Genomic DNA, 57,671 nt, shown 5'->3' on the forward strand with positions numbered 1-57,671 from the left:
CAGATACCGCGACAGAAACCGACGCCGGATCAGAGCAGCCGGCGAACTGACCCCGGACACGCGCCCCGAGGGAACAGCACAGGAACCGCACATGGCCCGCTTTTTCATCGACCGTCCGGTCTTCGCCTGGGTGATCTCGATCCTGATCATGGGGCTTGGGCTCTTGTCGATCGTCTCCCTGCCGGTGGCGCAATATCCGCAGATCGCGCCGCCTTCGGTCACGATCCGTGCCACCTACCCCGGCGCATCGGCCGATACCGTTGCCAATACGGTCACCCAGATCATCGAGCAGCAGATGACCGGGCTGGACGGGCTGCGCTATTTCTCGTCCAGCTCCAGTTCGTCCGGGACCTCGACCACCACGCTGACCTTCGAGACCGGCACCGACCCCGACATCGCCCAGGTGCAGGTCCAGAACAAGCTGTCGCAGGCCACGGCGCTTTTGCCAGAACCGGTGCAGCGCCAGGGTATCACGGTCGAGAAATCCGCCTCGGGCTTCCTGATGGTCGTCGGGCTGACCTCGACCGACGACCGCTATGAACAGGTGGACCTTGCCGACTACCTGATCTCGAACCTCGTGAACGACCTCAGCCGGGTCGAGGGCGTGGGTTCGGTGCAGGTGTTCGGTGCGCAATATGCGATGCGGATCTGGCTTGATCCGTCCAAGCTTGCCGCCTTTGAACTGACACCTTCGGATGTGGTGGCGGCGGTCTCGGCCGAGAACGCCCAGATCTCGGCTGGCTCGTTCGGCAGCCAGCCCGCCCCCGAAGGGCAGATGCTGAACGCCACCATCACTGCGCAATCATTGCTTTCCACGCCCGAGGATTTCGAGCAGATCGTGCTGCGCGCCGAACAGGACGGCGGGCTGATCCTGCTCAAGGACGTGGCCCGTATCGTGATCGGTGCCGAGGATTACATGACCAATGCCCGCTACAACGGGCAACCGGCCTCGGGGCTGGCGATCAGCCTGGCGTCAGGCGCGAATGCGCTGGACACGGCGGATCGGGTCAAGGAGCGGATGGAGGAGTTCGCCCGCTTTTTCCCGGAAGGGATGAGCTATGTGATCCCCTTCGATACCACGCCCTTCGTGCTGATCTCGATCGAAGAGGTGGTCAAGACGCTGGTCGAGGCCATCGTGCTGGTGTTCTTCGTCATGCTGCTGTTCTTGCAGAACTGGCGCGCGACACTGATCCCGACGTTGGCGGTGCCGGTGGTGCTGCTGGGCACATTCGGCGTGCTGGCGGCGCTTGGCTTTACGATCAACACGCTGACCATGCTGGCCATGGTGCTGGCCATCGGCCTGCTGGTCGACGACGCCATTGTCGTGGTCGAAAACGTCGAGCGCATCATGGAAGAGGAAGGGCTTGAGCCACGAGAGGCGACGCGCAAGTCCATGGGTCAGATCACCGGCGCGCTGATCGGCATCGCGCTGGTGCTGTCGGCGGTCTTCGTGCCGATGGCTTTCTTCGGCGGCTCAACCGGGGTCATCTACAAGCAGTTCGCCATCACCATCGCCTCGGCCATGGGTCTGTCGGTTCTGGTCGCGCTGACGCTGACGCCGGCGCTTTGCGCCACGCTTTTGCGCAACGAGCACGGCCACAAGACCCGCGGCGTGTTCGGGCTGTTCAACCGCGGCTTCGACCGCACCACGCAGGGCTATGGCAGCTCGGTCAACTGGCTGATCCGCCGCCCGCTGCGAATGATGCTGATCTATCTATGCATCGGCGCCGCCATGGTCTTTTTGTTCCTGCGCACGCCGACCGGGTTTTTGCCCGACGAAGATCAGGGCATCATGTTCGTGCTGATCCAGGGCCCGACCGGCGCCACGTCCGAACGCACCGATGCGGTGATCGACCAGATCCAGCATTATTTTGCCGAGAACGAATCCGAGAACGTCGAATCCTTCTTTGGCGTTTCGGGTTTCAGCTTCGCCGGTTCGGGGCAGAACATGGGCATCGCGTTCCTGCGGCTCAAGGATTGGGAAGAACGGGGGCGGCCCGACCAGTCCGTGCAGGCCATCGCCGGACGAGCCTTTCCGGCGCTCATGGGCATTCGCGACGCCCTTGTCTTTCCCATCGTTCCGCCTTCGGTGATCGAGCTGGGCAACGTCTCGGGCTTCGACTTCTATCTTCAGGCCCGGGGCGGGCAAACGCATGAGCAATTGCTCGAAGCGCGCAATCAGCTTCTGGGCATGGCCGGGCAGGATGATCGCATCGCCTCGGCGCGACCGAACGGGTTGGAGGACGCGGCGCAGTACAACCTCGACATCGACTGGCGCAAGGCCGGCGCCATGGGGGTGACGGCCACCGATGTAGGTGGTCTGCTCTCGGTCGCATGGGCGGGACGGTATGTGAACGACTTTATCGACCGTGGCCGTATCAAGCGCGTCTATGTGCAAGGCGAATCCGATTCCCGCGCCGTGCCCACGGATATCGACAAGTGGCGCGTCAGGAACAATTCGGGTGGGCTGGTGCCGTTTTCGAACTTCGCCGAGGGGCACTGGACCTATGGGCCGCAGGGGCTGGACCGCTATAACGGCGTGCCCGCCATGCAGATCCAGGGCAGTCCGGTACCCGGTGTGTCCAGCGGTCAGGCGATGGCCGCCATCGACGAACTGGCCGCGCAGCTTCCGACGGGCTTTGACGTGGCGTGGACCGGCCTGTCGCTGGAAGAGCAGCAGGCGGGCAACCAGACGCTGCTGCTTTACAGCCTGTCGCTGGCGGTGGTGTTCCTGTGTCTGGCGGCGCTTTACGAAAGCTGGTCGATCCCCTTTGCGGTGATGCTGGCCATGCCGATCGGCGTGCTGGGCGCGCTGGTCGGGGCATGGCTGGGCGGGTTCGACAACGGCGTGTTCTTCCAGGTCGGCCTGCTGACCGTGATCGGCCTGACCGGCAAGAACGCCATCCTGATCGTCGAATTCGCCCGCGAACAGGCCGAGGCCGGCAAGCCGCTTTACGAGGCGGTGACCGAGGCGGCGCGCCAGCGTTTCCGGCCGATCATCATGACCTCGGTTGCATTCTCGCTGGGGGTTCTGCCGCTGGTTCTGTCCACCGGCGCCGGCGCGAACGGCCGCAACACCATCGGCGCCACGGTGCTGGGGGGCACGATCTCGGCCACGGTGCTGGGCGTACTGTTCGTGCCGCTGTTCTTCGTGTTGGTGCGCCGCGCGCTTGGCCGCCCCGAACCGACCGAACCGGCAACCCCCGTCAGTTCGCACAGCTGAGCCAAACCATACGACCATACAAGGGCCGGGCATCGCTTCCCGGCTCTTGCACATGCACGCAGCCCGCTTGCCCCGCACCGATCCGCGTCCTAGTCTTTCCCCGAGGGGCCGCCGGGCGCGGCCGGGGAGAAGCATGGATGCAACCAGCCACATTGCGGCTGTCGAAACGGCGCCCATCCGGCGCGTGCATGGCGTGACGCTGCGGTTGCTGGCGCTTGGCGGCTCGGCGCTGGTCTGGGTGGCGATGTTCGCCATCGTGGCTTCGGTGCTGATCATGAACGCCCGCAACTCGGTTCAGAACGAAACCGGCTCGGCCTTCCGGTTGGCCAATGCCTTTGCCACGCTGAACCTGCCCACCGCATTCGAGCAGCGCGACATGATGACGCTGGCCGCCCGCATCGCCGCCGAGATCGAGGCGCAACGTCACCTGTCGGCCGAATTGCGCGATGCATCGGGCCAACCCGTGGCGCTGTCGCTGCCGCCGCGCCTGCCTCCACAGCGGGTCCCGGAATGGTTCGCAGCATTGACCCGCCCCGAACCGCAGCGCGAACTGATCCGCATTGCGCAATATCCCAACGTGCTGGGCGTGCTGGAGATCCGCACCGATCCTCGCGACGAAATCGCCGAGGCCTGGGCCGATATCCGGCTGATCCTGCCGCTTCTGGCCGCAATGGCGCTAGCGGCAATGGGGGTCACCATGGCCGTCACCGCATTCGTGTCGCGGCGGCTGGGGCTTTTGGGTGCGGCGCTGGACCAGATGCGGGGCGGGGATCTGGACCATCGCGCACCACAGACCGGGCTGGCGGAACTGGCCGCACTGACCGATGGCGTCAACGCGCTGGCAAGCCATCTGGCGGAAGAACGGGCCAAGAACCGCCGGTTGCAAGGCCGGATGCTGACCCTGGCCGAAGCAGAGCGCGCCCGCATCGCCAGCGACCTGCATGACGGCATCGGCCCCCGGCTTTTCGCCTTGCAGGCCACCGTGGATCAGGCCAGCCGCGCGGCCGCCGACACCTCGCCCGATCCCGCACTGGCCGAGGCATTGGCCGCCGTCACCCGCCATGCACAGGCAATCCGGCAAAGCGCCCGCGCGGCCATCGACGATCTGCGTCTGGCACCGACCGAGGATGCAAGCCTTGCCGAGATGCTGCAGGAACTGCTGATCGAATTCGCCGAGATCGCCCCCGAGATTGGCATAACCCTTGATTGCGCGGCAGACCTTCCCCAACCGGACGAAGCCGGGCGGATCGCGCTTTATCGCTTTGTGCGCGAAAGCGTCCTCAATGCGCTGCGTCATGCCGCACCCGACGCGATCCGGGTCGCTTTGGGCAGGGCGAACGACGGCATGGTCATCAAGGTCAGCGACGACGGCGACGGCCCCGCCGCAACGGGCCGCGCCGGGCTTGGCCAGACCGGCATGCGCGACCGCGCCAGCGCGCTTGGCGGAAGCTACCTGCCACCCCGGCGGCAGGGCCAACTGACCGTCACCGAATTCCACCTGCCCTGCCCGGGCGAGCAAGGATGCGCACCATGACCGCAATCGCCCCCAGCACGACTCCAACCCCGACGCCCTCTGCACCGCTGCGCGTCCTGATCGTCGATGACCATCCGGTCGTCGCCGAGGGCTGGGAGTGGATCACCCGCGGCCGGTTGGAATGCGAGGTGATCGCCGCCGCCACGCCGTCGCAGGGCTGGCGGGCATGGCGGCATCAGGCCCCCGATGTGATCGTCATGGACCTGACCATGGGCGAAGCCAAGCTGGCGGGCGTGCGGCTGATCGAACGGCTGCGCGCCGTCGGTGCCGGCCAACCGATCCTGGTCTTTACCATGCACCGCAGCCCGATCATCGCGCGGCGCGCGCTGCAGGCCGGCTGCAATGGCATCATCATGAAGGACTCGCCCTCGGACGATATCTGCGAAGCGTTGCACACAGTGGCAAAGGGCGGCAATTATGTCCCCGCCGATCTGGCCCGCAAGATCGCGCTGATGGAGCGGCCGGGCGCAATGCCGGCACGCCCGCACCTGACCCCGCGCGAACTCAACATCCTGCACGCCATCGCCGAGGGGCTCAGCTATCGCGAAATCGCCGAGCGCGCGAATATCAGCTACAAGACCGTCTCAAACGTCAGCCAGACCCTCAAGGATAAACTGTCGGCACAAAGTTTCGCCGATCTGGTGGTCAAGGCCATCCGCCATCTGGAAGAGACCCGCGACGGGATCTGAACCATGTCACGATTATCCGCTCGTCACCCTGTTGCACGCCCCCTTATCGGCACCCGCATCCGCGAGCGCCGGCTGTCGCTGGGCCGGCGCCAGACCGAGGTGGCGCGCCGGGCCAATATCTCGGCCGCCTATCTGAACCTGATCGAGCATAACCGCCGCCCGGTCGGCCAGGACCTGTTGTCTCGGCTGGCCGAGGCGCTGGAGATTGACGCGACCGAGCTTGCCTCGGACCGCGAAGAGGCGCTGGTCGGCGCCCTGCGCGAGGCGGCGACGCGGGCAACCGAGCAGCACGGCACTTTGGTCGAGCTGGACCAGATCGCCGAATTCGCGGCGCGTTTTCCCGGCTGGGCCTCGGCGCTGGCCGGGGAAACCCGCCGCGCCGACGCGTTGGAGCGGCGGCTGATCGTGCTGTCTGACCGGATGACGCGCGATCCCTATTTGCTGGCGACGCTGCACGAGGTGCAATCGGCAGTGACGGCGCTGCGCTCGACCGCCTCGATCCTTGCCGAGACGCCCGAGATCGAGCCCGAGTGGCGCGACCGCTTTCACGCCAACCTCGACAGCGACAGCCAGCGCCTGTCGCGGACGGCGCAATCGCTGGTCGCCTATCTGGACAGTTTCGAGGACGAGGCGGTGCCGATGTCGCCGCAGGAAGAGGTCGAGGCATGGATCGCCGCCGGCCAGCCCCAGCCCGCCGAGGCAACGGAACTGGCCTCGGACGCGGCGCGGGTGATGGCGCGGGACCTGCTGGCTGTGCAGGCACATGACCGTGCCGCCTTGCCCGACGCGGCGCTGGCGGCGGTGGTCGACGACGTGGGCGAAGATGCCGACGATCCGGCGCTGATCGCGGCACGGCTGGGCCGCCCGCTGGATCTGGTGCTTCGCCGACTGGGCATGCTGCGTCCCGGCCCATGGGCGCAAGCCGGCCTGATCGTCTGCAACGGATCGGGCGCAACGCTGTTTCGCCAGACCGCGCCCGGGTTCGAGCTGCCGCGCCCGGGCGAGGGCTGCGCGCTCTGGCCGCTGTTCGAGGCGCTGGCCCAGCCGCAACTGCCCGTCGCCCGGCTGATCGAGACCACAACCGGCAATCGCTTTGCCGCATGGGCGGTCGCCGAGCGGCTGCTGCCCATGGGGTTCGGCGGTCCCGCGCTCAGCCGGGCGCAGATGCTGATCCGCCCCGCCGCAAGCCGCGACGCCCGTCCGGCCTTGGGGGTGGGGCCGGCCTGCCGCATCTGTCCACGTCCCGGCTGCCCTGCGCGGCACGAGCCCTCGATTCTGGGGCCCGCCTGATTTTGACAACGCTCCCGCCCCCCGCCATGATCGCAGCAAAGCCTCAGGAGAGCCGCCCGTGACCGCGAATGTCGATGTGCTGCTGATCGAAGACGAACCCAGCATCGCCGAGGCGGTCCGCTTCATCCTGTCGCGCGAAGGCTGGCAATGCGAGCAATGGGCCGAAGGCAGCGGCGCCGTTCAGCGCATCCGCGCGCTGCTGCCGCGACTGGTCATCCTTGACGTCATGCTGCCCGGCCGCAGCGGCGCCGAAGTGCTGGCCGAGCTGCGCGCCGATCCCCAATTGCAGACCTTGCCGGTTCTGCTGCTCAGCGCGCGCGGCATGGCGAACCTGCCCGAAGGCGCGGACCGCACGCTGGCAAAACCCTTTGCCAATGCCGATCTGCGCGCCATCGTGCGCGATCTGCTGGGCACGGGCTGAGATCGCGCATGCGCCGCCTGTTCCTTGGCCGCGACGCCTATCGCCACCGCCGGCTGGGTGACGCCGTTCGCGTCGTGCCCATGCTGTTCGCGCTTTTGGCGGTGCTGCCGCCGATGTGGCTGCCGCAATATTTCAGCTATGGGCGTGGCGCGGTCTGGCTTGCCGTAAGCTGGGCGCTGACCATCGCCGTGACCGCCGCGCTGCATCACGCCATCGGGCGCGGGAAGGCGGAGGACGAGGATGACGCCTGAAACCCTGGGTGCCGCGTCAGTCGTCTATATCGCCTTGATGTTCCTGCTGGCCCATGCCGCCGACCGCGCCGCGGCTGCCGGCCGCTGGCGCTGGATGAACAGGCCGGTGATCTATACGCTGTCGCTGTCGGTCTATTGCTCGGCCTGGACCTTTTACGGCGCGGTCGGCTACGCCACCCGTTCGGGGTTGGAGTTCCTGACGATCTATCTTGGGCCCGGCATCGTGTTTTCCGGTGCGTGGTGGGGGCTCAGGCGTCTGGTCCGGGTGGCGCGGCTGCATCGCGTGACCTCGATCGCAGACTTGATTTCCAGCCGCTTCGGCAAATCGGTCGGGCTGGCGGCACTGGTGACGCTGATCGGCGTGCTGGCCTCGACCCCCTATATCGCCCTGCAACTTCAATCGGTCTCGATGGCGCTTTCGGCATTCGCCACCAGCGGACATCCGTTGCCGGCCAATGTCGCGCTTTGGGTGGCGGTGGGGCTCGCCGCCTTCGCCATCCTGTTCGGCACCCGCAATCTGGCTGCGAACGAGCGTCATCACGGCGTCGTCATGGCGATTGCGGTCGAGGCGGTGATCAAGCTCGCGGCCTTTGTGGCCGTCGGCGCCTATGTGCTTTGGGGCATCGCCGACGGGCCCTCGGACGTGCTGGCACGCATAGATCGCATGGCCGTTTCCGCCGGGGGCGAGGGCTGGCAGATCCGGCCGGAACGGTGGTTCACGCTGATCGCCCTGTCGGGGGCCGCGGTCATGGTGCTGCCGCGCATGTTCCATGTCCTTGTGGTCGAGGCCAGCGACGAGGATCGCCTGCGGCAGGCCGGCTGGGCCTTTCCCGCCTATCTTGCGGCGATGTCCTTTCTGGTCCTGCCCATTGCCGTGGTCGGCATGGATTTGCTGCCCAAGGGATCGAACCCCGACCTTTACGTGCTGGCCCTGCCGCTGTCGCAGGGGCGCGATACGCTGGCGGCCTTGGTGTTTCTGGGTGGCTTTTCATCGGCCATGTCGATGGTCGTGGTCAGCGCCATCGCCCTGTCGACGATGATGGCGAACCACTGGCTGGTGCCGCTGTGGCTCTGGCTGCGCCAGACAGCCCTGTCCGAGCCCGCCAGCACGCGCGAGGACCTGGGCAGCCTGATGCTGAACGCACGGCGGCTGGCCATTGTCGCGGTGATCGGCGCGGGTTGGCTTTATCATCGCATGACCGGAGGCACCACGGCACTGGCCGCCATGGGCACGGTCGCCTTTTCCGGCATGGCGCAGGTGCTGCCGGCAATGATCGCAGGGCTGATCTGGCGCGGCGCGACCCGACGCGGCGCCATTGCCGGCATCGTCGCGGGAGCGCTGATCTGGGGCCGGATGATCTTTCTGCCTTCGCTGGGGCTGGCCTCGACCCCCGCATTCCCGGCAGGGATTGACCCTTTCGCGGGGGCGGTGCTGCTGGCGCTATCGGTGAACCTGCTGTTGCTGACGCTGATCTCGCTTGCCGATTTTCCCAACCCGACCGAGCGGTTGCAAGCCCTGTCCTTTGTCCACACCATCGCGCCGGACGCAGCCGCCGGGGAAACCGTCCCCGTAGTGCAGGCCGAGGCGCTGCTGTCGCTGGCCGGGCGGATCTGGGGCAATGAACATGCGCTGGAAGTCTTTCGCAAGGCCGCGGAGGCACAGGGCAAATCCGGTTATCTTCCCGACCTGACACCGCGGTTTCTGGTCGATTTCGAACGCCATCTGGCCGGCACGGCAGGTGCGGCGGCAGCGGCCGCGCTGATGGCGCGGGTCGGCGGGCGCGGCAGCGTCACCGTAGCCGATCTGATGGAGGTCGCCGGCGAAGCCAGCCGCGCGCTCGAGGACAACCGGCGGCTGGAGCTTACTTCGGAAAAGCTGGCAAGAACCGCTGCCATGCTTCGGGAAAGCAACGAAAAGCTGACGGCGTTCTCGGCACAAAAGGATGCATTCCTGGGCCAGATCAGCCATGAGTTGCGCACGCCCATGACATCGATCCGCGCCTTTTCCGAGATCATGATGGAGCCCGAGCTGTCCGCAGAGGACCGCGCCCGCTTCGCCGGCATCATCAATGACGAGGCCGGGCGCATGACACGTCTGCTGGACGACCTGCTGGATATCTCTGTCCTTGAAGCAGGGCGGGCCCAACTCAAGCCCGGCGTCGTCAACCTGCACGACTTGATCGATCGCGCACTCGTTGCCGCCGGGGCTCGCGCCGCAGGGCGCGACTTCGCCATCCGCCGCAATCCTGTCGCCGAACATCTGCCGGTCATCACCGATACGGACCGGCTGTTGCAGGTGCTGATAAACGTCATCTCGAACGCCCGGAAATACTGCGATGCCCCCGAGCCGGTGATCCGCATCGACACCCGCCGCAACCAGAAAGGCTGGACCGAGATCGACATTCACGACAACGGCTCGGGCATCGCCCCCGAAAACCGTTCGCTGATCTTCGAGAAATTTGCCCGGCTGGAGGACCCGTCCCGTGCCGGGGGCGCCGGGCTGGGGCTGGCGATCTGCAAGGAAATCATGGGCTTTCTTGGCGGCTCGATCATCTATCTGCCGGGTCAGGGCGGTGCCTGTTTTCGAATTGCGCTGCCGCAGCGCCCACCCCGTCGCATGGAAAATGCCGAAAAAGCGATGGGTTAAACCTTTTCGCAACCAGTCCATGCAATCTTGCACCAAAGACAGCATAGATTCGGTCCGGGATGGAAAGCGCAACAAGGCAACAATCTGGTGACCCGGGACAGGCCGGGGTGGAACGGGGCGGGTCCGCGACGCGGGCATCCGCCCAAGTGCTGCGCCGCTGGATCGAGCAGCAGGGCAAAACGCGCACGCCGGCAGGACCTCCTGCACAGCAGGTCCCCGAATTCCGGCTGGAACGCGCCGCCGCTACCGCACTGGCCCGCGCGGCCGAGAAACAACAGCGTTTGCCCGTCTTTGTCGAAAAGGTGGAACTGGCGGACATGACCTTGGCCGAACTGCCCGAACTCTTGCCCGAGCGTGCCTTGCTCGCTGTGGTCGAGGGGCGCCGTGACGCGCTGGGGGTAGTTGCGATCTGTCCCAATCTGCTGGCTGCACTGATCGAAATGCAGGCGATCGGGCGCGTAACCTCTCGTCCCGCGCAACCGCGCAAGCCGACGCGGACGGATGCCGTGATCTCGGCCGACTTCGTGAACGCCCTGTTGGCCGAACTCGGTCGGGAATGCGCGACCCGCAACGATTGCCCCGATTTCCCCGCCTTTTGCTATGCAACCTATATGGACGATCCGCGCCCGCTGGCCCTGATGCTGGAGGATGGGAAGATGACGCGCCTCAGCTTGCACTTCCGCATTGGCGCCGGCGGGCAACGCGACGGCCATCTGATGATCGCTCTGCCTGCCGAAATCAGCCCCGGCGTGGAATTGACGCAGCCAGGCAAAGGAAACCCGCCGCCATTACCGGCAATTCAACCTGCACCTGCCATGCATCCCCCAACTGCCACATCGCTTGCCGAAGAGGTGCAACAGGCGCCGATCCAGTTGCTGGGCATTCTGTGCCGTCGGCGGCTCAGCCTGCATCACTTGCGCAACCTGACCCCCGGATCGCTGCTACCCCTGCCCCAGAACGTGCTTGACGACGCCAGGGTGGAAACGGCGCGCGGCCAGATTCTTGCACATGGTCGTTTGGGCGAAAAAGACGGATTTCACGCAGTTCGCCTGCGCAATATCGGCCAGGGCGCAGTGCCCGACGAAACAACCGAAATTCCGTGCGCCCGTCAGAAGGACAGTGTCGGTGCGTCGCCAGACAAAGAATCCTCTTCGCTGGAACCCAAGTTACCGCTTACGGATATCGACCGCCCCGATGCCTTTCGCGCAACCAAAGCCGCAGCGGCAGCCACGACCGGCTGAATATCCACAAAACCATGGCCAGACTGTCGCAATCGCACCACTTTCCAGGAAATAACCCATGCCAGTATGTCGTCAAACCGCGGAAAGCCCGGCCAAGTCCAGATTCCCCTTGAAAAACTGCCCGTCTGGACGCATGTAGCATGCGCCCGCCTCCAGCGCGGGTCACCCTACAGGAGAAAACATGGCCAAGGAAGAAATGCTCGAATTTCCCGGCGTCGTGAAGGAACTCCTGCCCAACGCGACATTCCGGGTCGAGCTAGAGAACGGCCATGAGATTATCGCGCATATGGCAGGAAAGATGCGTAAAAATCGCATCAGAGTCCTTGCCGGCGACAAGGTTCAGGTGGAAATGAACACCTATGACCTGACGAAAGGGCGGATCAATTACCGCTTCAAGTAAGGCCGCTGATGGAACGGGGTTCGACGTGACGACACCGAATGTCACGCTGGACGCCGCAGACGGCCTCACCCCGCCCGTTGCCGTTTCAGGCAACGACGCGCCTGCACTCATCCTCGGTTCGGCCAGCCCGCGCCGGGTAGAGCTGCTGGCCCAGATCGGAATCATTCCCGACAGGATCCTGCCAGCGGAAATCGACGAATCCCCGTTGCGCAACGAAAGCCCGCGCGACTACGTCCAGCGCATGGCGCGCGGAAAGGTCGCAGCACTCACCGGCACCGCTGAAGGCGCCATTCTTTGCGCCGATACGGTGGTGGTGGCAGGGCGCAGAATCCTCGGCAAACCCGCCGATGCCGCCGAAGCGCGGCGCTATCTGCAACTGCTCTCGGGCCGCCGCCACAGGGTTCTGACTTCGATCGCCCTGGCCCATGGCGGCCGACTGCGCGAACGTCTGGTGGAAACCATCATTCGTTTTCGCCCCCTGACAGCCGCGCAGATCGAAAGCTACCTCACCACCGGCGAATGGCAGGGCAAGGCTGGGGGCTATGCCATTCAGGGCCATGCGTCGGCCTTCGCAATCTGGATGCAGGGCTCTTACAGCGGCGTGGTCGGATTGCCGCTGGCCGAAACCGCCTCCCTGTTGGCCAGCATCGGAATTCAGGGGAAAGTAACATGAAAGGACGTCAGATCGTCCTTGGTCAAGTCTTTGGCCGCAACGCGGCGGTCCTGATGCAGGACGGCCGTCTTGAGGATATGATCATCGATCCGCAGGGGGTAACGCCGCTTGTCCCTGGCGCAATCTGTCGCGCCAAGGTGGACCGGTTGGTCAAGGGGCAAGGGGGCGTCTTCCTGCGCCTGCCCGAAGGGGCGCGCGGCTTCCTGCGGGACCGCTCCGGCCTCCGCGAGGGCCAATCGCTGCTGGTGCAGATCAGCGGCAGTGCCGAAGACGGCAAGGCGATTCCGGTCTCGACCCGGCTGAACTTCCGCGGCCGTCATGTCATCGTCACACCCGGAGCACCCGGCGTAAACGTCTCGCGCCGAATACGCGACAGTGGGCTGCGTGACGACCTTATCGGCTTGGGAGAATCCCTCTTGGCCGGCCGGACCGATCCACCCGGTATCGTCTTTCGCTCTGTCGCGGCGACGGCCCAGGATGACGAGATCGCAGCGGAGCTCGCGCAGGTTCTGGAACTGGCACAAGCCGTTACAAACGACAGCGAAGGCCCGCCCGAGCTGCTGCTTGATGCGCCAGAGCCCGCTGAACAGGCATGGCAGGATTGGGCCGATCCAGCGCCGGACGGTATCGAAGACGGTCCCGATGCTTTCGAGGCAACCGGCGCCGAGGCTGCGGTGCTGCAGATGCTGTCTCCGCGCGTTGATCTGGGCAGCGGAGCATGGGCCGAGATCGAGGCATTGCGGGCACTGGTTGCCATCGACGTCAATACCGGCGGCGACCATTCGCCGGCTGCGGGACTTAAGGCCAATATCGCACTGGCCCGCGACCTGCCGCGGCAATTGCGCCTGCGCGGCCTCGGCGGCCAGATCGTGGTTGATTTCGCCCCTATGCCCAAGCGCGACCGCGGCACGCTGGAACAGCTCCTGCGCGCCGCCTTCCGCTCGGAATCGGCCGAGACGGTGCTGATTAGCTGGACCGCAATGGGCCTTTACGAGATCAACCGCAAGCGCGACCGTATCCCCCTGACGCGGCTGGCACGGGCGGAGGACAAGGCATGAAATGTCCGATCTGCGGCAAGCCTGCCTCAGAGCATTACCGGCCTTTCTGCTCGCGTCGCTGTGCGGATGTGGATCTGGCACACTGGCTGCGCGGCGATTACCGCATCCCCGCAGAGCCCGTCACAGATAGTGACAAGGAAGAGTGAAAATTTTGTTTTTGGCTCTGGACACCGGAAGTCCGCTGCCATAACAACGCGCCAGTCCGAAGCTAGACGCTCCGGCGCCCGGATAGCTCAGTTGGTAGAGCAGCGGATTGAAAATCCGCGTGTCGGTGGTTCGAATCCGCCTCCGGGCACCATTTAACTCCCAAAGAAAACAATGCCTTAAGGTATATGCCTCATTCGATTACATTGCGGAATAGCATTTGGGGACACCGGGACGTTTGGCACATCGTTGCCAAAGCAAACCCGACCGTCGGTGATCGTTCACCGCGTCTTCTAGACCGAATCTTCAAGCGAAGAACTCCTTCCATTCTGCATTGTTTATCTCGCCCATCGTTTCCGCGTGCGCTTTGCTGATCCACCAGTTCGGGAGCCCCGCCTAGCCTCGCACGGCAGGAGCGACCGCCTTTCCTGTCAACAGCGGCGCAAAGGTCGGCCAGGGCGGCAGCATAAAATCAGGCCAGCTGGATGGATGTGCGGCATGGCGTGTGCGCTTTCCACATAGCTGGCGGGTGCCATGACGCGCTGGGGTTCGTCAGGGCCAATCTCGGGCAGTTTCTGGAGGGAGATCAGTGCTGCTTGCGGGCTGTGCTGTTGGCGAGGCGGTAGCTCTCGCCATTCATCTCGAGGATGCCGACGTGGTGGGTCAGCCGGTCGAGCAGCGCGCCTATCAGATGCTCGGAGCCGAAGGTTTCGGTCCATTTGTCGAAGGGCCGATTGCTGGCGATCAGGGTTGATCCGCGCTCCTAGCGCCGCGAAATCAGATCGAAAAGCAACTCGGCCGGTCTTCGATAGAGGCAAGAAGCCAAATTCGTCGATGATGAGGGTCTGGTATCTAGCCATCTGCTTCTGGAAGCGCAGCAGGCTGCGGTCATCGCAGGCGTCCATCATCTCGCTGGCCAAGGCTGCTGCCTGAGTGAAGCCGACGGAAAAGCCTTTCTGACAAGCGGCCAGCCCGATTCCGAGGGCGAAATGGATCTTGCCGGCGCCGAACAGGCCAAGGGCAATGATATTTTCGTGCAGCGCAAACCATTCTCACCGGGCCAGTTCCAACACCCGCATCTTGTTGAGCTTCGTAGGCGGCAAGACAACCGCAGGGGGTGCCGTCCTCATAAAGCCCGACCAGTTGAGTGAGAAACTTGCGCCCCGCGCAGTTTCCTTTGGGATTGCGGCACAATAGATGTCAAGTAAACTGGCGAACTTGCTCCGCCGGCCGTCCCGTCACCTACAGGTCTTCTCGCTCACCCGCACTACCCGATCCACAGGGTATGCGGGAAAAGCGGCCGCCGCCCAGATGCACCCAGTCCATCCCGACCGAGGCGGCCAGATAGTCGCCCGACTCCCGCGACTCAAGTTCTCCCTGGCCGTAGCGCGACAGCACCAGCCCCCGCATCAGCGCCAGATACAGCAGAAAGCCCAGCGGGAAGCCGATCACGAAGGCATAGACCGACCACCAGGCCGCTATGGCCCCGGCCAGAACCCAGGCGATCAGCCCGGCCGGGTTGAAGCCGCGACCATAGCGATACTGCCCCTCGGGGTCGTAAAGCGCCGGGACGTTCAGGCGGCGCCGGCGGATGACATAGTAATCCGCGACCATGATGCCGCCGATCGCCGAGAGGAAGGCGCCGTAATAGCCCAGAAAAACGAAAAGATTGTCGAGGATCTGCCAGGGGAAGCTCAGCGTGCCGACAACACCGGCTATGACGACGGCCATCCGGTAGTTGATGACGCGCGGTGCCAGATTGACAAAGGTCAGCGCAGCCGGGATCAAGTTGGCCGAGTTGTTCGTCGACCATTGCGCCAGCACGACCAGCACCAACAGTACCAGCAGCGCAATGCCCTGCGCGTCGGCCTGGATCACTTCGACCGGGTTCCAGTTGCCGGTGGCGATGAAGGACACCGCGCCGATCCCGGCGATCATCGCTTGCGTCACCGGCAGCGCGACCAGTTGTGCCAGGAAGATCGAACGGTTGCGGCGCAGAAAGCTGCGGGTGCCGGTCTGGGTTTCGACGAACCGTGTGAGGTTTGGAATGTCGATGGCCATCGTTGACCAGAAGCTCATGTTGGCGATGAACAGCACGATCAGCGAGGCTTGTCCCTCGGCCCGGAAAGTCCAGATGTTCAGGCCCTTGGTTTGGGCGATGCCGTCCAGGGTGAAATACATCCACGCGGAAATCGCGATGATTGCCGGTGCGGCCAGCGAGGCCAGCCTTTCGACCGACTTGATGCCCAGCATGGTATTGGCGACCTGCACGGCGGCGAAGAGCGCATACCACAGGAACCAGTTGGAAAAGCCCAGGAAGTATTCGCCGATTCCGTTCAGCGCCAACGCGCCTAGGTAGGTCTGGATGCCGAACCACATCGCCGCCACGACCCCGCGCGAGACGGCGGGCAGATGCGTGCCGTGCAATCCAAAAGGCGCGCGCAGATAGACCGCGAAGGACAGCCCGTGCTCGGTGCCGATATCGGCGGTCAGCAGCATCAGCGCGCCGATGGCCAAGTTCGCCAGCAGGATCGTCAGCGCAACCGCGCTCAGGCTGAAACCGCCCTGGATGCCGGTTGCGCCCAGCGAATAGGTGGCGATGATGACCGCAATGCCGACCCAGATCCAGGCATAGCCCAGCATGCCGATGGGCCGCTGGTTGGCTCGGGTGGGCAGGATGCTTTCCTCGATCAGGGCGGTGCGGTCGCGCCCCGGGGCCAGCCCGTCTTGTGTCAGTGACATGGTTCTGTTCCCTGTGTGTTGGTTTCATGCGGCTGTCGTGCGGCCGTTCTTTCGCCGAAATGAAAGGGGCCGCGCGATGCGGCCCCTTGGTCAGTTCTGGCGCTGCATGGCAAGGCGCAGCTTTTCGGTGGCGGCAAGGTCCACCGTCTCGGCCTCGAGGTCGATGGCGACGCCATAGACCTCGCGAGCATCCTTGAGGGTGCAGAACCCGTCCAGAACGTCCTCGAGCACCTTGCGGGGCGCGCGATTCAGCGGATTGCCGTAACCGCCGCCGTTCGGGCTGTAATAGGTCATCACGTCATCGGCGCCGACCGACAGGCCCGAGAACTTGGAATGCATCTCCTGCTCCTGTTCGGACTTGGATGGGTTGCTGATCGTGCAGCGTCCCACGGCGCCGTCCTGGCCGCCGAAGATGCCCCAGGGCGCATCGGTATGGCGTTCGGATTCGTGGGTGATGAAGGCCGGCGTCAGCACCCGCTGCGCCTTGACGACCCCGATGCCCCCGCGGAACTCTCCTGCGCCCGGAGGGGCGTCGTCGCGCAACTCGTAGCGGTCGCAGATCATCGGGATATGCATCGCCAGGTCTTCCAGCGGGTTGTTGCGGGTGTTGGCCATCAGGTTGTCGATACTGTCCGGCCCGTCGCTGCGCGGCCGCCCGCCATAAGCACCCTCGTTCACCTCGAGAAACACCCAGTAATCGCCCGAGGGCCGCACGCCGGAATAGGCCGCGAAGCTGATCGAGGCCGACGAGCCGGCGATCACCTGTTCCGGCATCACCGGGGCCAGCGCGCGGATGATCAGGTCGATCATGCGGTTGCACTGGGTAAAGCGGGCCTCGGCCGATGCGGGGGCGCGGGGATTGAAGATCGACCCAAGCGGCGCCGTGACCTTGATCGGGCGGAACGATCCCTCGTTCGACGGCACCCGCGCGGCCGAGGTGGCGGCATCCAGCAGCAACTTGCGGAAGCCCGCATAGGCCGCCACCTTGGTCGAGCCCTCAAAGGGCACGTTATAGGCCGTGGGCGTCTGGTCGGCCGAGCCGGTCAGGTCCACCTCGACCTCGTCCCCGCGGACGCGGACCGTCACCTTGACCTTCAGGCGCTGGTCGCGGGTGCGGCCGTCGTCGTCCAGCCAGCCCTCGGCGGTATAGTCGCCATCGGGGATTTCGCTGATGCGCTGGCGGGTCATGCGCTCGGCATAATCCATCAGCTGGTTGGCGGCGCCGAAGACCGTCTTCTCGCCGTATTTCTCGAGCAGTTCGACGAAACGACGCGCGCCCAGCCGGGCCGAGGCGATCTGCGCCTCGATATCCGCCACCAACTGCCCGGCCGCGCGGGAATTGCGGCGGATATAGTTCCACATGGCGTTGTTCGGCTCGCCCTTGCGGTAAAGCTTGGTGCCTGCGAACAACATGCCTTCGGCATAGACATCGGGCACGTCGATGATCAGGCCGGGCGTCGCCGCGCCGATATCGACATGGTGCGCGGTGTTCCCGGCGAAGCCCACCAGCCGGCCCTGGAAGAAGACCGGCACGACGATGGCCAGGTCGGGGGTGTGGGACGAGCCGTGATAGGGGTGGTTGTGGACGACCGCGTCGCCTTCATACCATTCGCCGTCCTCCAGCGTTTCGGCGATGCCGCGCAGATAGCCGGGGATCGAGCCGATATGCATTGGCGTCGATTCCGACTCGCAGAGCGTGTTGAAATCGGTGTCGAACAGGCCCGCGCCCAGATCCTGGCTTTCCCGGATGATCGAGGAAAACGACATCCGGTAAAGCACATGGCCCATTTCCTCGGCGATGGTCTCGAAGGCGCCGCGGACGACTTGCAGCGTGATCGGATCGACCTCGGTGATCTTACTCATCTGGTTCATCTCACGCCCCCTTGCTGATGCGCGTGTTGCCGTAATCCAGCGTCTCGGCAGCGTAGCCGGGCGGGACCAGGGTGGTGGAATTGTGCTGGACCAGGATGGCAGGCCCCGGCACGCGGTCGCCTGCGAACAGCTTGGTGCGGTCATAGCGCGGCGTTTCCAGCGTCCGGCCGCAGTCAAAGGTGGTCGGGCGCACGAACATCAGTGCCCGGTCGATGGTTGATCCGTCGGCGGGCTGCACCTTGGGAATCTCGATCCGGCGCACGCTGGCCGAACCGATGACCCGCAGCGTGATCAGCTCCACCTCGGCCTTGCGATAGGCATAGCCGTAGTCCTGTTCATGCGCGTCGTGGAAGCTGTCGATGATGACCTGCTTGTTCTCCTGCGTCAGCGGCCCTGCGGTGAAATCGGCGCGCAGTTCGAACCCCTGGCCCTGATAGCGGCATTCGGCGATGATCTTCAGCTCCTGCGCCTCGCGCGCGATGCCGTCGGCGTCCAGTTCCTCATGCACGGAGTGGCGCAGCTTTTCGACATGGCCGTTGATGCGGGCCAGGTCGGCGTCGGTGGCAGAGTTCAGGATCAGGATCCCGGCCTCGGTATGTTCGTATTGCAGGTCGGTCTTCAGCAGGCCCACTGCGGCGGTGATGCCGGGCGCCACCGGCACGATCACGTCGCGGGCGCTGACCGCCTCGGCCAGGGCCACGCCATGCAGCGGACCCGCGCCGCCGAAGGGCATGATGGAAAATTCGCGCGGGTCGATGCCGCGCGCCACCGAGTTCGAGCGGATCGCCAGCGCCATGTTGTTGTTGATGATCCTGATGATCCCCAGCGCCGCGTCCTTGACCGACAGGCCCAGGGGCTGGGCGATCTTTTCCTCGACCGCCTTGCGAGCCAGGTTCGCGTCCAGCCGCAGATCGCCGCCAAGCGCCATGTCGGGGTCGAGGCGGCCCAGCACGATTTGCGCGTCGGTCACCGTCGGCTCATCGCCGCCGCGGTCATAGCAGGCCGGCCCCGGCTCGGACCCGGCGGAACGCGGGCCGACGTTGAAGCCGCCGGCTTCGTCAATGAAGGCGACCGAGCCGCCGCCCGCACCGATGGTCACCAGGTCGATCATCGGCGTCAGCACCGGATAGCCCGAGACATAGGTGTCGCGCTGGTTCATGATCTTCAGCTGGCCGCCGGGGATAGTCGAGATGTCGGCCGAGGTGCCGCCGATGTCGACGGTGATGATGTTGGGCGTGCCCGCCATCTGGCCTTCGGACGCGCCGCCGATGACGCCGCCGGCCGGGCCCGACATCAGGATGCGGATCGGGCGCCGCGCACAGGATTCGACCGTCGAGACGCCGCCGTTCGACTGCATGATCCGCAGTTTCGAGGTCACGCCCGCCTCGCGCAGGCGGGCATCCAGGTCGCGCAGGTAATAGGCGGTCTTGGGCCCGACATAGCAGTTCATCGCGGCGGTGGAGAAGCGCTCGTATTCCCGCATCACCCGCGCCAGTTCCGACGACATGGTGACATAGGCGCCGGGGATTTCCTCCAGCACGATCTCCTTGGCGCGGGCCTCATGGGCGTCGTTCAGGAAGCTGAACATGAAGCCGATCACGACCGAGCCGATGCCGCGCTTGCGAAACAGCGCGCAGGCGTCGCGCACCGCCTGTTCGTCCAGCGGCTCGGCGATTTCGCCGGTCGGTGGCAGGATGCGCTCGCGCACGGCAATGCGGTTGCGGCGCTTGACCAGCGGCTGGCTTTGCCAGGGCACGTCGAAATGCAGGCTGAAGTTATAGGGCCGCTTGTGGCGCCCGATATGCAGGATGTCGCGGAAGCCATGGGTCGTGATCATCCCGCATTCCGCGCCATTGTGCTCGATGGTGATGTTCGTCGCGGTGGTGGTGCCGTGGACGATGGTCTCGACCTCGGACGGGTCAATCCCCGCCTGGTCGCAGATGCCCCGCACGCCCTGGACCACGCCGATCGACTGGTTCTTCAGCGTGGTCGGAACCTTGTGGTAAAAGACCCCCTTTGCGCATTCGAGGACGAGATCGGTATTCGTCCCACCCACATCGACGCCAATCCTGGCCATGTGACACCTCTCTGTTGGTTGGCTCGCGCCCGTCTTCGCGGCGCTGAAAAAAGGCGCCGGCCGCAAGGGGTCGGCGCCAGGTGGAGGTTATTCCGCCGCGATCTTCTGCGCGCCGAGGCCGTCGATATAGGCCACGCATTCATCGACGGTGTGGACGTCGCCGAACTTGGCGTCGATGTCGAACAGGTTCCAGGCCACTGCGCCCGGCACGCGGTCGCCGATGGCTTCCTTGACCGCGATGGTGCGGAAGCCGTCGGCGATGCCGTCGCAGATCGTCTGGCGCACGCAGGCGCAGGCGGTCACGCCGGTGACCAGGATGGTGTCCACGCCGTTCGCGCGCAGGATGCCCGCCAGCTCGGTGCCGTGGAAGGACGAGGCGCGCTTTTTCAGCAGCGTGTATTCGCCTTCGACGGGCGCGATGCGGCTGTCGATGGCCCACAGATCCTTGTCCTTGATGTCCACCACATCGACCGGGATCTTGTTGTGCCACAGGCCCATGTCGGTGAAATCGGCGTTGCGGTCGGTGATCTCGTAGGCGGTGGTCACATGCACGACCGGCAGGCGCGCGGTGCGGAACGCCTTCAGCAGCTTCTGCATGCCGGGGATGATCTCGTTGTCCATCTTCTCCTGGTCGCAGGTGAAGGGGTTGCCCGGGCGGGTCCAGGCATTCGCCAGATCGACGCTGACCAGGGCCGGACGCTTGCCGAAGCCGACGCGGCGCTGAAAGCCGCGCTCCTTGTAAAGTTTGGTGGCGGTGTCGAAGGCTTCCTGCAGCAGGCGGTCCAGTTCCTTGGTGTCCACTTCGCTCATGATCGAGATCCTTGTCTGGGTAAGAAAGGCGCAGGGATGCGCCGGGTATCCGAGCCGTCGGCATCCATCGTCCGCCGCTCTGAGGGCATATTCCGTGTTTCCTTGACCCGGGGGAAATGGCGTGTCAGCAATTATTCATGCACCAGATGCATCAATCGCGGGGCGGCCTTTCATGAGCGATCATTCCGGCATCGAGAATGTCCATTCCTTCGTCACCCTCGCCCAGGAACTGAGCTTTCGCCGCGCCGCCGAACGCCTGCATTTGGACCAGTCGGCGCTAAGCCGGCGCATCCAGAAGCTCGAAGCGACGCTGGGTTTCCGCCTGTTGGAGCGCACCACGCGCGAGGTCCGGCTGACCCAGGCCGGGCGCAGTTTCTACGACGACAATGCCGACCTGCTGCGCGGCTACGAATCGTCGATCCAGCTGGCCCGGCGCATCGCCGAGGGAAAGCTGGGCTCGCTGAACGTTGGCTACATGGCCTTCGCGGCCACCGAATTGATGCCCGCCGCGGTGGCACGGTTCCGGCAGGCCCATCCCGAGGTGGACCTGAAGATCCGCTATATCCGCACCCAGGGCCAGAAGATCGCTCTGGCCAATGACGAGATCGACCTGGGCTACATGATCGGGCCATTCGATCACGCGGATTATCACAGCCTGACACTGTCGCTCGAACCGCTCTATGTGGTGACGCCGCGCAACCATGCGCTGCTCCGCCTGCCGGTGGTCACGCCCGCGGACCTGGCGGGCCAAGACATCATCCTGGGTGATACCCATGAATGGGAGGAATACCGCTGGCGCCTGGCCAACCTGTTCAGCGCCGAGGGCATATCGCTGAACATCGCCATCGAGGCATCGAACACCCTGGCCCTGCTGGGCCTGGTCGCGGCCGGGCTGGGCGTGACCATCTATCCCGAAAGCCTGATCGGATTCCTGGGCCGCAGCGTCGAGGTGCGCCCGATCATCCACCCGCAGTTCCGCATCAGCACCGTCCTGGCCTGGAAACGGTCGAACCGGTCGCGCCAGGTCCGCGAATTCGTCGACGTGGCCAAGCTGGCCGGGATGCGATAGCGCTCAGGGAAGGTCCGGGACGCTGTTCCGGCCCTGGGTCCGCAGGAATTTCAGGAAGGTTTCCAGCACCTCGGACCTGTTCGTGCGGTCCCAGACCGCCGTGACCGGTAGCTTGTTCGTCACGTCCTGCAGCGGGCGCACGGCGACGCCCAGGCGCGGCAGATTGCCGACGCAGCTGGAATAGATCGTGACGCCCACCCCCGCGACCACCAGCCCGAAGATGCCTTCGCTGTTCGACGCCTCCAGCACGATGTTCGGAAAGAACCCCCGGCTGCGGCATTCCGCAAACAGCCTGCTGCGGAACGCGGCCCAGTTGTCGCCGGTGCCCAGCACGAAAGGCTCGTCCGCCAATTGCGCCAGCGTCAGGGACGGTTCGGCGCAAAGCGGGTGGGAACTGGGCAGCAGCGCGACATAGTCGTCCTGGTCGAAGATCATCTGCCGGGTCGTCTTGTGCTCGAAAGGCCCGATCATGAAGCCGATGTCGATGCTTTGCTGCAGCAGCGCGACATGCTGAAGGGTAGTCGGCATGAAGATCAGGTCCAGCCGGATGTCGGGATGCGCGCTAGCGAAATCGCGCAGCACATGGGGCAGGTGGCCGTTGATGGCGAAATCGGTATAGGCGATTCGCAATTCGCCCCGGATGCCGCGCGCCGCATGGCGGGCGCTGTTGATGGCGCGGTCGATCTGGCCTTGCACGGTCGCGATCTCGGACAGGAAGGCCTTGCCCGCCGCCGTCAGCTCCACCCGCCGGGTGGTGCGCAGCAGCAGGGGCACGCCCACCTCTGCCTCAAGCTGCTGGATGATCTTGGTCAGGGCGGGTTGCGCGATATGCAGCGCATCGGCCGCGCGGCCGAAATGCAGCTCGTTTCCGACTGCCGAAAAAGCGCGCAGATGGCGAAGGTCCAAGCCCATGGCATGGCTCATAATTGATAACTGACAGGAAATAATAAAATGCAAATTGATATTTTACAAATGGCGAATCGTCCTGCATCGTTTGTGAAACCTCCAAAAGACGCAGGGCCAACGAAGCCCGCCACACAACAGGGAGATTGTCCATCATGGCAAGTCGTATCATCGATTCCGGAACATTTTCGCGCCGCGGCACGCTGGGCTTTTTGCTCGGCGGCGTGGCCGCAGCCGCCATTGCGCCGCGCAGGGGCTGGGCCGCCGGCGGCACGGTCGTGGTGTCGAACTGGGGCGGCGACTGGAACGACCGCACGGTCCGTTACGTCGAAAAGCCGCTTCTCGAGGACAAGGGCTTCAGCATCGTCCGCGACCTGGGGACCGAACCCGAGCGCAAGGCCAAGCTGATCAGCGAAAAGCGCATCCGCCGCGCCTCGGCCGACGTGATCCACGTCAACAGCTCGGACGCCTTCGAATTGCAGAAGCAGGGGGTGGTCGCCGAGCTGGATACGGCGCGCATTCCGAATTACGCCGATACCGCCCCGGAACTGCAAAGTCCCTATTTCGTTCCCTGGCTCTATAGCGGCGTGGTCATCATCTATGACACCACCAAGGTATCCGAGCCGCCGAAATCCTATGCCGAGCTGTGGGATCCGAAATGGGCGGGCAAGGTCGGGCTGACCAATCAGCTTTACTTCAACTACATGATGATGGCCGGGCTGGTCGAAAAGGGCGACATGACCAGCGTCGAGGACGGCAAGGCCCGCTTGCAACGCCTGGTCGCGGACAGCAAGCCGCGCCTTTACGCCGCCCACCAGCAATTGCAGGCCGGGCTGGCCAATGGCGAGGTCGAGATCGCCGTGAACTACAAGGCGCGCGGACTGCAATGGGCGCATGACGGGCTGCCGCTGGCGTTCCAGTATCCCGAGGAAGGCGCCATCGCCGTGACCTTCGGGGCCTGCCTGACGCAATTCGCCGCCAACCCCGATGCGGGCTATGCCTATCTGGACGCCATGCTGGATCCGCAGGCCATGGCGGGTCTGGCCGAGGCCAGCTTCTATGCCCCCGCCAACACCAAGGCCGCGCTGTCGGACGACCTCCGTCAGCTTGTCGATTTCTCGGCCGAGGAGCGGGCGAAGATGCGCTTCCTCGATTTCGACTATGTGGCGCAGAACACCGCCGCCTGGCTGGAATGGTGGAACAAGTCCTTCGCCGTCTGACCCGTACGCCCGTTCCAACCCGCCCCTGCATGGGAGAACCTGCATGAGCATGACCGAGATGGCGGTCGATCCCGCCCCGCCGCCCACCCCCGCCGGCATGCCCCGGCGGCTGGGGGCCGCCTGGCTCAGCGCGCCGGCGATGATCTTCGTGGCGCTTGGCCTGCTGGCGCCGCTGGCCCTGATGCTGCGCAACAGCCTGAACCGCTATGACCCGGCCGAGCTGATGATCAGCGCGGTCACGGCCGAGAATTACACCAAGTTCTTCGGCGATGCCTTCTATCAAGAGGTTCTGTGGCGCACGGTCGGCATCTCGGCCCTGTCCACGGTGATCTGCTTGGCCGCCGGGATTCCGCTGGCCTATTTCCTGGCCCGCCATGTCGCGCCCGGCACCAAGCGCGTGCTGCTGCTGGCGATCCTGGTGCCCCTGCTGATCGGGAACGCGGTCAGGACGTCAGCGTGGATGCTAATCCTGAACGACCGCGGCGTGCTGGCAGCCTTCCTGGGCCTGTTCGGCTGGGACGGGCACCTGGGGCTGATGTATTCCTCGGCCGGGGTCACCATCGGCCTGGTCTCGGTCCTGCTGCCCTTCATGGTCATCACCCTGAACAGCGTCTTCGAATCCATCGACCAGAACCTGGAAGACGCGGGACAAAGCCTGGGCGCGGGCCACCTGACGGTGATGCGCCGGATCGTGCTGCCGCTGGCGATGCCCGGCATCCTGGCGGGCAGCGTCTTGTGCTTCATTCTGTCGATGAACGCCTATGCCACGCCGGTGCTGATCGGCGGACCGACATTCCACATGATGGCGCCGACCGTCTATCAGCAGATCGCCAAGGTGATGAACTGGCCCTTCGGCGCCGCCCTGGCCTTCATCCTGATGGCCGTGACGCTGATCCTGACGGTGGGCGTGTCGGTCCTGGTCCAACGCCGCTATCGGAAATGGAGCGAATGATGCCCGCACAGTCACGCGCCATCCGCCGGGGTTACGCCGCCTTTGCCGTGCTGGCCATCGGCTTCATCACCCTGCCTTTGGTCTTCATCGTCTGGATGAGCTTCTTTTCCAACAAGATCCTGTCCTTTCCTCCGCAGGGCTATACGCTGGACTGGTATCTGCGCGCATGGGAGCTGTCGGACTTCCGTAACGGCTTCTTCCTCAGCATCCGGACCAGCCTGATCGCCACGGGCATCGCCCTGGTGCTAGGGCTGCCGGCCAGCTTTGCCCTGGCGCGGACCCGCTTCAAGGGGCGCGAGACGATCAACACGGTGCTGATGTCGCCGATGATCGTGCCCGGCATCGTCGGCGGCAGCGCGCTGTTCGTGTTCTTTCTGGAGGTCGAGTTCCTGACCGGCTGGCGCATCGCCGGGACCAGCGCGGGCCTGCTGGTCGCCCACGGGCTGATCGCGCTGCCCTGGATGATCCGGCTGGTCACGACCTCGCTGATTTCGGTCAACCCCTCGGTCGAAGAGGCGGCGCGCAGCCTGGGGGCGGGACCGCTGACGGTGTTCTGGCGCATCACCCTGCCGGTCATCAAGCCGGGCGTGATCGCCGGGTCGCTGTTTGCCTTCATCAATTCCTTCATCGATCTGGAAAAGTCGCTGTTCCTGGTCGGGCCGGACAGCACGACCTTGCAGATCGCGCTGATCAACTATCTGGAATGGAATTTCGACCCGACCATCGGCGCCGTCGCCACCGTGCAGATCGCCCTGGTGACGGCCCTGCTGATCGTCACCGACCGTTATGTCAAGCTCAGCCGCGCCTTCTGAAAGGATCAACCATGTCTGACGTCGTTCTTCAGGATGTCGCCAAGCATTACGGCACCGCGGTTGCGGTGGAGAACATGACCCTGCGCATCGCCGATGGCGAGCTGGTGGCGCTGCTGGGGCCCTCGGGCTGCGGCAAGACCACTACCCTGCGCATGATCGGCGGCTTCGTCGATGCGACCAAGGGGCGGATCACAGTGGGCGGGCGCGACGTGACCGGCCTGCCGCCCAACCGGCGCAACATGGGCTTTGTGTTCCAGAACTATGCCTTGTTCCCGCATATGACCGTGGCGCAGAACGTAGCCTTCGGGCTGGAGATGCGCAAGGTGAACAGACCCGACGCCGCCCGCCGCGTGCGCGAGGCGCTGGCGCGGGTGCGCCTGTCCCAATATGCCGACCGCCTGCCCAAGCAGATGTCGGGCGGCCAGCAGCAGCGCGTGGCCCTGGCCCGGGCGCTGGTGATCGAACCCGACGTGCTGCTGCTGGACGAGCCGCTGTCGAACCTGGATGCCTCGCTGCGCCAGGAGATGAAGCTGGAGATCCGCCAGTTGCAGCAATCCCTGGGCCTGACCACGGTATTCGTCACCCATGACCAGGACGAGGCGATGAGCACATCCGACCGCATGGTGCTGATGCATGACGGTCGGGTCGAACAGGTCGGCGCGCCCGACCAGATGTATACCCAGCCCCGTTCCGCCTTTGCCGCCGGCTTCCTCGGCATCCCGAACCTGCTGCGCGGGCGCATGGCGGCCGATCACGCCAGCTTCGTGACCGATGCGGGGCCGGTCCTGCGCCTGGCAGGGCAGGCGCCCGTCGCAGGTCCCGCCTGCCTGGCACTTCGCCCCGAGGTGGTGGCGATCTCGACCACGGCGCCCACCGAAGGGGTCAATGCCCTGGCGGGCCGGGTCGAGGTGATGAGCTTTCACGGCGCTGCGGTGGAATACCAGATCGCGACCGAGGCCGGGCCGCGCATGACCGCGCGCGCCACCGCGCCTGGGTTGGGCGGCGCCGCGCCGGTGCCGCAGGGCAGCCGCGTCTGGCTGTGCTGGTCCCCCTCTGTCGGCGTGATCGTCAGCGAACACTGAAACGAACAGGAGAAGACGATGAACGACCTGACCCCCGTTTCCGGGGCCGATGCCCTGCACGCCCGATTGACCGTCGTGGACGGGCTGATCGTGTCCGATTTCGACCGCGCGATCTTCCAGGACATGCGGCGCGGCGGCATCACGGCCGCCAACTGCACCTGCTGCATCTGGGAGGACTTCACCGGCACGATGCGCAACATCATGCAGTGGAAGCAGTGGTTTCGCGACAATGACGACCTGATCCTGCAAGTGCGCAGCACCGCCGACATCCGCCGCGCCAAGGCCGAAGGCAAGACCGGCATCATCCTGGGCTGGCAGAACATCACCGGCATCGAGGACCAGATCGGCTATCTGTCGCTGTTCAAGGATTTGGGCGTCGGCATCATCCAAATGGCCTACAACACCCAGAACCTTGTCGCGACCGGCTGCTATGAATCCAGGGACGGCGGGCTGTCGGATTTCGGGCACGAGGTGGTGTCCGAGATGAACCGCCTGGGGATCCTGTGCGATCTGTCCCATGTCGGTGCGCAAAGCAGCCGCGACGTGATCCTGGCCTCGCGCCAGCCGGTCGCCTATTCCCATTGCCTGCCCGCCGGGCTGAAGGCGCATCCGCGCAACAAAACGGACGAGGAGTTGCGCTTCATCATCGACCATGGTGGTTTCGTGGGCGTGACTATGTTCACGCCCTTCCTGGCGCGCGGGACCGATGCGACGGTCGACGACTATGTCGATGCGATGGAATACGTCATCAATGTCTGCGGCGAGGAGCGGGTCGGCTACGGCACCGACTTCACCCAGGGTCACGGCCAGGAGTTCTTCGACTGGATCAGCCATGACAAGGGTTATGCCCGCCGCCTGACGGACCTGGGCACGATCAAGAACCCCGCCGGCCTGGACTCGATCGGCCATACCGGCGCGCTGACCGCCGCCATGCAGCGCCGGAACTGGCCCGAGGCGCGGATCGAGCGCATCATGGGCGCAAACTGGGTCACCCTGCTGGCGGAGATCTGGCGGGCTTGAGCCGAACCTGGCTGTATTACAATGACCTGTGGGAAGTTAACTGTGTGAATCCAAAGTGATATCTGAGATTCATGAGTAGACCGTGACCAACCATATACAAGCTACGAACTGGCCAGCCCAATATGCAGCACTTTAGCACCGGGCCTCGATGTCGATCTAGTTCTATCCCGGCGTGAGCTGCGATGCAGCGTAGACGGGCCAGCGTGGCGGCTGGCGGACGTGTAACCATGCTGCCATGTCGATGTGTCTGCCCATGAAGATTAAGTTTGACATGGCGCTTAATGCGCCGGCACCGCGTTTTGCATTATCGTTGATCTCTTCCAATTTCCTAGCCGCGTCCTCGGCCTGTTTGCCTGCCTCGGCATAGGATTGTGCCAGCCGGTCTATTTGGGCCTCTAGCTGGGGCGTGACTTCTTTACCCGCTTGCTGGGCAGCAGCCAGAAGTTTGGCTTTTGTCTCGGCATATTGGGCTGCATCACCGTATTCCTTGGTCGAACCGGTCAGCGTGCCATATACCTGCGACTGAAGCTGCATAAGCGCAGTCCGTTCGCGGATGGATTTAGCCTCGCGTTCAAAGTCGTCCAGCTTCTCGCGCGATGCACCACCACGCTTACCTTTGCCACCGCCCTTGTTGCCACCGCCCGTGGCCGGGTGATCCTCAATACTTACCGGCTCGGCACTTGGTGCGGATGGCGGGGGCACATAATCCGCCGCGTTGAAGAATGTCCCGGTGTCCGTATTGTTGCCGAAACTGTATCGGGGAATATTTGCGGCCTCGGCCCGTAGCGCCGCCAGTTCCTCCCGCACCCTTTGCAACTGCGCTACCGCTGCATCAGTATTAAGATCAAACCGCTTGTCGCTTTCGATCTGCGTTTCCAAGCCCTCGATTAGCCGTTCGAGCGTGGCTATCTTGTGCTCGGCCTCGCGCACGTCTGGATTGAGGGTCAATCCGTTCTCATTGATCCCCAGAATCTCATTAAGGCGGGCAAAAAAGTCAGAATTGCCAATATCGTTCAGCCAGTTAGTTCCGGCTTCCTCGGCTTCGCGGATAATATCCACGATGCGCCGAACCTCGGTAACAAAGCCCTCGGTGTCGAACCGATCCAGCCCATCGCCCAGATCGCCAATGGCACGGGCAAGACCTTCAGAAGCCCCGGAAGCTCGGTCGAACTCGCCCACCACCGTCACAAGGCTGTTGCCCAGCCGCGTGAACGCCTGCCCCACGGTCGTTTGCGAAGTCTCGGCTTGCCGGCGCAGTTCGCCAGACCCGGCCTCGAACGCGCGGAAAAACGCGGTGCTGGACACCTTGCCATCGACCACCAGCTTGCGAAGCTCGGCCACCGAACCATTGGCCTCTTTCAGGCCGCGCGCCACGGCCTGCGCAATCGTCGGGGTGCCTTCCAGAATGGAGTTGAATTCCTCGGCACGGACGACGCCACCGCCAAGGGCTTGGCTAAGCTGCAAGAGCGATCCGCTGGCGGTGTTGGCATCGGTCCCGGCCACCTTCAGCGCGACCGCAACCCCATCCGTGAACCGGATAAGTTCGTCGCCGCTTACACCCAATTCTTTCTGGGTCAAAGCCAGCTTGGAATACAGATCAACCAGAGAGGCGATCGGGGCAGAGTTGCGTTGCGCAGAGCGAAAAAGCTGATCATAGACGCGCGAAAGGTCCGCGCCTTCAAGGCCGGCCACGCGCAGGGCATTCTGCATCTGGGTCGCGGAATCGGCAAGTTGAGCGTAGTTGCGCACCTGCCGGGTAAGAACGGCAGTGGATATACCAGCGGCAAGCGGCCCGGATAGTTTCCCGAAACTTGCCCCGATCCTGCCGCCCAAGCCCTGATAGGCATCCCCGATCTTTTTAGCATTCTGCCGGGCCAGTTGCTCCATGCGCTTTGAGGCGCGCTGTTGCTGGGTGATGGCGCGGTTAAAGTCTTTTTCCCATTTGGCGACGTTCGCCTCAAGCTTGACCAACAGGCCGGTTTCATCGAGTGCCATTCAAAATCCTACTCGTTACGCGACCAGAAGGCCGGAAATATCGTCGCGGTCGTAAAGGCCGCGTTGTTCATGGGCGATGCGGGCGCGGCTGACGGCCATGGCCGAGGCGACGGCGGCGTCAATGCGGCCATTGCTGCGCTGTTTGTGCATCCGCACCAGCCCGCTTTGCGGGTTCGTGGAGACGGCCACGTTGTCAAAATGGCTGCGCATCACCGGGTCGCCGTCATGGCGGATCAGATCGCCATTCACCGCCTTGACCAGCTCACCGATGGCACGGGACATCTGCATGACGGATTGCGGGTGCTGGAAAACCGGCAGGCTGTCATCTGCAAGGTTCTGCATCATCTTATTGGCTAGATGCGGGTCCACCGCGATCTCTTGCACGTCATAGGTGGCGCAAAGCTCGCGGATATGATCCTCAACCTGCTTTTCGTCGATGATGCCAGCCGGGCAAACGTCGATCAGCCCTTGGTCGTGCCATTCCTGATAGGGGGCACGGTCCTTGTCGCCCTTGGCCTTCAGATCGGCGGCAGGCACAAAGCAGCGATTGCGAAGGCTGGAAGCGCCGCCCTGCCCGAGGCCCGGGGTGCTGTTCCATGTGTCCAGCCCACCGGCGCGAGCCTTTGGCGCGCTGATCGCGCGCATACTGGACCTGCCCGAGATCAAGGCCGAAACCGACGAACTGTTCGCATTGCCGGTGACGCCTGCGCCCGATCCGCTTCCACAGAACGCCGCGCCGGCTTGGGTGCTGCCGCTATTGCGGCTGATGAAATCAGCAAGATTGGGGCAAAGCACGGCGCGCGCTTCCGGGCCACCTTCCTGCCGGTATTGAGCTACCCGATGTGCAAGACGCCGCTGCCATCTTGGTCCGCTTCAGGCTTTTCTAATCCCGTCCTGTCGGCATCCAAAGCATTGCCCCGCCTCATGCCGAGCGCGGGGCTTTTTGATGCCGAGCCAGAATTTTTTACTGCCAAAGCTGGCCCGCCGCCACAGTTGTACGAGACCGTTTGTTATACCCATTGACTGCAAACGTGACGAGCAACACCACGACGACCAGCGCCTGCGCGGCCAGCGGTTCGGCGACGGGGAAAAGGCCGAACCACAATTGCAGCCAGTCGCGGTCCGGGAACCATCCGACGGGGGTTGCACCGATCAGTGCGGCTGTCTGCAGGCCGCGGATGCCCGCCCCCACAAGCATGATCGCCAGCAGCGACAACAGCACCGATGTCGCCCGGAAGAACAGCGCAAGCGGCAGGCGGCGCCCGGATACCAGCACCAACCAGCCGGCCGCTATCACGCCCGCAAGGCCCAGGGCCAGACCAAGCATGACCGGCATGGCCGGGGCATCAACCAGCAGCGCCTCGTAAAACAATACCGTTTCGAAGCCTTCGCGAAAGACGACCAGAAAGGCGAGCATAGCGACCGATCCGGGCGTCACGCTGCCGGCAAGCTTGCGTCGAAGCGCACTGACCTGGCCGCCCTGCGCCGACAGCCCCATCACCATCCAGACCAGCACTACGGCGGCGACCAGCGCCGTCCCGCCTTCCAACGCCTCGCGCGCAAGGGTGGAGATCGAGAACAGCCAGCGTGCCCCCGCCCACAGCGCAAAGCTGCCGGCGAGCGCCGCAACGACGCCCACGGCGAGGGGACGGCGGAAACGCGCGGGGTCGACGCCCTCGGCCCGCAGTGCCGCCATCAATGCGGCAAGGATCAGCACGGCCTCCAGCCCCTCGCGAAACAGGATCGCCGAGGATTGCAGCACTGCGCCAAGACGGGAAATCGGGGCCTCGATCTTTTCGCGCGCTCCGTTCAGGTCTGTCTTGATGCCCTCGACCTCGGCCAGAAAAGCATCCTCGGGCGCATGATCGGCCACCAGTCGCCCAAGCCCGAACCGATCCGCGCGCCCTTCCCAAAACCGCGCCTCAAGTCGCAGTGCCATGGCCGGGGCGCGTGGCACCAGCCGCTGTTCGATATCCGGGTCGAACCAGGAATAGGCCTCCAGCCGCTTGAGCTCAGCCCCCTCCCAATCGCCCTGCCCCACCATCAGGACAAGCTCGTCCAGTGCCGCCGGCAGGGCGTCCACCGCTGCGGCATATCCGCCACTGGCGACTTCCTCGCCGAAAAGGCGGTCGATCACCTCCAGCGCCTCGGTCACACGCGGTTCGATCCCGTCTTCGCGCGCGGCCATGATCTGCGCCATTTCGGCCATCAGCGTGCCCAGCCGATCCGCCGCGGCGCGGTCTGCGATCTCGGGCGCCAGATCGCCCAGGATCATCGCAGCGCGGTCACGAAAAAGCAGCGCCTCGTTATATTCCATCGACGAGCGGATTACGCCGTCACGTATGCCGTCGCGGTATTCTTCCCAGACCAGCGCAGTAAAGCGGCGCAGAAGTCGGGCGCGACGTAGGGTTTCCTCGGGTGTCAGCGCAACGGGTGCATAGGTCGCAAGCCGGGCCTGAACCGCAGCCAGTGCCGCGGGGTCGCCTACGGCAAGCGCAAGATCGGCGGCAAGGGCGGCATGCTCCTGTGGGCCAAGGCGTTCCGCCAGGTTGGCGCCCAGATAGGTTACCATCCCCTCGATCCGCCCCAGATCAGAGGCATATTGCACCATCCGTCCGCCAGCCGCGTCATCGGCAGCCCGCGCCAGCGCAAGGCGCAGTTCCGAGGCGGCGACGATCAGCAACTCATCCTCGACTGTCTGGCGCGCGGCTTCTGGCGAAATCTGACCCGCGCGCAACGCCTCGACCGCCATGACGGCACGGGTGTCACCCGAGGCACGGGCATAGTCGCGGATATTGAGCCAACCTGCCGCCGTTTCTGCGTCACCCGCCTCAAGCGCGGCCAGCGCGTGATCGCGCGCACCCTGCATCAACCCGGTCCAGATCAACTGCCGACCGCGCGCGACGCCTTGGGCATCTTCGCGCGCAACGCTGTCGGCAAGCCCGGCAAGCGCCGTCTCAGCGGCCTTGCCCTGCGCACCGAAGGCAGGGGCGGTTTGGGTCCAGATCTCTCGCATTTCGGCAAGGCGCGTGTTTGCCTCGATCATGCGTTGCGGGCTTGCCGGCATGAGAAAGAGCCGCTCAAGCCGCCCTGTCTCACTGCGCAGGAATTCGGCCGCCTCCCAAGGGGTTTCCGCCCGAAGCGGGGCAGCGATCAGGCAGAACAGGACGATCAGGGCTTGCAGCAGCCTCATTGCGTGGCATCCGGCAAATCGGCTGAAAGCTCAGCCAGGGTGAATGAGGGCACGGCCATATTCAGCCGCAGGTTCTTGTAGAGCAGATCTTGCAGCGCGACCCGGTAAAGAAGCTTTGCCTCGACATGGAACGGGCCACGGGCGCCTTCAGGCAAGGGCACGTCGTAGCGGACCACGTCCTCGCCCCGCGCCGGGATCGGTTTGCGAAGCCATATCACCTCGGCGGTGACAAAGGTCAGGTGGTCGGTGATCCGTTCCCCCTTGCTGTCAAGGAAATGCTCGATCCAGGTCACGGCCTCCGGGTCTTCGACGCCAAGCCGTTCCGCAGCACCGCCGGAACGATAGACCTCTTCGCCCGCGCCATCTGTCACGACCACTTCCAGCCACATGTGTTTCTGGTCGTTGACCCCGGTGGGCAAGTTATGTCCCGCGCCAAGGTTCTGAACCGCGATGTCCAGTTCCAAACCAGTCTCGGTCGGACGCTGGCCGCGCAGTTCAAGCCCCGCCGCCGTGCGCAGGAAAGCGGCGGTCTGGCGGGCCTGCTCCTCGATCGTGGCGCGGTTCATCTCTGCATCGACGCCGGGCAGCAGACCGCCGCGCAGCACCAGAAGCATGTCCCCCAGCGAACTGTCCGCCATCACATGGTTGGCGCCGATGAAACGGTGGGAATAGCGCGCGGGCTTGTCGGTGCGCCCCTCGCGCAGCGCCATGACCTGCCCCGCCGGATCACCGGCCATGTGGCAATCCTGACAGGTGACGCCCTGCGCCCCATACCAGCTATCCCGCCATTCGACAAAAGTTGACTGCACGGTCTGGTGTGCTTTTGCCCGCGACATGGACTCGTCATAGCTTTCGGTATGGCAGCCGCCGCAAAGGTCCGAACTTTTCATCAGCGCGGCAGTATCAGGGGCGCCATATGCGGCAAGGTGGGCGCGCGGATCAGCCAAAAGCAGCGCGCCTTGGGGCTGGTCGCGCTCTGCCTCTGCCCGGTCATAGGCAAGCGTCACTGCGCCGTTGCCCTTGATCGGGTCGGCATGGATCGCGGTGTGACAGGCGATGCAGCTTATCCCTTCGCCCAAGGCTTCGGTCGGCTCGACGGAAACGAAGCGGTTGGTCCGACCCGAAAGCATCTCGGCAGGGGCGTGGCAACCTTCGCAGAAACGCGCCTGCTCAGGACCATGGCGCAGCAGGTCGGAATTGATATCGACGGTGACTTCATAGACCAAGTCCTGATCGGCGATGGCGTGAAGCGACCCGGCCCATTCCTCGAACTCCCGCTGGTGACAGGTGGCGCATTCCGCCGAGGACGGCAGGCGTTTCGGATCGCTCATCCGGCCCGAGGCCGACAGCATGCGCGAGGGCCAAAAGGCCCGCTCCGCGCCGGTTTCATCCGGCCCGAACGGCATGCGATAGAACGGAATATCCTCCAGCGCGACACCCGTGGGTCGGGGCGCGGGACGCAGCGCAGCCCAAGCCGCCAGCACCACAACAGCCGCCAGTGCGGCAAAAGCCAAAGGGCGGGCATGGAATTTGAACTGTGATTTGAGTTTCACGGCTTTACCCATTGCCAGTGGCGCAACGTCAGATGGGCAAGCAGCCCGACGACAGCCAGCCACGAACCCCAGAAATGCAGCCACGACAGAACCGCGCTGACATCACGCGGCAGGAACCAGACCGGGCCGAACAACCACAGAATAGCCGGCACCGCCATGATCAGCCCACCGCCCAGAACCAGCACATAGGCCGCAAGCAAAAGCCAAGCCAGCACGGTGAAACTGTGTCGCTGGCTGCGGGCCAGACCTTGCGGCACATGCGCGAACAGCCATGGGATGAGAATCGCGGTAAAGGCGATGCCCCCAAAAAGATGCAGGATAAGGATTGCCCCCTCGCCGGGGTGCAACCACAAAAACAGGCCCGAGAGGAAAAGCGCCATGAAAGCGGCGCTCAGCAGGGCCGAACGGATGCTTCCCCCATAAGCATGGGGAAAGGACCCGGGTTGGGGATGGCTTGCGGCTTGTCCCATTACAAACGCATCAAGAGCCTCAGCCCTTGATATCCACCCCATGCTTCGCAGCCGCCTGCAGCACCTGAGCGACGATCCGTTCGGCGATATCCTGCGTTTCACGCCCGATCATATCGGCTTCCTCGGGGGTGAATTTCTCGCCGCCGTTTTCGCGTTCATTGGTCTGGCTGACAAGCGCGATCAGGTCTTCGAAGCCGCGGGTGATCGAGGCATCAAGCGCCGGATCATCGGTTGCGATCACAGGGGCGAGCGCCGAGACATACATCCGCTGGCAACCGCCCATGATACCCAGAACGTCCACCAGCCGGCTTTGCGCCACAAAGGACAGGGCGTCACCACCGACAAATTGCGATTCCTTCCATTCGGCGAAATAGTCGCCCACGGTCGGCGTCATCACCACAACGGCGGTGAAGGCATCATCGCGGTTTGGCACCCAGGCCGACATCTCGGCTTCAAGTGCCTGCGACCATTCGACCAGCGCGCGCGTGGCGCCCACCGCCAGATTGGCGTCGAACAACACTTCTCCTGTCTTGACCTGGCCATCGCCGTCAAGATCGGCCTCAAGCTTTGCATGGGCCTCGTTGGTGCCCCAGAACAGGGGTTCGGTAATGCCATGGAACAGGTTGCCCGGCTGCTCCAGAACAGTGCCATCGGGCAGGGTCAAATCGTATTCGGCAACGTCCTCTTCCTCGTCACCCGGATTTCCAGCGTCAAGGATAAGGTCATATTTCGCGGTTGAGGGGATGCCCGCGACGATGCCTTCGATCACTTCATATTGGTTCGAGGCGGCAAGCCATTGCGTGCGCAATGCCTTGATCGTCTCGGCCAGCTTTGCGCCGTCGGCTTCCCACGCGGCGGCATAATCGCCGTTGTGGGACGCGATGATCGCGGCATAGGTTTCGGCCCCGGTGTTAAGCTTTTTAGCTTCGGCGATCAGGGCGCCGTTATGTTCCAGCGTGAACGCCTTGATCTGGGCCAGGCCCTCTTCCTCGGTTATTGCATACGCGGCAGTGCCAAGGGCCATTGCGGCAGCGGTTATCATCAATTGGGTCAGACGCATACGGGTTTCCTTCCCTGAATCATCTCAGATTTCGTTGGCTGACTTCCCGCATCCATAAGACTCGGGCCTGCCCGGCTGCGCTCACAATGCGGTGGAAACCGACCCGCACATTGATCAATATCAAAAGCATAGTTTTTTTGTTTGTTTTCTCTCGCCGGCGACCACTCACCGGGTCTAGCTGGTCAACGGCAAGGAGGGGCCTGCACCGGTTCGGTTCCGGTCAGTTCCTCATGCCAAGCGGCCGTTTGCTCACCGGGACTTCCAACCTGGGCGGCAGTTTTTGGCGCAGATCGCGCAGAACAAACCGAGTTCTAAGCCTGATCGGTTAATAGTGCGTGGATTCAAAAACGACGGGCCAGGTGCTCAAAACCACCTTCCGGTACTCATGCAATCAAGAGCCCGACCTACTCTTCTTTCGTGAGGAAATATCCTCGGGGGGTCCGGGGGGCAGACAGCCCCCCGGTTTGCCGGATCACTCCACGAAAAAGGCAAAGCGGATCACGAACAGCGCCGCGACGATCCAGGTCGCGGCATGCACTTCACGTGCACGACCGGTCAGCAGCTTGATTGCCGCATAGCTGACAAAGCCGAAAGCCAGACCGTTGGCGATGGAATAGGTAAAGGGCATCATCAGCGCGGTCAGCACCGCCGGTGCGCTTTCGGTAACGTCGCTCCACTGGATTTCCTCGAACTCGCGCACCATCAGGCAGGCGACGTAAAGCAGCGCCGGTGCGGTGGCGTATGCCGGAACCGATCCCGCCAGCGGCGCAAAGAACACCGCCAGCAAGAACAGCGCCGCGACGACCAGCGCAGTCAGCCCGGTGCGACCGCCCGCCTGCACACCCGATGCGCTTTCGACATAGGCGGTGGTCGAACTCGTGCCCAATACGGAACCGGCAAGGATCGCCGTCGAATCCGCCATAAGCGCACGTCCAAGGTTCTTGTTGGTATGGGCCGGCCCCTCGACCAGTAGCCCGGCACGCTTGGCGACGCCGATCAGCGTGCCGGTCGCGTCAAAGACCTCGACCAGAACCATGACCAGAATGACGTGGAAGATGCCAACGGTCAGCGCCCCGGCAATATCAAGCTGCATGAAGGTCGGCATGATCGAAGGCGGCATCGAGATCACCCCACCAAAGGCGCTGGCGCCAATGGCGATCGAAACCACGGTGATGACCAGAATGCCGATCAGGATCGAGCCCCGCACCTTCAGCGCGTCCAGCGCCGCGATGATGAAAAAGCCCAGGATGGCCAGCAGCGTGCCGGTCTGGGTCAAATCGCCCAAACCCACGAAGGTCGCGGGATTGTCCACCACGATGCCCGAGTTCTTAAGCGCGATCAGCCCCAGGAACATGCCGATACCGGCAGCGATGGCGCTGCGCATCGACGTCGGGATCCCCGCGATCAGCCAGCGCCGGATGCCGGTGACCGACAAGAACAGGAACACCAGGCCCGAGATGAACACTGCCCCCAACGCCTGCTGCCAGGTGAATCCAAGCGCGCCGACCACTGTGAAGGCGAAAAAGGCGTTCAGCCCCATGCCCGGCGCCATGCCGATCGGCCAGTTGGCCCAAAGCGCCATGATCGCCGATCCCAGCGCCGCAGCCAGACAGGTCGCGACAAAGACCGCATTGCGGTCCATACCGGTCGAAGACAGGATCTCGGGGTTCACGAAGATGATATAGGCCATCGTCAGGAAGGTCGTGATCCCTGCGATCACCTCTGTCCTCACGCTCGTGCCGTGGGCCGTCAGGCCGAATTGCTTGTCTAGCATTTATCCTCCCATCGGCGGATGGCCCGCCGTGCCGGCCAGTTTATGCCCATCGACATGAAAACGACCATGCAGGGTCTGGCGACAGAGTTTCAATCAGGCATTTATAAACCACCACTTTCAAGGAAATTGTGGTTCTGTTTATAGAAATTCTCGGGTTGCCTGCGAGGCCCGCAAGGTGATGAGTGCTAGTCAGCCAGAAAAGGGAAAAGGAAGCAAGCGATGCGATACAGCCGCGACATGATCGGTTATGGCGAACAAACGCCCGATCCCAAATGGCCCGGCGGCGCGCGGATCGCGGTGCAGATCGTCATCAATTACGAAGAAGGCGGCGAGAACAGCATCGAACATGGCGACGCCGCCTCGGAAGCTTTCCTGTCCGAAATCATCGGCTGTCAGCCTTGGCCGGGCCAGCGCCATTGGAACATGGAATCCATCTACGACTACGGCGCACGGGCGGGTTTCTGGCGTCTCCATCGCCTGTTGAAGGATGTTCCCGTCACCATCTACGGGGTCGCTACCGCACTGGAACGCGCGCCCGAGCAAGTGGCCGCCATGCAGGCCGCAGGGTGGGAGATCGCCACCCACGGCTATAAATGGATCGATTACAAAGACATCCCGCGCGAAGTCGAGGCCGAACATATCGCCAAGGCGGTCGAGCTGCACACCCGCGTCACTGGCGAGCGGCCGCGAGGCTTCTATCAGGGCCGCACCTCGATGAACACGGTGGCGCTGGGAAGCGAAGAAGGTGGCTTCGAATATCTGGCCGACAGCATCGCCGACGACCTGCCCTATTGGCATGTTCACAATGATCGCCCGCAGCTGATGGTGCCCTATACGATGGATGCCAACGACATGCGCTTTTCCTCGGGGCAGGGATTTGGCACCGGGGGCGAGTTCTTCGACTATCTGCGCGACAGTTTCGACATGCTTTATGCCGAGGGTCAGGCCGGCGCTCCCAAGATGATGTCCATCGGCCTGCATTGCCGGCTGGCCGGCCGGCCGGGTCGCGCCATCGCCGTGCAGAAGTTCCTCGAACATGCCCGCAAGCATGAGGGCGTCTGGTTCGCCACCCGGCTCGACATCGCCCGGCATTGGGCGAAAACCCATCCCTGGCAGCCCAGACTGCGCCCCTCGCAAATGGGTCGCGAGGAATTCGTCGAGACATTCGGCAGCGTCTATGAGCATTCGCCCTGGATCGCCGAGCGGGTCTGGGACGGCGAAATGGGCAGCGTCCACGATACTGCCGCCGGCCTTGCTGCCCGTATGGCGCAGGTGTTCCGCTCGGCCAGCGACGAGGAACGCCTTGGCGTGCTGCTGGCGCACCCCGATCTTGCCGGCAAGCTGGCCGCCGCCAAGCGCCTGACCGCCGACAGCACTGCCGAACAGGCTAGTGCCGGGCTCGACAGCCTGACCGACGCGGAGCGCAGCGATTTCGACCAGCTGAACACGGCATATGTAGAAAAGCACGCCTTCCCCTTTATCATCGCCGTGCGCGATCACGACAAGCCGGGGATCATGGCCGCCATGCGCCGGCGGCTGGATAACGACACCGCCACCGAGCGCAACGAGGCCGAACGCCAGGTCAGCCGCATCGGTGAATTGCGCCTGCAACAGATGCTGGAAAGCAACTGAACCTTTCTCCCGCCCGCCGCCTGCGGGCGGGTCCGCCAGACCCGATCGGGCCCCAAAAGACCCCGACGCAACGGAGACCTGACATGACTGCCAAGACCCCGACCTATGCCGGGCCTTTTGCCGGACTGCCGCCGCAGACCGACCTGACGACCGACACCGCGATCTTTACCGATGCCTATGCCGTCATTCCTGCCAGCACGATGCGCGACATCGTGACCAGCTTCCTGCCGGGCTGGACGGGGATGCGGATGTGGATCATCGCCCGCCCGCTGTCGGGGTTCGCGGAAACCTTCAGCCAGTATATCGTCGAGTTGGAACCCAACGGCGGCTCGGACCACCCCGAGGACGATGCCGGCGTGCAGGCCGCGATCTTTGTCACCGATGGCGCGGTGACGCTGACCATCGACGGCAAGTCCCATGAGCTGACGCCGGGCGGTTTCGCCTATATCCCCGCCGGCATGGCATGGTCGGTCCGGAACGGCACGCAGACCTCGCGTTTTCACTGGTGGCGCAAGCGCTGGCAGGCGGTCGAGGGGTTGTCGAAGCCCGACGTGATCATCGCCAATGACCGCGATATTGCCCCGATCCCGATGCCCGACACCAACAACAGCTGGGCGACCACCCGCTTCATGGACCCGGCCGACCTGCGCCACGACATGCACATCACCATCGTGACCTTGCGGCCGGGTGGCTCGATCCCCTTTGCGGAAACCCATGTCATGGAGCACGGGCTGTTCGTGATCGAGGGCAAGGCGGTCTATCGTCTGAACCGCGACTGGGTCGAGGTAGGGCCCGGCGATTTCATGTGGCTGCGCGCCTTTTGCCCGCAGTGCTGCTATGCCGGAGGGCCGGGCAATTTCCGCTATCTGCTCTATAAGGACGTGAACCGTCACGCGCAGATCTGGAAATAAGGGGGCTCTGCCCCCGCCGCTGCGCGGCTCCCCCGGGATATTTGGTCACGAAAGAAACATAAGGCAGTGAAGGTTCGGAGGGCCTCAGGCGGCTTGGCGGAAGGTCAGGTTGATGCGAACCGGGCCCGTCACCGGATGGTCGCCCTTTTTCAGCGTCAGGATGCCGTGCCAGTTCAGCCGCGACGGTCCACCCCAGACCACCACGTCGCCGTGGTTCAGCGCATGTTTCGCCACCGGATCGCCCCGGTCGGGACCACCGAACTGAAAAGTCGCGGGCAGGCCCAGCGAAACCGAGACGATAGGCGCGTCAAACCGGGCCTCGTCACGGTCTTGATGCAGCCCCATTTTGACGCCCGGCACATAGCGGTTGATCAGGCAGGCGTCGGGTTGAAAGCCTGCAAACCCCGCCCGCTTGGCCGCCATCTCCGCCAGCCGCTGGAACTGATCGGGCATTTCCGGCCAGGGCCGGCCGGTCAGCGGATCGTCATGCTCATAGCGATAGCCGCGCCGGTCGCTGACCCAGCCAAGCGCGCCGCAATTCGTCATCTCAACCCCGATCTGACGCCCGCCCGGTGTCTGCATGTGGCGAAAGGGCGAAACTGCGGTCATGCGTGCAATCTGCGCCGGAATCCCCGGGTCCAGCGCAAAGCCGCGCAGGATCATGGCACCGGGACCGATGGATTCGTCGCGGCGGGTTCCGAACAGGTCTGCTTCCACGCTGCCCTCCCACGGGATTGTCATGTCGGCCCGCTTGACCAGCGCCCCCGACAGTGGCTTTCAGAAGAAGCCACCAGAACGGAGTCATGCCATGCGTCGCCCCCTTGCCGCAATCGCCCTTGCGCTTCTATGCGCCATGCCGCTGGCCACTGCACAAGCGCAGGATAACCCCGCCGAGATCGCGGCGATCAAGCAGGCCGTGTTCAGCGGTCCCGGCCTGCCGGTGATGGGAAATGCGCAAGGCGACACCGTGCTGGTCGAGTTTTCCGATTACAACTGCGGCTTTTGCCGCAAAACTGCGCCGCAGGTCATGGCGCTGCTGCAAGCTGACCCAAAACTGAAGCTGGTGGTGCATGAGATCCCGATCTTTGGCGAGGGATCGCGCTATGCGGCCATGGCGGCACTGGCGGCACAGGCGCAGGGCAAGTATCCCGAGTTTCACCGCGCGCTGATGGGGATGCGCGGCAAGGCCGAGAAGCCCTCGGTACTGCGTGTTGCGCGTCAGGTCGGGCTGGACGTGGACCGGCTGCAACGCGACATGCAGGCCCCCGAGATCACCCAGCGGATCGGACGGTCGCTGGAACTGGCCGATGAAATCGGGCTGGTCGGCACGCCCAGCTTCGTTATCGGCGACCGCGCCATCTTCGGCTATCTGAGCAAGGCCGATCTGACCGAGATCGTGGCTGAGGCGCGCGCCGCGAAATAGCGCACGCCCCAACCCAGGGTCAGGTGCGAATATCGGCGCCAAGGTGCTTGGCGACGGTGAAGATATCCTTGTCGCCCCGGCCCGACAGGTTGACGACCATGATGTGATCGCGGGGCAGGTCCGGCGCGATCTTGATGACATGCGCCAGCGCGTGGCTGGGCTCCAGCGCCGGGATGATGCCTTCAAGCCGGCAGAGGGTCTGGAAAGCCGTCAGCGCCTCATCATCGGTGACGCTGACATATTCGGCGCGACCCTGTTCCTTCAGCCAGGCGTGTTCCGGGCCGATGCCGGGATAGTCGAGCCCGGCGCTGATCGAATGACCTTCAAGGATCTGCCCCTCCTCATCCTGCAAAAGATAGGTGCGATTGCCATGCAGCACGCCCGGGCGGCCTCCGGTCAGGCTGGCGCAATGCTGCATACGGTCGTCAACGCCCTTGCCGCCAGCCTCGACGCCGATGATGCGGACCGAAGGATCGTCGAGGAACGGATGGAACAGCCCCATCGCATTCGAACCGCCGCCAATGGCCGCGACCACGCTGTCGGGCAGCCTGCCCTTGCCCTCTTGCTCTTCAAGCTGCCAGCGGGTCTCGCGTCCGATGATGCACTGAAAATCGCGAACCATGGCCGGATAGGGATGCGGGCCGGCAACGGTGCCTATACAATAGAACGTGTCACGCACATTGGTCACCCAGTCGCGCAAGGCGTCGTTCATCGCGTCCTTGAGCGTGCCACGCCCCGAGGTGACCGGCACCACCTCGGCCCCCAGCAGCCGCATGCGGAAGACGTTCGGAGCCTGACGTTCGACATCATGCGCGCCCATGTAGACCACGCATTGCAGCCCAAAGCGGGCGCAGACCGTCGCGGTCGCCACGCCATGCTGGCCAGCGCCGGTTTCGGCGATGATGCGGGTCTTGCCCATGCGGCGCGCCAACAGGATCTGGCCCAGCACGTTGTTGATCTTGTGGCTGCCGGTATGATTCAGCTCTTCGCGCTTGAGATAGACCTTGGCCCCGCCGAGCTCCTCGGTCAGGCGCGGCGCGAAATACAGCGGGCTGGGTCGGCCCACGTAATGTTTCCAGAGCTCGTCCATTTCGGCCCAGAAGCTCGGGTCGTCCTTGGCGTGCTCGTATTCGGCCTGAAGGGCAAGGATCAGCGGCATCAGGGTTTCACTGACGAAACGGCCACCGAAGATGCCGAAACGACCCTGTTCGTCCGGGCCGGTCATGAAGCTGTTGATGAGATCGGCCATGGCTTTCCTCGCGCGTGGTGGGAATGGGTATTTGGGCAACGAAGAAGCCCCTTAGAGCGATTTCTTATATCCGATACGGGAGGGGGTAAAGCCGAGCTTGTCGTGGAGGCGTTCCGGGGACTGCTTGGGTTCCGTTCCGGTCTTCTGAGAGCGATGCTCGCCATCAGGGAAACCAGGGCCGCGAGAAACGGGCTATGAGTTCATGCAGGATGCGGTTCGCATTGCGCTGGCTGGCGATTTGACAAGATGGCGGGTTTCCGATTTGGGGATTGGTCGCGCCCCACTTGCCAAACCGATCAGGCCATTTTCCGAAGAACCGACTACCCCTGCGCGGGAGCTGAGTGGCTGGGTGAGAACGACGTTGCGCAACTCGTAGCGAGGCCCCCGTCGGACGTCGTGGGGAACCGGCCATGCAAATGAGGACACAAGGCCAAAGGGAAATATTCAGGGCTTCATACGGCGGGGCAACGCGTGATCTGCCACCAGCCTGGATAGAACCTTGCAGATATGCCTGGCGTCTTCGGGCAGCATATCGGCACGATCTGGGGCTTGAAGGTCCAGCACCAGGCGCGCCGCATCCTCCAGGGTTCTCTCGCCGCCAAGCTGAGATGCTGGCGGAAGCGACCGGATTAGGGCTTCCAGCACCTCGACCTCGATCCGCTCCGCCATCAGTTCCTGCGCCTTGATGGCCTCTCGCAGGGCGGGCACGCGCGCACTCCAAGCCATAACGTCGCCAGATTTCATCGCCGTCCTGATCCGGCGCAAGGGGCGGACCACGGTTTTCCGCCACTCTGCGCAAGAAGCGTCCAACGCCTGCACCGCGACTGCATCGAGCGCCCTGTCAGATACCGCCCCGTAAAGGACGGCGAGCAGCAGCGGAATATCCAGACCATATGTCTCTTGCAAGCGCAGGCAGGCAGAGGCCACCCCGGGCGAGGCATAGATCCTCGACATGAAGGGCCAAAGCTCGGTCATCCCATCGCTGTCAGTAGCCATTGCCGTCCTCCCTTGGGTCGGCCCGATACCACTGTCCCCATAGACCAAAGGGGGCACGGAATGGATACCCGGCTGGTCGTTCTGCCCGCCGGTCGCATTCATCCACCTGATAAGGCATCGCGACATATCGCAAGATTGCAGGCATTGTCACGGCCCCTCACCAACGAGATCGGCGACCTCGCCCAGGCTTACCGGGCGCAGAGGCGGGCGGACGGTAAGCCAGCCCGCCTCCTCCATGGTCATGCCGCGCATCTGGGCCGTCAACTGCGCCAGGGTCGGGCCGCAGATCCGGCCCTGACAGGGTCCCATGCCGCAACGCAGGAACGCCTTGAGTTGGTTCGGCCCGGCATTGCCGGCGGCAAGGCTTGCCCGGATCTCGCCACAGCGCACCTCCTCGCAGCGGCAGGCGACGACTTCGTCGGGCGGCATCATTACGTCGGGTGCCGGGTGATAAAGGCGCTCGATCAGCGGGCGGGCGGCAAGATGCGCGCGGCGCGCACGATGCGTGGCCGAGACCAGCAGCGGATCGACCGCGCGGCCGAGGCGATCCAGAATGGCCATGGCAGCGATGCGCCCTTCGAGCAGGGCCACCGTTGCCCCGCCGATCCCGCCGGCATCGCCTGCGACATGGACATGGCTCAACGAACTGCGCAGGTCGCGATCCCGATCCGGGTGGAAGGCGGTGGCGGTTTGCGACCAGACCATCCGGCACCCCAGGCTGCGCAGCAGATGGGTTTCGGGAATAATCCCTTCATGCAGGCCAATCCGGGACAAGCGTAGTGTGTGTGGACCCCGGCTGAAGAAGCTCAGAACCAAATCGCCCTGCGCGTCGGGTTCGATCCTGATCTCGCGGGCACCGGCATGGGTGGGAATTCCCCCCCGGCGCAACCGCCACAACAGCCCGGCGCCCTTGGCGAGGTAAGCCGGGCCGCGTCCCAGCAGCGCACGCGGCAGATGCCGTAGGGCCGCAAACATGGCCCCCGGACGGCCGGTATCGACAAGTACCAGATCGCGCTTGCCCGCTGACAGGCATTGCGCCGCATAGAGATAGACGAGCGGCCCCGTTCCCACCAGCGCAAGCGGCCCCTGAGGCAGCATCCCCTCGCGCTTGAGCAGGATTTGCAGGCCGCCGATGGTTGTCACCCCCGGCAGCGTCCAGCCGGGCAGCGGGACCGGCCGCTCCATCGCGCCGGTAGCGATCAGCAAATACCGGGCCGTTTCGCGGCGCAGGCCCCGCGCATCCCTCAGCCAGACCACACCGTCAGGCTCAACCCGCCAGGCTTCGGTCGAGAAGGCAAGGGAAGCACCGCTGGCCCGCAGCCGCGCCACCTCCGCGGCTCCGGCCCGGTAATCGGGGCCAAGGATGGCTGCGCGGCCGGGGGGCGCCGTCTCGATTCCGCGCCAGATCTGGCCGCCGGGACCGGGTGCCTCGTCGATAAGCAAAACGCGCGCGCCCCCTTCCGCCAGAAGGCTGGCACCGCCTATTCCAGCCGGGCCGGCGCCGATGACAATCGCGTCCCACACGCTCATTCCTCCGTGCCTGCAGCATCGCGCCGGGCGCCGATCTGGCGTCGCACCTGCATCCCGGCCCGCGCGGGCACCATGCAGGCGCGCTGGTTTTCCCGGCCATCTATGCTGACGAGACAGTCGAAGCAGACGCCCATCAGGCACCAAGGTCCGCGCGCGGCGCCGGAGGCCGGGGTTTCACGGAAACTCGTGATCCCGGCAGCCATCAACACGCCGGCCACGGTTTCACCCGGCCAGAACCGCAATGGCTGCCCCTCGAAGAGCAACTCGGCACCCGCCTCGGGCGCAAGGGGATCAAGCCGGAACATGGGCAAGGCGCGCACTCCGCATGGATTGGGGGGCGGCACCAAGATGGCCTTGGGCAAGGGCCGGGCCAAGTTCGAGCGCATGTAGGCTCGCCAGCGTAACTCCGCTGTGACAGGTGACGAGGAAGGCCCCCGGCATCTCGGGCGATTCGTCATAGATCGGCAGGCCGTCGGGCGACATGATCCTGAGGGCGGCCCAAGCCCGGATCAGCCGTGCCGCGCGCAGCGCCGGAAAAAGCCGCGTGCCGATGCGGCAAAGCCGGGCGATGGCTTCAACATCGGTCGCGGTGGAAAAGCCGGCGTCCTCATGCGTGCTGCCAAGCAAAACCGTGCCTTCGCGGCTTTGGCGGATGGCGCTGGCAGGATGGTGCAGAAAGGGCGCCACCCGGTCGGTAACGACGATCTGTCCGCGTTCGGGCACAAGATGCGGCTCAAGCCCCACCTGACGCGCCAGTGCATTTGCACCAAGGCCGGCTGCGATCACGACCCGGCGACCCGCGACTTCGGTCCCCGAGGCATCGCGGATCACGAAGCCCCGGCGCGGATCGCGTCGGATTTCGCGCGCCGAAAAATTGACCCGAAGCCGGCCGCCGTGCCGCACCAGCCCCTCATGAAAGGCGCGCAGGGCAAACTGCGGACTTACCTCGCCATCGAGGTCTGAAAGCGAGGCACCCAGCACCTCGGGGCCGATCCCGGGGGCAATCTCGCGCAGGGCATCGCGGTCGAGCAACTCGATGCTTATGTCGGCGGCTTCGGCACGGGTGCGGGCGATCAGCGACCGACGCTGCTCCAACTCCTCTGCCGAGCAGCAGAAATGCAACCCGCCACCGCCCCGCCAACCGATGTCGATCCCGCTTTCCTCCGCCAGAATGCGGGCAAGTTCGGGCCAGCGCCTGCCCGCACGGATCGACCAATGCATGTATTCAGGATGACCCAGCCCCTTGCCTTGCAGCCAGACCAGACCGAAATTCCCGCGCGACGCGCGAAAGGCGATGTCACCTTCGTCCAGCAGGGTTACATCGGCCCCCGCTCGTGCCGCGCCCCAGGCAAGGGCAGCGCCGATCAAGCCGCCACCGATGACGACCAGTTCGCCGGCCGCAATCATCCCGCCCACTCCTCGGGTTGCAGGGACAGATGCATCCAGCGCACAAGCGTGACGATATCGAATACGGGAAGGCCGAAGCGACGCGAAACCGCAGCCGAATAAGGCGGCAGATTGGCGCATTCGAAGACCAGCGCACCGATCTCTGGGTGACGGGCCAGCAAACCGGCGGTCGCGGCCATCACGTCGGCCTCTTGCGCAGGGCGATCCACCTCGGGCGCATGTTCGCGCATGTTGCGCAGCAGGGGGCCATCGAAGGGCAGCGCCGCCATGGGCAGCCCGGAGGTTACACCCACGCCGCGAAAATGCCGGGCATCCAGCGCCGAGGAATCCGAGACGATCAGCCCCGGCACGCGGCCCACGGGCAGGATGCGCTGGATCATCGGAATCTGGAGCAGCGCCGAGGATAGGAAGGGCACCGGAGAATGCCGGGTCAACTCGTCCTGAAGCGCGGCAAGAAACCCGCAACTCGTGGTGATCGCCGAACAGCCGAGCTCTGCCAGCTCGTCGATGGCGGCGCGGAAGGCATCGAGCGAATGACGCGGATCGCCTTCGATAACGTCGCGCGGCCTGACCCCGCGCACGACCCGGAACTGGACCGGAAAGGGCCAGGTGCCGGTATGGGCGATGTCGCCCGGCAGGCGACAAAACCCCGTGTCCAGCACGATGATGCCAAGCATCACACCATGAATCGCGCGGCGACCTGAGGTCATGGCATCTCTCCGGCAAGGGCGTTCTTCAGCCCATTCCAGCGTCGCACCGCCCCGGTGTCGACATCAAAAAGGTCGAGCGCCCGCGCAGTGGAGTGCGTCACGACCTCCTCCAGATCCTGCGGCTTGGTGTAGAATGCGGGCACGGGGGGCATGATGATCGCGCCCATCTGCGTCAGTCGCGTCATCGTCTCCAGATGACCCAGATGCAGCGGCGTTTCGCGCAGCATCAGGACCAGCCGTCGACGTTCCTTGAGCACGACATCCGCAGCACGGCTCATCAAGGTCGAGGTAACGCCGGTGGCAATCTCGGACATGGTCCTGACAGAGCAGGGCGCAATCAACATTCCCATGGTGCGAAACGAACCCGAGGCAATGCTGGCACCGATGTCGGCCACTGGATGCATAAAATCCGCACGACCATCCAGATCGGCGCTTTTCAGGCCCAGTTCCTGATTCAGCGTCAAGAGGGCCGAGCGGGACACCACCAGATGGGTTTCCACCCCCGCCCCGCGCGCCAATGCCAGCGCCGCAATGCCATAGGCGGCACCCGAAGCGCCAGAGATACCGATGACGAGCCGCCGCACAGTCATCTCAGAGCCCCGGGAACCAGTCTTCGGCGCGGACTTCATCGCCTAGGCGCAGCCGTTTTCTCTCGAACTCGGCCTCCCGCCCCCAGGGTTTGGTGGCATCGACAAGCAGCCTGCCCCAATGATCCTTTTGTTCGTCACGATAGAACGAGGGGGTTTCGGGAATGATCATCATGTCCTTATCGGGACGGCAGCGGGTCAGGATCGCCCATTGCACGTCGTCCATGTCGTAGATGTTCACATCGGTATCGACCACGGTGATCTGCTTGGCCCAGATCGGCTCGGCACCGATGGTGGCCAACATGACCTGTCGGGCGTGGCCTTCGAACTGCGGTTCGATCTGCACGACGGCATGGTTCACGAAGGGCTGGCAGGTCACGTTCACGATGCCGGGCAAAGCCGCGGAAAGCCGCTGGTAGATATTGGCCGAGACCGAAAGCTCCAACGTCAGCACCTCTTCGGGCGAACCGCAGAGGATGGAGTGAAACAACGCATCCTTGCGGACCGTGACGCCCAGCACCTCGAAGACGGCATTCGGCGCCTCGGCCACATAATAGCCCATGAACTCGCCAAAGGGGCCCTCGGGCAGGCGGACGTTGGGCAGGAAGCGACCCTCGATCACCACCTCGGTCTCGGCCGGCACTTCAAGATCGATATGGTTGCACTTGCGCATGGGGATGGGCTTGCCGCGCAACCGCGCCGCGACCTCAAGCTCATCCACATCATAGGGCAAAGGTGCGGCTGCGGTAAGAAAGGCGTGGGCCGGCGGTCCGATAAGCATCGCGGCTTCAAGCGGACGGCCCATCTTTTCGGCCTTCTCGTGATAGATCGTCAGATGGTGACGCGGTGCAAGGCGACAACGCAACTCACCGTCGTTGATATACATCGAGCGGTGATAAGAGAGGTTGCCCACGCCGGTTTCGGGATCTTTCGCAATGAACATGGCCGAGGTGAAATAAGCTCCGCCATCGCGGTCCGAATAGGTGATGAGCGGAAGATCGGAAAGCTTCACCTCTTCATACTCGGGCAGATCGGCCGCTGAGGCGGGCACGAGCGCATCTTGCATGTCGGCGGCGCCCAGCGAAGAAAGCCTGCTCCATTGCCGGCAGAAATCGGCAGAATCGATGCCGATCACCTCGCCCAGCCGTTCACGCGTGCTGTAGACATTGCTTACCACCGGAAAGCTTGTGCCCTTCACATTGGTGAACATCACCGGCTTTGCCCATTTTTTCTGCGCAAGCTGGGTGACGGCGGCAAGCTCATGCGCCGGATCGATCTCACGATCGACGACCAGCAGGTCGCCACGGGCTTTGAGCTTGTGGACGAATTCTCTCATGTCGGCCTCCTTCGGGTATTTCCCTGGATGGTGGGATCAGCGCGCTTTTCCGCCTTGCAGCGTGGGAACGATGCGGTTGGAACGCGCCTCGTGGGTAGAGCGCAGGCGATAGCGGTCGCCGGGATAAATGAAGCGGCTGCGCGTCACAGGGATACCGTCCCGCCACGTCGAACGATCAAGCAGCAGGCAGGGCTGGTTCTCGTCGATCTGGAGGTGCTTGCGCACTTCCTCGTCGGCGCGGATGGCGCGGATGGTGTTGTCCACCGTCGTCACGGTGGTCTCGCGCAAAAGCCAATTGTGCGGGGTGAAACGAGAGAAATCCTGCTCCAGATACGCCGGCGCCTCGGCAGCGTTCACATAGCGGTCCTCAAGCTGGATCGGCGTGCCATCTTCAAGATGCAGCAGGCGCGAGTGAAAGACGGTATCGTCCGGTGCAAGCTGCAGCATGTGCCGCCCCGGGCTGTCGCGCCCCAGGATCGCATGATGCAGAACCCGGCAGGAATGCGCTCCGCCCGAATAGGCGATCTCTTCGGAAATATCAGGCAGGTTGAAGACTGCACATTGCATGCGCGGCCCGATCACGAAGGTGCCCCTTCCCTGGATGCGCAACAGCACCCCGTCAGCCTGCAATTCGCGCAACGCCCGACGCACGGTCAGCGGCGAGGCCCCGAATTCGCCCGCCAGATCCTCTTCCGAGGGGACCTGGAAGTTCGCAGGCCATTCCTCGGCCTCGATCCGTCGGTCGATTGCGCTTTTGATCTGTTCGTAAAGGGGTTGATCCGTGCTCACTGCAACATCCAAAGTAATATCACTATTGATGCGTTATCACCCTATGCTTTCTTACAATGCAAGCAAAATCGACGCGGTTTAGGCCCGACTTTCTCACGAATTGGACCGAAAAGAGACATCCTTCAGCATTATTGCCTAATTTTTAATCAAAATGCCCTATCTTGCATATCTCCAAAGTCTATTGTTGACAGACATTAGTAATATCATTTTGTATGCTAAGACATATGGTAGCTGAGTCGTATTCACGATGTAACCTCGGCACCACCAGCAGAAGCCCTGCAAGAATGGAGTGACCATGTCCACGGAAAGCCTGCCGAAACTGTCCATGTATATCGATGGCCAATGGGTCGCCCCCACTTCGGGGGAGTATCTTGAGACGGTGGACCCCTATACGGCCAAACCCTGGGCACTGGTTCCGCGCGGCAATGCCGAAGATGCCGACCGCGCCATCCAGGCAGCACACCGCGCCTTCAAGGAAGGGCCGTGGGGCAGGATGCACCCCAGCGCGCGGGGCCGCATCATTTCGAAATTCGGCGACCTGATCGAGGCCAATGCCGATGCGCTGGCCGAGATCGAGGTTCGCGACAACGGCCGCCTGCTGGCCGAAATGCGCCATCAGATCCGCTATATCCCGCGCTGGTATCACTATTACGCCGGTCTTGCCGACAAGATCGAGGGGGCCGTGCATCCCTGCGACAAGGACGCGCTGAGCTTTTCGCGTCACGAACCGCTAGGCGTCTGCGTTGGCATCGTGCCGTGGAACGCGCCGCTGTTCCTGTTCTCGCTCAAGGCCGCGCCGGCGCTGGCCGCGGGTTGCACGCTGGTGATGAAACCGGCCGAATATACATCGGCCACTGCGCTCAAACTGATGGAGTTGGTCGACGAAGCCGGCTTTCCGCCGGGAGTCATCAACGTCGTCACCGGCTACGGCCCGGAGGTGGGTGAACCGCTGGTCACCCATCCCTTGACACGACACGTCGGCTTTACCGGCTCGACTAAGACCGGCGCGCATCTCTATTCTCTGGCGGCAAAGGACATCAAGCGTGTCAGTCTGGAACTGGGCGGCAAATCTCCGAATATCGTCTTCGATGACGCCAACCTGGACAATGCCGTGCGTGGCGTGGTCGGGGGCATCTTTGGCGCCGTGGGCCAGACCTGCATCGCCGGCTCGCGGCTATTGGTGCATCGCAAGGTGCATGACGAGTTTCTGGAAAAACTCACTGCCTTCACGACGACCGCCCGCATCGGCGACCCCAAGCACATGGAGACCCGCATCGGCCCAATCGCCAATGCGATGCAATATCAAAAGGTGTTGGATTATATCGATATCGCCGGCAAGGAAGGCGCCGATCTGATCCTGGGCGGCAAGCGTCCTAACATTGAAGAATGCGCCAGCGGCTTCTTCATCGAACCTACGATTTTTGCCGGCGTGAACAATGACATGCGCATCGCCCGCGAAGAGGTCTTCGGCCCCGTGCTGGCTGCCATCCCTTTCGATGAACCCGAAGAGGCCATCGCCATCGCCAATGACAGCGAATTCGGCCTGGCCGCCGGGGTCTGGACCGCCGATATGCGCCGCGCGCTGCTGATGTCCCAGCGCATCGAAGCGGGCAGCGTCTGGGTCAACACTTATCGGGATGTTTCCTATACCACGCCCTTCGGCGGCTACAAGAAAAGCGGCATCGGTCGCGAGAACGGCATCGAGGGTATCCGCGAGTTCCTCCAGACCAAGGCCATTTGGCTTTCGACTGCCGAGGAAATCGCCGACCCCTTCGTCATCGGGTGAATATCATGAGAAAAGGTGCAGAAATCCTTGCCGACGAACTGGCGCTGAACGGTGCGCAGATTGTCTATCACGTGCCGGGCGAGAGTTTTCTTCTTGCGCTCGACGCCTTGGCGACGCGACACCCCGAGATCCGCGCGATCAGTTGCCGGCATGAAAACGGCGCGGCGCAGATGGCCGAGGCGCATGGCAAGCTGACAGGCCAGCCGGGCGTTGCCTTCGTTACCCGCAGCCCCGGCGCCACCAACGCGGTCAATGGCGTCCATACCGCCTTCCAGGACAGTTCGCCCATGATCCTGATCGTGGGACAGGTAAAACGCGCGATTCTGGAACGCGAAGCCTTCATGGCCTATGACTTCCGCACGATGTTCGCCCCCATGGCAAAATGGGTGGCGCAGATCGACGACCCCGCCCGTATACCCGAATTCGTTCAGCGCGCCTGGGCCACGGCGCTGTCTGGGCGGCGCGGGCCGGTGGTGCTCGTCGTTCCCGAGGACGTGCTGGAGGAGTACTGCGATGTCGCCCCCTCGATCCGGCCCGCAAGCGCGTCCCATGCAGGCGCCCCACGCCAACAGGATCTTGAGCGTATTTTCGGAATGCTCGGCGAAGCCGAACGGCCGCTGGTCGTCGTCGGCGGCTCGGATTGGAGCGAGACCGCGCGCGAGGACATCCAGAGCTTTGCCACCCGCTTGGGCCTGCCGGTGGTGACGACGTTTCGCCGCCGCGACATCATCGACCACCGCCTGGACTGCTATGCCGGCGAAATCGGCATCGGCTCGAATCCCGCGCTTCTTGCCCATATCAAAGAGGCGGACTTCGTGCTGATGCTCAACGACGCGCTGAGCGACGTGAACACCATCGGCGCAGGTTATATGGAGGGGTTCACGCTTTTCTCGATCCCTCACCCCAAGCAGAAGATCGTCCATGTCATGGCCGACCATGCCGACCTGAACCGGGTGTTCCAGGTTGACTTGGCCCTGGTCGCCGACAACGACGCCACCGCCGGTGCGCTGGCAGGTCATGATGCCCGCCCGGTCCCCACGCATGCGGAATGGACCGCCAAGCTGCGGGCAACCTTGCTGGCAGAGCGCGAACCCCAGCCCTGCCCCGGCGCGATCGACCTGCCCGGGGTAATGGGCTGGTTGCGTGAGCGCTTGCCCGAGGACGCCATCGTCACCAACGGGGTCGGCGCCTATGCTACCTGGAGCCAGCGCTATTTTCCGCATTACCGGCTACACACCCAGCTTGGTCCCATCAGCGGCAGCATGGGCTATTCCCTGCCCGCGGCCATAGCGGCGAAACTGGCCTATTCCGAACGGGTGGTGGTGGATTTCGTGGGGGACGGCTGCTTCCAGATGAGCAGCGAGGAACTGGCGACGGCCGTGCAATACGGCGCCAATATCGTCATCCTGCTTTTCAACAACGGGCTTTACGGCACGATCCGCATCCATGAGGAAAACCGCCTGAATGGCCGCGTGAACGGCACGGACCTGACCAATCCCGACTTCCTGCTGCTGGCGCAAGCTTATGGCGCCCATGGCGAGCGGGTGACCACGACCGAGGAGTTCGCCCCGGCCTTTGAGCGAGCCTTGGCTGCCGGAAAGCCTGCCCTGATCGAGATGATCATCGACCCCGAGGCGATCCATTGCCGCTATTCCCTTAGCGATCTTCGCGCACGCCGTGCAGCGCGGGCGCCTGACTGAGCACCTGAAAACCGCCGCGCCCGCCGCAGAAGCGGGCCGGCAGAACCCGTGGGCGGCGGACCCGCCCCCTCTTCATTCTCCAACAGGAGTCCCCCATGAACACCAAACATCTCCTAGCCGGCCTCGCCCTTTCGACCTTCTGGGTCGGCACAGCTTCGGCACAGGATTGCATGCTGCGCGTCACCACCTGGGGCGGCAGCTATCAGGCCACCTACGAATCCGTGGCCGAAGCCTTTGAAAAGGTAAATAACTGCCGCATAGAATGGGTCGTGGGCTCAAGCCCCGATCACTTGATCAAAGCTCGGCTTGGTCAGGTGGATGTGGTGACCAACACCCTCCTCAACTCCATCGCCGGCGAAAAAGAGGGACTTTGGGCGCCGCTCGACCCGCAGAAAATTCCGAACATGGCCAATCTCTATGACAACGCCGTCTATTCGGACTACACCATCTTTGCCAATGTCGGCGACTACGTGCTGGCCTATAACACCGACCAGATATCGGAACCGCCCACCAGTTGGGATGCGCTGTGGGATGCCGACTACAGAAGCGCGGTGGTGATCTATGGCATCGATCATATCCCCGCGCTTAGCCTGACGGTGATGGAGGCCGAGCAGAACGGCGGCAGCATCGACGACATCGAACCGGGCCTCGACCGCATGGCCGAACTGTTCAAGAACGGCAACCTGATCGGCGCGCTGGATGTGGAAAGCCAGATGGTATCGCTGTTCGAGACCGGGGACGCCTGGATCGGGATGATGGCCACCGGGCGGATGCGCGATCTGCTGTCGAAAGGCGCCGATAACATCGCCTTCGTGCGCCCGGACGAGGGCACCTTCCCGCTTATCTCGACCATCAATATCCACAAGGATGCGACCAATCTCGACATGGCGGCGAAGTTCGTGGACTACGTTCTTAGCCCCGAGGTCCAGGTCGCCTTCGCGACACACAATCTTTATGCACCCACGGTGAAAAATGCCGAGGTGCCCGAGGATACCCCCTATCGCGACCTGTTGGTGATGGGCGACGCCTTCGAACGTCTCTACCTGCCGGATCAGGAAAAGATCACCGCCAACAAGGCCAGCTGGCAGCAACGTCTGAATCAGAAAATCGGGCGCTGAGCGGTTTCAATCCCGTGGCGGCCCAACCGGCCGCCACGATCCCCAGGGCCGGCAACCGCCGAAAGAATCAGGATGAAATGCAGCCTATGTCCGACGATGCCATTCAAGTCCAGGGAGTCCTGAAGAGCTACGGCACCATGCTGGCCGTGGACGATGTCTCCTTCAATGTCGCCGAGGGCGAGTTCGTTTCGCTTCTTGGCCCCAGCGGCTGTGGCAAGACCACGACGCTGCGGATGATTGCGGGCTTCACCGACACCTCCGGCGGTGCGATCCGCGTGCATGGCCGCGAGGTCACCCACCTGCCCCCCGACAAGCGCGATCTGGGTTTCGTGTTCCAGAACTATGCGCTCTGGCCGCATATGACGGTGGCCGAGAACGTGGCGTTCGGGCTGAAACTGCGACGCAAACCGCGTGATGTCATCCGCAGCAAGATCGAGGAGGCGCTGTCGGTTACCGGTCTCTCGGGCTACGAGGACCGTCTGCCGCGCCAGCTTTCGGGCGGGCAGCAGCAGCGGGTGGCGCTTGCCCGAGCATTGGCGCTTGAACCGCAGGTGCTGCTGATGGATGAGCCGCTGTCGAACCTCGACCGCGCGCTGCGCGTGGTCATGCGCCGCGAACTCAAGGAGTTGCAGGCACGCATGAAGATGACGACGCTTTATGTGACCCATGATCAGGAAGAGGCGCTTTCCATGTCAAACCGGGTCGTGATCATGAATCGCGGCAGGGTCGAACAGATCGCCGCGCCCTATGAGCTTTACGAAAATCCCGCCACCAGTTTCGTCGCGGATTTCGTAGGTATCACGAATTTCCTCGAAGGCACCGCCAGCGATACACAGGGCGGGATCGTCGGGGTGCGTCTGGCCTCGGGCCAGATGCTGCATGCACAGGCACGCGTGCCGGTAGCGCAGGGAGGTGCGGTACGCGCATTGATCCGCCCCGAGCGGGTGACGATCTCTGCCACCGAACTTTCGGGCCCCAATGTGCTGGCCGGCAGTGTCGCGCTTTCTGAATATTTCGGCGCTGTGCTGCGTTATACTGTCCGGCTCGACAGCGGCGAGATCCTGCGCGCCGAGGTGCATAATTTCGATAACTTCCTCGCGGGCGGCAGCAGGGTCTGGATCTGCGTACTGCCCGAGCATCTGCGGGTGATCCCGCATGATCCGCGAGGCTGAGCGATGATCCGACGTCTGCTCCCCCCGCTGGCCCCCGCACTTATCGCGCTGCTGATCTTTGTCGCTTTGCCCATGCTGTGGGTATTGCGCACCAGCTTCAACGAACTTGGCGATGGCGCCTATGTTGTCGAGGCGATGACGCTCGACAATTATATCCGTTTCCTGGGCGACCCCTGGTACCTGGTGAACACGCTCTGGTTTTCGATCCGCATCGCGGTTGTGGCAACGGCAATCTCGGTCATATGTGCCTATCCGGTCGCGCTTTACATCGTGAAAACCACCGGGTTGCAGCGCAATATCCTGATGGCACTGATCATGGCCCCGCTGCTGATCGGTCTGGTAACCTTGGTCTATGGCTGGATCGTGATCTTCCGCGGCGGCGGGCTGCTCAATTCCTTGATGATCGCGCTGCATGTCTATGACCGGCCGGTGCGCTACATGTGGGACATCAAGGGGGTGGTGATCCTGCTGGTCTATATCGGCGCGCCCTATGTGGTGTTGTCGCTGCTCGACAGCCTCGAACGCCTCAACCCCTTCTTGGTCGAGGCCGCACGCAATGTCGGCGCCAGCCGCTGGACCGCCTTCTGGAAGGTGGTCTTCCCGATGACCATGCCGGGGCTTTATGCCGCTCTCGTCATCGTCTTTTCGCTGAACTTCTCGGCTTTCGCGGTGCCGCTGATGATCGGCAACAGCAATACGCAGATGATCGGCCTGATCATCTATCGCGAGGCGCTGCTGAACAATGATCTTCCCTTCGCCTCGGCGCTGTCGGTGATCATGGTGGCAGTGAACGCACTCATCCTTGTAGGCATGGCCGCTCTTTTCGGTCGGATCATTCTCAACCGACTGGAGGCAAAGCGATGACGCGGCTTGATCTTGGCACGATTGCCCTGCGATTTTTCACGCTGCTGATGATGGCCTTCCTGATCTTCCCGATCGCTGTCACGCTGATCGTGGCGGTCAACCCGCGCGAGTTCATCCTGCCGCCGAACGGTTTCACGCTGGATTGGTTCAAGGCCGCATGGAGTTCCAAGACCTTCCTGCGCGGCATGGGGGTCAGCCTTGTCCTTGGCATCGTGGCAGCCACGCTGGCCAATGCGCTGGCGCTGCCCGCAGCCATGGCGCTGGTGCGCAATGATTTTCGAGGCAA

Annotated in this window: 50 protein-coding genes, 1 tRNA gene and 1 pseudogene (2 of these 52 only partly in view); 29 read left to right on the forward strand and 23 right to left on the reverse strand. The window is 63.8% G+C overall.

The annotated features are described in order from the left end of the window. The 14 genes from JWJ88_RS19205 to JWJ88_RS19270 form a co-directional block, all read left to right on the forward strand. Positions 1-50 carry the 3' portion of an efflux RND transporter periplasmic adaptor subunit gene (locus JWJ88_RS19205; RefSeq protein WP_205296030.1) on the forward strand. It extends 1,288 nt beyond the left edge of the window, so the window shows 50 of its 1,338 coding nt (coding positions 1,289-1,338); its start codon lies off the left edge, out of view; it ends in the stop codon at positions 48-50. Positions 51-91: 41 nt separating this feature from the next. Continuing rightward, positions 92-3,223: an efflux RND transporter permease subunit gene (locus JWJ88_RS19210; RefSeq protein ID WP_205296031.1), complete on the forward strand. Its 3,132-nt coding sequence runs from the start codon at positions 92-94 to the stop codon at positions 3,221-3,223. Between the two features lie 133 nt (positions 3,224-3,356). Further along, positions 3,357-4,757, forward strand: a complete 1,401-nt coding sequence (locus JWJ88_RS19215) for a LapD/MoxY N-terminal periplasmic domain-containing protein (RefSeq protein ID WP_205296032.1) — start codon at positions 3,357-3,359, stop codon at positions 4,755-4,757. Next, positions 4,754-5,446: a response regulator transcription factor gene (locus JWJ88_RS19220; protein WP_205296033.1), complete on the forward strand. Its 693-nt coding sequence runs from the start codon at positions 4,754-4,756 to the stop codon at positions 5,444-5,446. The genes JWJ88_RS19215 and JWJ88_RS19220 overlap by 4 nt, the downstream gene beginning before the upstream one ends. A gap of 3 nt (positions 5,447-5,449) precedes the next feature. Next, the gene (locus tag JWJ88_RS19225) at positions 5,450-6,736 is read left to right on the forward strand and encodes a helix-turn-helix transcriptional regulator (protein WP_205296034.1); all 1,287 of its coding nucleotides are present in this window, start codon (positions 5,450-5,452) and stop codon (positions 6,734-6,736) included. Positions 6,737-6,794: 58 nt separating this feature from the next. Further along, positions 6,795-7,157 (forward strand): response regulator transcription factor, encoded by a 363-nt coding sequence (locus tag JWJ88_RS19230; protein ID WP_205296035.1) that lies wholly within the window; start codon positions 6,795-6,797, stop codon positions 7,155-7,157. A gap of 8 nt (positions 7,158-7,165) precedes the next feature. Then, a complete protein-coding gene (locus JWJ88_RS19235) occupies positions 7,166-7,408 on the forward strand; it encodes a hypothetical protein (protein ID WP_205296036.1) in 243 nt (80 codons plus the stop codon). Next, complete coding sequence (locus tag JWJ88_RS19240) at positions 7,398-10,055, forward strand: ATP-binding protein (protein ID WP_205296037.1); 2,658 nt, start codon at positions 7,398-7,400, stop codon at positions 10,053-10,055. Before JWJ88_RS19235 ends, JWJ88_RS19240 begins: the two co-directional genes overlap by 11 nt. Before the next feature lie 107 nt (positions 10,056-10,162). Further along, positions 10,163-11,296 (forward strand): FliM/FliN family flagellar motor switch protein, encoded by a 1,134-nt coding sequence (locus tag JWJ88_RS19245; protein WP_240200297.1) that lies wholly within the window; start codon positions 10,163-10,165, stop codon positions 11,294-11,296. A 181-nt stretch (positions 11,297-11,477) separates the two neighbouring features. Continuing rightward, positions 11,478-11,696, forward strand: a complete 219-nt coding sequence (infA, locus tag JWJ88_RS19250; protein WP_010397442.1) for a translation initiation factor IF-1 — start codon at positions 11,478-11,480, stop codon at positions 11,694-11,696. Positions 11,697-11,742: 46 nt separating this feature from the next. Then, positions 11,743-12,369, forward strand: a complete 627-nt coding sequence (locus tag JWJ88_RS19255; RefSeq protein ID WP_205296913.1) for a Maf family protein — start codon at positions 11,743-11,745, stop codon at positions 12,367-12,369. Beyond that, the gene (locus tag JWJ88_RS19260) at positions 12,366-13,427 is read left to right on the forward strand and encodes a ribonuclease E/G (RefSeq protein ID WP_205296039.1); all 1,062 of its coding nucleotides are present in this window, start codon (positions 12,366-12,368) and stop codon (positions 13,425-13,427) included. The genes JWJ88_RS19255 and JWJ88_RS19260 overlap by 4 nt, the downstream gene beginning before the upstream one ends. After that, positions 13,424-13,573, forward strand: coding sequence for a DNA gyrase inhibitor YacG (locus JWJ88_RS19265; RefSeq protein ID WP_205296040.1), 150 nt, complete (start codon positions 13,424-13,426; stop codon positions 13,571-13,573). Before JWJ88_RS19260 ends, JWJ88_RS19265 begins: the two co-directional genes overlap by 4 nt. A gap of 76 nt (positions 13,574-13,649) precedes the next feature. Then, positions 13,650-13,725 (forward strand) — tRNA-Phe (locus tag JWJ88_RS19270). A gap of 432 nt (positions 13,726-14,157) precedes the next feature. Here JWJ88_RS19270 and JWJ88_RS19275 read toward each other — a convergent pair. The 5 genes and pseudogenes from JWJ88_RS19275 to JWJ88_RS19295 form a co-directional block, all read right to left on the reverse strand. Further along, positions 14,158-14,662: pseudogene (locus JWJ88_RS19275) on the reverse strand (ATP-binding protein); the annotation flags it as partial. 151 nt (positions 14,663-14,813) lie between these two features. After that, positions 14,814-16,313: an NCS1 family transporter gene (locus JWJ88_RS19280; RefSeq protein ID WP_205296041.1), complete on the reverse strand. Its 1,500-nt coding sequence runs from the start codon at positions 16,311-16,313 to the stop codon at positions 14,814-14,816. 90 nt (positions 16,314-16,403) lie between these two features. Further along, positions 16,404-18,185: a hydantoinase B/oxoprolinase family protein gene (locus JWJ88_RS19285; RefSeq protein ID WP_205296042.1), complete on the reverse strand. Its 1,782-nt coding sequence runs from the start codon at positions 18,183-18,185 to the stop codon at positions 16,404-16,406. 1 nt (position 18,186) lies between these two features. After that, positions 18,187-20,262, reverse strand: coding sequence for a hydantoinase/oxoprolinase family protein (locus JWJ88_RS19290; protein WP_205296043.1), 2,076 nt, complete (start codon positions 20,260-20,262; stop codon positions 18,187-18,189). 87 nt (positions 20,263-20,349) lie between these two features. Continuing rightward, positions 20,350-21,072, reverse strand: a complete 723-nt coding sequence (locus JWJ88_RS19295) for an isochorismatase family protein (protein ID WP_205296044.1) — start codon at positions 21,070-21,072, stop codon at positions 20,350-20,352. Positions 21,073-21,244: 172 nt separating this feature from the next. Between JWJ88_RS19295 and JWJ88_RS19300 the strand changes: the two genes are divergently transcribed. After that, positions 21,245-22,141, forward strand: coding sequence for a LysR family transcriptional regulator (locus tag JWJ88_RS19300; protein WP_205296045.1), 897 nt, complete (start codon positions 21,245-21,247; stop codon positions 22,139-22,141). A gap of 3 nt (positions 22,142-22,144) precedes the next feature. Here JWJ88_RS19300 and JWJ88_RS19305 read toward each other — a convergent pair whose 3' ends face one another. Beyond that, positions 22,145-23,053, reverse strand: a complete 909-nt coding sequence (locus tag JWJ88_RS19305; RefSeq protein WP_240200298.1) for a LysR family transcriptional regulator — start codon at positions 23,051-23,053, stop codon at positions 22,145-22,147. Between the two features lie 146 nt (positions 23,054-23,199). On the opposite strand from JWJ88_RS19305, the gene JWJ88_RS19310 reads away from it, so the two are divergent. Genes JWJ88_RS19310 through JWJ88_RS19330 form a run of 5 tightly spaced genes read left to right on the forward strand, consistent with a single transcriptional unit; the run spans position 23,200 to position 28,130 of the window. After that, complete coding sequence (locus JWJ88_RS19310) at positions 23,200-24,264, forward strand: ABC transporter substrate-binding protein (protein ID WP_205296047.1); 1,065 nt, start codon at positions 23,200-23,202, stop codon at positions 24,262-24,264. 43 nt (positions 24,265-24,307) lie between these two features. Beyond that, positions 24,308-25,216 carry an ABC transporter permease gene (locus tag JWJ88_RS19315; protein ID WP_205296048.1) on the forward strand — a complete coding sequence of 303 codons (909 nt, stop codon included), beginning with the start codon at positions 24,308-24,310 and terminating at the stop codon, positions 25,214-25,216. After that, positions 25,216-26,028, forward strand: a complete 813-nt coding sequence (locus tag JWJ88_RS19320; RefSeq protein ID WP_240200299.1) for an ABC transporter permease — start codon at positions 25,216-25,218, stop codon at positions 26,026-26,028. The genes JWJ88_RS19315 and JWJ88_RS19320 overlap by 1 nt, the downstream gene beginning before the upstream one ends. A gap of 11 nt (positions 26,029-26,039) precedes the next feature. Then, on the forward strand, positions 26,040-27,110 hold the full coding sequence (locus JWJ88_RS19325) for an ABC transporter ATP-binding protein (RefSeq protein WP_205296050.1): 1,071 nt from the start codon (positions 26,040-26,042) through the stop codon (positions 27,108-27,110). An 18-nt stretch (positions 27,111-27,128) separates the two neighbouring features. Then, a complete protein-coding gene (locus JWJ88_RS19330) occupies positions 27,129-28,130 on the forward strand; it encodes a dipeptidase (RefSeq protein ID WP_205296051.1) in 1,002 nt (333 codons plus the stop codon). A 162-nt stretch (positions 28,131-28,292) separates the two neighbouring features. Here JWJ88_RS19330 and JWJ88_RS19335 read toward each other — a convergent pair whose 3' ends face one another. The 7 genes from JWJ88_RS19335 to JWJ88_RS19365 all read right to left on the reverse strand — a co-directional run bounded on the left by JWJ88_RS19335 (position 28,293) and on the right by JWJ88_RS19365 (position 38,175). Then, positions 28,293-30,125, reverse strand: coding sequence for a tape measure protein (locus tag JWJ88_RS19335; protein ID WP_205296052.1), 1,833 nt, complete (start codon positions 30,123-30,125; stop codon positions 28,293-28,295). Between the two features lie 15 nt (positions 30,126-30,140). Beyond that, entirely contained in the window at positions 30,141-30,920 is a 780-nt protein-coding gene (locus tag JWJ88_RS19340; protein ID WP_205296053.1) for a terminase TerL endonuclease subunit, read from the reverse strand. Between the two features lie 169 nt (positions 30,921-31,089). Next, the gene (locus tag JWJ88_RS19345) at positions 31,090-33,318 is read right to left on the reverse strand and encodes an FTR1 family iron permease (protein ID WP_205296054.1); all 2,229 of its coding nucleotides are present in this window, start codon (positions 33,316-33,318) and stop codon (positions 31,090-31,092) included. Then, complete coding sequence (locus JWJ88_RS19350; RefSeq protein WP_205296055.1) at positions 33,315-34,871, reverse strand: multiheme c-type cytochrome; 1,557 nt, start codon at positions 34,869-34,871, stop codon at positions 33,315-33,317. Before JWJ88_RS19350 ends, JWJ88_RS19345 begins: the two co-directional genes overlap by 4 nt. After that, a complete protein-coding gene (locus tag JWJ88_RS19355; RefSeq protein ID WP_205296056.1) occupies positions 34,868-35,251 on the reverse strand; it encodes a hypothetical protein in 384 nt (127 codons plus the stop codon). Before JWJ88_RS19355 ends, JWJ88_RS19350 begins: the two co-directional genes overlap by 4 nt. Before the next feature lie 109 nt (positions 35,252-35,360). Further along, positions 35,361-36,401, reverse strand: coding sequence for an imelysin family protein (locus tag JWJ88_RS19360; protein WP_205296057.1), 1,041 nt, complete (start codon positions 36,399-36,401; stop codon positions 35,361-35,363). 472 nt (positions 36,402-36,873) lie between these two features. Then, positions 36,874-38,175, reverse strand: coding sequence for an NCS2 family permease (locus JWJ88_RS19365; protein WP_205296058.1), 1,302 nt, complete (start codon positions 38,173-38,175; stop codon positions 36,874-36,876). Between the two features lie 219 nt (positions 38,176-38,394). On the opposite strand from JWJ88_RS19365, the gene puuE reads away from it, so the two are divergent. Together puuE and JWJ88_RS19375 are read left to right on the forward strand one after the other, a co-directional pair. Further along, a complete protein-coding gene (puuE, locus tag JWJ88_RS19370) occupies positions 38,395-39,807 on the forward strand; it encodes an allantoinase PuuE (RefSeq protein ID WP_205296059.1) in 1,413 nt (470 codons plus the stop codon). 83 nt (positions 39,808-39,890) lie between these two features. Next, positions 39,891-40,718, forward strand: coding sequence for a bifunctional allantoicase/(S)-ureidoglycine aminohydrolase (locus JWJ88_RS19375; protein WP_205296060.1), 828 nt, complete (start codon positions 39,891-39,893; stop codon positions 40,716-40,718). Positions 40,719-40,802: 84 nt separating this feature from the next. Here JWJ88_RS19375 and alkB read toward each other — a convergent pair whose 3' ends face one another. Continuing rightward, a complete protein-coding gene (alkB, locus tag JWJ88_RS19380) occupies positions 40,803-41,459 on the reverse strand; it encodes a DNA oxidative demethylase AlkB (RefSeq protein ID WP_205296061.1) in 657 nt (218 codons plus the stop codon). 67 nt (positions 41,460-41,526) lie between these two features. Between alkB and JWJ88_RS19385 the strand changes: the two genes are divergently transcribed. Beyond that, entirely contained in the window at positions 41,527-42,141 is a 615-nt protein-coding gene (locus JWJ88_RS19385) for a DsbA family protein (protein ID WP_205296062.1), read from the forward strand. Between the two features lie 19 nt (positions 42,142-42,160). Here JWJ88_RS19385 and trpB read toward each other — a convergent pair whose 3' ends face one another. The 9 genes from trpB to JWJ88_RS19430 form a co-directional block, all read right to left on the reverse strand. Next, the gene (gene trpB / locus JWJ88_RS19390; RefSeq protein ID WP_205296063.1) at positions 42,161-43,390 is read right to left on the reverse strand and encodes a tryptophan synthase subunit beta; all 1,230 of its coding nucleotides are present in this window, start codon (positions 43,388-43,390) and stop codon (positions 42,161-42,163) included. A 444-nt stretch (positions 43,391-43,834) separates the two neighbouring features. Next, positions 43,835-44,386: a TIGR02444 family protein gene (locus tag JWJ88_RS19395; protein WP_205296064.1), complete on the reverse strand. Its 552-nt coding sequence runs from the start codon at positions 44,384-44,386 to the stop codon at positions 43,835-43,837. Positions 44,387-44,533: 147 nt separating this feature from the next. Continuing rightward, entirely contained in the window at positions 44,534-45,916 is a 1,383-nt protein-coding gene (locus tag JWJ88_RS19400; protein WP_205296065.1) for an FAD/NAD(P)-dependent oxidoreductase, read from the reverse strand. After that, positions 45,913-46,221, reverse strand: coding sequence for a (2Fe-2S)-binding protein (locus tag JWJ88_RS19405; RefSeq protein WP_240200300.1), 309 nt, complete (start codon positions 46,219-46,221; stop codon positions 45,913-45,915). Before JWJ88_RS19405 ends, JWJ88_RS19400 begins: the two co-directional genes overlap by 4 nt. After that, positions 46,208-47,323 (reverse strand): NAD(P)/FAD-dependent oxidoreductase, encoded by a 1,116-nt coding sequence (locus JWJ88_RS19410; RefSeq protein ID WP_205296067.1) that lies wholly within the window; start codon positions 47,321-47,323, stop codon positions 46,208-46,210. The genes JWJ88_RS19405 and JWJ88_RS19410 overlap by 14 nt, the downstream gene beginning before the upstream one ends. Continuing rightward, positions 47,320-48,033: an aspartate/glutamate racemase family protein gene (locus tag JWJ88_RS19415; protein WP_205296068.1), complete on the reverse strand. Its 714-nt coding sequence runs from the start codon at positions 48,031-48,033 to the stop codon at positions 47,320-47,322. The genes JWJ88_RS19410 and JWJ88_RS19415 overlap by 4 nt, the downstream gene beginning before the upstream one ends. Next, a complete protein-coding gene (locus JWJ88_RS19420; protein WP_205296069.1) occupies positions 48,030-48,623 on the reverse strand; it encodes a UbiX family flavin prenyltransferase in 594 nt (197 codons plus the stop codon). The genes JWJ88_RS19415 and JWJ88_RS19420 overlap by 4 nt, the downstream gene beginning before the upstream one ends. A 1-nt stretch (position 48,624) precedes the next feature. Continuing rightward, on the reverse strand, positions 48,625-49,956 hold the full coding sequence (locus JWJ88_RS19425) for a UbiD family decarboxylase (RefSeq protein WP_205296070.1): 1,332 nt from the start codon (positions 49,954-49,956) through the stop codon (positions 48,625-48,627). A gap of 36 nt (positions 49,957-49,992) precedes the next feature. Further along, on the reverse strand, positions 49,993-50,745 hold the full coding sequence (locus tag JWJ88_RS19430; RefSeq protein ID WP_240200301.1) for a UTRA domain-containing protein: 753 nt from the start codon (positions 50,743-50,745) through the stop codon (positions 49,993-49,995). A 295-nt stretch (positions 50,746-51,040) separates the two neighbouring features. On the opposite strand from JWJ88_RS19430, the gene JWJ88_RS19435 reads away from it, so the two are divergent. The 6 genes from JWJ88_RS19435 to JWJ88_RS19460 all read left to right on the forward strand — a co-directional run. Further along, positions 51,041-52,531 carry an aldehyde dehydrogenase gene (locus JWJ88_RS19435; protein ID WP_240200302.1) on the forward strand — a complete coding sequence of 497 codons (1,491 nt, stop codon included), beginning with the start codon at positions 51,041-51,043 and terminating at the stop codon, positions 52,529-52,531. Between the two features lie 5 nt (positions 52,532-52,536). Then, positions 52,537-54,231 carry a thiamine pyrophosphate-binding protein gene (locus tag JWJ88_RS19440; protein ID WP_205296073.1) on the forward strand — a complete coding sequence of 565 codons (1,695 nt, stop codon included), beginning with the start codon at positions 52,537-52,539 and terminating at the stop codon, positions 54,229-54,231. Positions 54,232-54,326: 95 nt separating this feature from the next. Beyond that, complete coding sequence (locus tag JWJ88_RS19445; protein WP_205296074.1) at positions 54,327-55,349, forward strand: ABC transporter substrate-binding protein; 1,023 nt, start codon at positions 54,327-54,329, stop codon at positions 55,347-55,349. A gap of 86 nt (positions 55,350-55,435) precedes the next feature. Beyond that, the gene (locus JWJ88_RS19450) at positions 55,436-56,521 is read left to right on the forward strand and encodes an ABC transporter ATP-binding protein (protein ID WP_240200303.1); all 1,086 of its coding nucleotides are present in this window, start codon (positions 55,436-55,438) and stop codon (positions 56,519-56,521) included. Between the two features lie 3 nt (positions 56,522-56,524). After that, positions 56,525-57,385: an ABC transporter permease gene (locus tag JWJ88_RS19455; RefSeq protein WP_205296076.1), complete on the forward strand. Its 861-nt coding sequence runs from the start codon at positions 56,525-56,527 to the stop codon at positions 57,383-57,385. After that, positions 57,382-57,671: the 5' portion of an ABC transporter permease gene (locus tag JWJ88_RS19460; RefSeq protein ID WP_205296077.1), read on the forward strand. The gene runs 505 nt beyond the window's last position; only the first 290 of its 795 coding nucleotides appear in the window; its start codon is at positions 57,382-57,384; the stop codon falls past the right edge of the window. The genes JWJ88_RS19455 and JWJ88_RS19460 overlap by 4 nt, the downstream gene beginning before the upstream one ends.

It is taken from the genome of Paracoccus methylovorus (assembly GCF_016919705.1).
GTDB lineage: Bacteria > Pseudomonadota > Alphaproteobacteria > Rhodobacterales > Rhodobacteraceae > Paracoccus > Paracoccus methylovorus.

Coding starts and splice junctions, on each gene's coding strand:
- JWJ88_RS19210 (WP_205296031.1), top strand. CDS start 92: ATGGCCCGCTTTTTCATCGACCGTCCGGTCTTCGCCTGGGTGATCTCG.
- JWJ88_RS19300 (WP_205296045.1), top strand. CDS start 21,245: ATGAGCGATCATTCCGGCATCGAGAATGTCCATTCCTTCGTCACCCTC.
- JWJ88_RS19295 (WP_205296044.1), bottom strand. CDS start 21,072: ATGAGCGAAGTGGACACCAAGGAACTGGACCGCCTGCTGCAGGAAGCC.
- JWJ88_RS19335 (WP_205296052.1), bottom strand. CDS start 30,125: ATGGCACTCGATGAAACCGGCCTGTTGGTCAAGCTTGAGGCGAACGTC.
- JWJ88_RS19410 (WP_205296067.1), bottom strand. CDS start 47,323: ATGATTGCGGCCGGCGAACTGGTCGTCATCGGTGGCGGCTTGATCGGC.
- JWJ88_RS19225 (WP_205296034.1), top strand. CDS start 5,450: ATGTCACGATTATCCGCTCGTCACCCTGTTGCACGCCCCCTTATCGGC.
- JWJ88_RS19290 (WP_205296043.1), bottom strand. CDS start 20,262: ATGGCCAGGATTGGCGTCGATGTGGGTGGGACGAATACCGATCTCGTC.
- JWJ88_RS19265 (WP_205296040.1), top strand. CDS start 13,424: ATGAAATGTCCGATCTGCGGCAAGCCTGCCTCAGAGCATTACCGGCCT.
- JWJ88_RS19345 (WP_205296054.1), bottom strand. CDS start 33,318: ATGAGGCTGCTGCAAGCCCTGATCGTCCTGTTCTGCCTGATCGCTGCC.
- JWJ88_RS19445 (WP_205296074.1), top strand. CDS start 54,327: ATGAACACCAAACATCTCCTAGCCGGCCTCGCCCTTTCGACCTTCTGG.
- infA (WP_010397442.1), top strand. CDS start 11,478: ATGGCCAAGGAAGAAATGCTCGAATTTCCCGGCGTCGTGAAGGAACTC.
- JWJ88_RS19415 (WP_205296068.1), bottom strand. CDS start 48,033: ATGACCTCAGGTCGCCGCGCGATTCATGGTGTGATGCTTGGCATCATC.
- JWJ88_RS19285 (WP_205296042.1), bottom strand. CDS start 18,185: ATGAACCAGATGAGTAAGATCACCGAGGTCGATCCGATCACGCTGCAA.
- JWJ88_RS19310 (WP_205296047.1), top strand. CDS start 23,200: ATGGCAAGTCGTATCATCGATTCCGGAACATTTTCGCGCCGCGGCACG.
- JWJ88_RS19260 (WP_205296039.1), top strand. CDS start 12,366: ATGAAAGGACGTCAGATCGTCCTTGGTCAAGTCTTTGGCCGCAACGCG.
- JWJ88_RS19280 (WP_205296041.1), bottom strand. CDS start 16,313: ATGTCACTGACACAAGACGGGCTGGCCCCGGGGCGCGACCGCACCGCC.
- JWJ88_RS19420 (WP_205296069.1), bottom strand. CDS start 48,623: ATGACTGTGCGGCGGCTCGTCATCGGTATCTCTGGCGCTTCGGGTGCC.
- alkB (WP_205296061.1), bottom strand. CDS start 41,459: ATGACAATCCCGTGGGAGGGCAGCGTGGAAGCAGACCTGTTCGGAACC.
- JWJ88_RS19400 (WP_205296065.1), bottom strand. CDS start 45,916: ATGAGCGTGTGGGACGCGATTGTCATCGGCGCCGGCCCGGCTGGAATA.
- JWJ88_RS19235 (WP_205296036.1), top strand. CDS start 7,166: ATGCGCCGCCTGTTCCTTGGCCGCGACGCCTATCGCCACCGCCGGCTG.
- puuE (WP_205296059.1), top strand. CDS start 38,395: ATGCGATACAGCCGCGACATGATCGGTTATGGCGAACAAACGCCCGAT.
- trpB (WP_205296063.1), bottom strand. CDS start 43,390: ATGGCCGATCTCATCAACAGCTTCATGACCGGCCCGGACGAACAGGGT.
- JWJ88_RS19425 (WP_205296070.1), bottom strand. CDS start 49,956: ATGAGAGAATTCGTCCACAAGCTCAAAGCCCGTGGCGACCTGCTGGTC.
- JWJ88_RS19325 (WP_205296050.1), top strand. CDS start 26,040: ATGTCTGACGTCGTTCTTCAGGATGTCGCCAAGCATTACGGCACCGCG.
- JWJ88_RS19240 (WP_205296037.1), top strand. CDS start 7,398: ATGACGCCTGAAACCCTGGGTGCCGCGTCAGTCGTCTATATCGCCTTG.
- JWJ88_RS19320 (WP_240200299.1), top strand. CDS start 25,216: ATGCCCGCACAGTCACGCGCCATCCGCCGGGGTTACGCCGCCTTTGCC.
- JWJ88_RS19375 (WP_205296060.1), top strand. CDS start 39,891: ATGACTGCCAAGACCCCGACCTATGCCGGGCCTTTTGCCGGACTGCCG.
- JWJ88_RS19315 (WP_205296048.1), top strand. CDS start 24,308: ATGAGCATGACCGAGATGGCGGTCGATCCCGCCCCGCCGCCCACCCCC.
- JWJ88_RS19355 (WP_205296056.1), bottom strand. CDS start 35,251: ATGGCGCTTTTCCTCTCGGGCCTGTTTTTGTGGTTGCACCCCGGCGAG.
- JWJ88_RS19435 (WP_240200302.1), top strand. CDS start 51,041: ATGTCCACGGAAAGCCTGCCGAAACTGTCCATGTATATCGATGGCCAA.
- JWJ88_RS19215 (WP_205296032.1), top strand. CDS start 3,357: ATGGATGCAACCAGCCACATTGCGGCTGTCGAAACGGCGCCCATCCGG.
- JWJ88_RS19405 (WP_240200300.1), bottom strand. CDS start 46,221: ATGTTCCGGCTTGATCCCCTTGCGCCCGAGGCGGGTGCCGAGTTGCTC.
- JWJ88_RS19365 (WP_205296058.1), bottom strand. CDS start 38,175: ATGCTAGACAAGCAATTCGGCCTGACGGCCCACGGCACGAGCGTGAGG.
- JWJ88_RS19395 (WP_205296064.1), bottom strand. CDS start 44,386: ATGGCTACTGACAGCGATGGGATGACCGAGCTTTGGCCCTTCATGTCG.
- JWJ88_RS19305 (WP_240200298.1), bottom strand. CDS start 23,053: ATGGGCTTGGACCTTCGCCATCTGCGCGCTTTTTCGGCAGTCGGAAAC.
- JWJ88_RS19330 (WP_205296051.1), top strand. CDS start 27,129: ATGAACGACCTGACCCCCGTTTCCGGGGCCGATGCCCTGCACGCCCGA.
- JWJ88_RS19360 (WP_205296057.1), bottom strand. CDS start 36,401: ATGCGTCTGACCCAATTGATGATAACCGCTGCCGCAATGGCCCTTGGC.
- JWJ88_RS19450 (WP_240200303.1), top strand. CDS start 55,436: ATGTCCGACGATGCCATTCAAGTCCAGGGAGTCCTGAAGAGCTACGGC.
- JWJ88_RS19385 (WP_205296062.1), top strand. CDS start 41,527: ATGCGTCGCCCCCTTGCCGCAATCGCCCTTGCGCTTCTATGCGCCATG.
- JWJ88_RS19455 (WP_205296076.1), top strand. CDS start 56,525: ATGATCCGACGTCTGCTCCCCCCGCTGGCCCCCGCACTTATCGCGCTG.
- JWJ88_RS19220 (WP_205296033.1), top strand. CDS start 4,754: ATGACCGCAATCGCCCCCAGCACGACTCCAACCCCGACGCCCTCTGCA.
- JWJ88_RS19440 (WP_205296073.1), top strand. CDS start 52,537: ATGAGAAAAGGTGCAGAAATCCTTGCCGACGAACTGGCGCTGAACGGT.